Raw genomic sequence first — 56,262 nt, 5'->3', positions numbered from 1 at the left:
ACGCGGACCGGGCGCTCCGATCTGGCCGCGCTCCATTACGCCGGTGTCGGGAGCGGGATCGCGCTGTCCGCGGCGGTCGTGTCCATCGCGCAGGAGGCCGGATGCGGGTGGCGTGGCCTCTGGATAATCAGCGGCGTGCTGGCCCTGGGGCTCGCGGGACCGATCCTCTGGCTGCTCCAGGGATCCGCCCCGGCCGCCTCCCGGGCGCAGGCGGGGACCGCGACCTCCGCGTCGATCGCCCGGCTCGTGATCGCCTACGGTCTGTTCGGCTTCGGTTACGTGATCACCGCCACCTTCCTGGTCGCGATTGTCCGGACGTTGCCGCAACTCGCGACGGCCGAGGCCTATGTCTGGCTGTGCGTCGGTCTCGCCGCGGCGCCGTCCGTCGCGATCTGGGGCTGGGTCGAGCGGCGCTTGGGCTTTCGGATCAGCTTCGCCCTCGCGTGCCTCGTCGAGGCGTCGGGGGTGATGGCCAGCGTCCTGGCGGCCCATGTGCCGGCCATCCTCTACGCGGCCGTCGCCCTCGGCGGGACGTTCGTGGCCCTGACGTCGCTCGGCATCGACGGGGCGCGGCGGCTGCATGCCGGAAATCGTCAGCGTATCGTCGCGGTGATGATGGCGGCATTCGGGACCGGGCAGGTCATCGGTCCCGTAGCGGCGGGCGTCTTAGCCGATGCGACCGGAAGCTTCACCGTGCCGTCCCTCGCCGCGGCAGCCGCGCTCCTGATCGCCGCGGCCCTGGTCCTGTCGTTGCCGGCCGCCGACGCGGCGGCCTGAAGGCCGGCGGTGCCCACCCGGCGGCGGGGGCGCCGTGATGCCCAGGAGAGGACCGTCACCTGCGTGCGCGGATCAAGGAACGGCCAGCAGGCTGCGCAGCGCCTTGCGGTCGGTCTTCCCGACGCCATTGACCGGCAGCACATCGAGCTCGTGGATCTGCGCCGGCACATAGATCCGCGCGAGGGAGCCGCGCACGAAATCCTTGAGGCCCGGCTCGTCGAGGCCCTGGCCCTCCCGCAGCACCACGAAGGCCACCGGCACCTCGCCGAGATCCGCGTCGGGAGCGCCGACCACGCAGCAATCGCGGATGGCGGGATGGGCGGCGAGCTGTCGCTCGATCAGCGCGGGCGAGATGTTCTCGCCACCGCGAATGATCACGTCCTTGATGCGCCCGGTGATGGACAGGAAGCCGTCGGCATCGAAGCGGCCGAGATCGCCCGTGCGCAGCCAGCCATCCACGATCGGCTGGTCCGTGCTGCCGAGATAGCCGGCCATCAGGGTCGGGCCGGAGATGCGGATCTCCCCCTCCCGACCGGTCTCGACCGGGCGACCCGTAACGGGATCGAACAGGCCGACAATCTGCCCCTCCAGCACGGTTCCGATCGTGCCGATGCGGCGCCGGCCCGGCGGATTCATGGTCGAGGTGCAGGTTGCCTCCGACAGGCCGTAGGAGACGAGGAGCGGCACGCCGAAGGCGTCCTCGATCTGCCGGTGCAGGGTCGGCGTGATCGGCGCCGAGCCGCAGCGCAGGAAGCGCAGGCCCGGGAAGCGCTCGCCCTGGCGCAGCAGGGGCAGCATCCGCGCGTAGATCGTCGGCACCCCGGTCATGTAGGTGATTCCGCCGGTGCGCAGATGGTCGAGGGCGGCCTCGGCCTGGAAGCGCTCCATCAGCACGATCTCGGCCCCGGCCAGGAGCGGCACGATCAGCTGATTGTTGACGCCGTTCGTGTGGTGGAGCGGCATGACGTGGAGAAGCCGGTCTTCGGGCCCCGTGCCGGTGTGGCGGAGCACGCCTGTGGCGTTGCAGATGAGCCCTTCGTGGCGCAGCAGCACGCCTTTCGGCCGGCCGGTGCTCCCCGAGGTGAAGAGGAGCATGGCCTCGTCCCGCGGGCCGATCTCCGCCGCGAAGGCCGCCCCGCCGCTGAAACCGTCAAGCGCCCGGACGTCCAGGCCGGCCAGGGCGCGCCCGGTCACCTGCGCCGCGTAAGCCTCGGCGACGATGAGGTGCCGCATGCCGACAAGAGCCGCCTGTTCGGCCACAACCTCCGGCGCGAGCCCGGGCTCGAGGAAGCAGACGCAGGCGCCGGCCTGCAGGGCCCCGAAATAGGTCGCGATGGCCGCCGCGCTCTTGGGTGCGATCAGCCCGACCCGGTCGCCTTTCTCGACGCCCCAGTCCCGGATCGCCCCCGCGGCGGCGTCGATGCGTGCCCCGAGATCGGCGTAGGTGATGGGGTCCGGGGCCGCGAGGGCCGTGCGGCCCGCCTCGGCGTGATGCGCGATGGCCGCGCGCAGCCGCGCGCTGAGCGAGTCCGGCATGGCGGCGATCTCCTCTTCCCTTGGTCTGTCCCGCGCTTCAGCGCAGGCGGATGCCCGCATCGACCGCGAAACGGCCCGCCGGGTCGAGGGAAGCCAGCGCCGCCCGCTCCTCCGGGGTCGGCGGCGGCGTCGGCCCGGCATCCTCCGCCGAGAAGGCGAAGCCGGTACGGTCGCGGATCTCGTCGAGGCTCGCCTCCGGATGCCAGGAGGCCAGCGCGAGCCGGCCCTCGCGCTTCGTGAAGACGGCGATCGGCGTGACCACGCCGTGCATGCCGCCGGCCGCTGTGACGAAGTCGAGGGTCTCCACCAGGGTGCGCCGGGAATGCTCCGTGCGCCATGTGACCGCCCGGCGGGCGGTGGGCAGCATCACGGCCCCCCCACCGCCGCCCGGCAACCGCACCCGCGGGGCGTGCCAGTCGCCGATGCAGGAGACGTTCGTGCGGCCAAGGCCATCGACCTGGGCGGCGCCCAGGAAGCACAGGTCCATCAGGCCGCGGGTGCAGAGATCGTAGAAATCCTCGTTGGCGAAGATCGCCCGCGAGCCCTCGGCGAGCACGGGGTCGGAGGAGGAGATCGGCACCTCCGACGGGTTCGGATCGACCCCGCCGGCGACGTTGATGTAGGTGAACGCGAAGGGATAGGCCTGCTTGGCCAGGAGACAGGCCAGCATCGGCAGGGCCGAGTTCACGCCGCTGAAGGTGATCTCGTTCGGCCGCACGAACCGGGCGAGGTTCGTGACGATGTAGGAGAAGCCCGACCAAGTCCCGGTCACGTTGGACGCCGCCTCAGACATGGGCGGCCTCCCGCGCTTCGGGGCCGGCCGCGAGGTGGTCGGCGAGCACGCCCGGGGCGTCGGTCATGTAGGCCTCCACGGCCGGGTAATCGATCGCGTAATCCGGCCAGAGCGAGCCGGGCCACGCCCCGTTCGGCACGATGCTCACCGCCTCGACGAGGAAGTGGGGCACCAGCGTCAGTTCGGGCTGGTCGCGGAAGGAGGCGTCCGGCGCGATCCGCTCAGCCACCACGAGCACGCGCTTGGCCGAGCGGCTCATGATCCGGTCCCAGTGCGAGGTCCCGAAGACGCGCACGTCTCCCGACTCGCTGACCTCGTTGGCCTGGATCACCGCGAAGTCCGGCTGGATCCGCGGGATGGCGTAGACCGCCTCGCCGCTGCCGTAGGGGTCCTCGATCGTCTTCCAGCCGTTCAGGGCGGCCAAGTCCGAGCCGTGGATGCCGCCGCAGGGCATGAACGGCACGCCGAAGGCCGCCGCCCGCAGGCCCGCGGTCAGGCTGGCGCAGGCATGCTCCTCCAGGCGGACGGCGCCGGATTCGATTGCGCGGCGGTACCAGGGGGCGAGGCCGAAATTGCCCTCCATGGCGACGATGCCGGCCCTGGCCCGGGACAGGGCGCCGGCGCGGCACAGGATGTCGATGTCGTAGCCCGGCGATTGCTTGACGACTTCGAGGTCGCGACGTCCCTGACGGATCAGCTCGCGCACGAACGCGAAGGGGCCGCGATGCAGGAAACTGCCGCCCAGCGCGAGGGAGCTTCCGTCTGGCACCCGGGCGGCGAGATCCGCGAGGGGGATGATTTTCTGAGGTCCGGCGCTCACGGGGCGTCCTCCGGTCGGAAACGTGTCAGGCCGCGCGGTAGGCGCGGATGCGGTCCTTGAGACCCGGGCGCGCGGCCGAGGCGACGAGATCGGCGAGGTCGTCCGCGCGGGTGTCGCGGGCGGCAGCGCGGTTGAGGGCAGCGCCGGCCCAGGGGGACAGCCGCGTCGCCGCCTCCGACGCGGCCGCGACGGTGTCGGACCAGGACTCGGTCGCCGCGATGGCGGTGAGAAAACCGTCGGACAGGGCCTCCGGGGCATCGAACACCCGGCCCTCCTGCAGGACGAGCCGGGCCTTGGAGCCCCCGACGCGATCGGCGTAGCGCCGCGTGCCGAGCACCAGCCCGAAAGACAGACCCGGCATGCGGAAGGTGGCGGCCGGATCGCCGACCCGCCGGCCGCAGGCGCAGACCACATCGACCCCCGCGCCGAAATTCCGCCCGTGCGCCAGCGCCAGGGTGTCGAAGGGCGCGTGGGCGAGCGCCTGGAGAAGCTGCTCGATCCGCACGAAGCGGAGCAGCAGGTCGCCCTCCGACTGATCCTCGTAGCCGCCGAAATCGAACCCGGCGCTGAAGTTCCGGCCCGCTCCCTTGAGCACGAGGAGCCGGGTCCCGTCGCCGGCCGCCTCTCCCACGGCGTCAAGGAGCGCATCGACCAGGGCGGCCGACAGGGCGTTCATCTTGTCGGGGCGGTTGAGTGTCAGGGTCAGCGTCTCGCCGCTGCGCGCCTTCAGGAGTTCGTCCATAACGCTGCCCTCAAGCCGTGCGGGCGCGGGCCGGAGCGCCGTCGCCGAACAGCTCGGCGTTGTGCTGGCCGAGCGCCGGCGGCTCCCGGTAGATCGGGAAGCCCTCGCCGGAGAATTTCAGCGGCGACACGAAGGTGCGCGTCTCGGACCCGGACGGCAGGGTGAGTGGCTGGACCCAGCCCATGTGCTCGACCTGCGGATCGGCGAGCGCGTCGGCGTAGCCGTTGATCGGCGCGCAGGGCACGCCCGCGGCGCGGAACCGGGCGAGCAGGTCGGCGCAGGTGCGGTCGGCGAAGTCGCGCTCTAGGATCCCGAGGAGGTCCTTCTGGTTCTGCGCCCGCAGGGCGGTGGTGGCGAAGCGCGGGTCCTCGGCGAGATCGCTCCGCCCGATCGCCGCGCAGGCGGCGCGGTAGAGGGCGTTGTTGCCCGCCGCCATGGCGAAGTAGCCGTCTTTGGCGCGGAAGGCCTGATAGGGCGCGTTGCGCGGGTGGGCCGAGCCCAGCCGCTTCGGGTCGCGGCCGCTGCCGAAATACTCGCTGGTCTGGAGGGCTGCCATCGCCAGGGAGGCCCCGAACATCGAGGCGTCGATGTGCACGCCGGTGCCGCCCGCCCGCACCTGGAGCAGCGCCGCCGCGATGGCGTAGGCCGCGTAGAGCCCGGTGCCGAAATCCGAGATCGGCACGCCGCACTTCACGGGCGGCGCACCGGGCTCGCCCGTGACGCTCATCACGCCGCTCATCGCCTGGAGCGTCAGGTCGAACCCGGCCTCGGACGAGCGCGGCCCCTCCTGGCCGAAAGCCGAGATCGAGCAGTAGACGAGGCTCGGGCGCCCGGCGCTGACGCTGGTGTAATCGAGGCCGAGCCGCTTCATCACGCCGGGGCGGTTATTCTCCAGCACCACGTCGGCGGAGGAGATGAGCTCAAGGGCCCGCGCCTTGTCGGCCGGATCCTTGAGGTCCAGCGTCACGGAGCGCTTGTTGCGGTTCAGCGAGGCGAAGTTCTCGCTGAAGCCCTCGTTGAGGGGTGGCCAAGCCCGCATCGTGTCGCCGCCGTCCGGGTTCTCGACCTTGACGACGTCGGCCCCCATGTCGGCGAGCAGCATGGCGCAGAATGGCCCGGCCGCAACACTGCAGAACTCGATCACGCGGATACCGGACAGCGGTCGCACGGGCCTACTCCTCGATCAGACAACCGTCGCCGACGCAGGCTCGGGCGCGAGGCCTCGGGCGTGGCGCGGCGCCGGATGGGATGAGACGGTGATGGGGTTGTAGCCGAGGGCACGCGACAGGCTGCGCGCCGCGTCGACAACGACGTCGCTGAAGCGGCGCAGAGCCGTCGGGTTCAGGCGGTCGGCCGGACCGGAGATGCCGATCGCGGCCACGGGACGGCCCATGGCATCGTGAACGATGGCGGCGAGCCCGCAGACGCCTTCGCGCCACTCCCCGCGATTGACCGCAAAGCCCTGGATCCGGACCTGCTCCAGCTCCCGCCGCAGCAGGTCCAGCGTCGGGATCGTGCGCGGCGTGTGAAGCGGGAGCGCCTCCGGCAGATGGGCCAGCGCCTCTTCCTGGTAAGCCAGCAGCGCCTTGCCGGAAGCCACGCAGTAGGCCGGGGCGCGGCCGCCGATCGACGAGTAGGCGCGGACCGGCTGCGGGCTCTCGATCTTGTGCAGGTAGATGACGTCAGCCCTGTCGAGCAGCGACAGGTGGATCGTCTCCTGCGTCTGCTCGGCCAGGACCCGCATGAAGGGCTCCGCGACCTGCCGGACGTCGATCCGCGCCACCACCGGGCTGGCGAGTTCGAAGAGCTTCAGCGTGCAGGCGTAGGTGCCGCCCGGGTTGGCGTGCACGTAGCCGGCGGCCACCAGGGTCTGCAGCGTGCGATGCACATTGCTCTTCGTGAGGTTCAGGGCGCGCGCCAGTTCGCTGACGCCACGGGGCGCATCGCTTCCGGCGAGGTGCTCCAGAAGCGTCAGTCCTTTGATGAGTGTGCTGTCCATCGTTCTAATATCCGATACAGCGTTCTGCTAAACGCTATCGCCTTGCATCCGGACCCGTCAAGGGCGTGCTTCCGGATTGCTGCGGAATGTAAGTGCTTGCGCCCGACCAGTCGGTTCGAGGATCGCGCGAGCAACAGATTCGACATTGACGGCGGCCAACGACCTTCATAGCCTAATAAATCATGAGACGGCGTTCTAAATAATAGAACAACCTGCGTCGCTTCTCGAACCAGCGGTAGACTTCTGCGGAAGTGACCGCTCCGCTGACGGGAGAGAAACCATGGACGCCTCGGCCCAACGCCCACCTTCCAAGAAGGATGTCTTCCGCGTCGTCAGCGGCAACTTCCTCGAGATGTACGATTTCATGGTCTACGGCTTCTATGCGGCTGCCGTGGCGAAAGCGGTCTTTCCCAACGACAACGAGTACGTCTCGTTGATGCTGTCGCTGGCCACCTTCGGGATCGGTTTCCTGATGCGCCCGCTCGGCGCCATCGTGCTGGGCGCCTATATCGACCGGCACGGCCGACGGGCCGGCTTGGTCATGAGCCTCGCCATCATGTCGATCGGCGTCGCCCTGATCGCCTTCACGCCGACCTACGCCTCGATCGGCATCGCCGCGCCCATTCTCGTCCTGATCGGCCGCCTGCTGCAGGGGTTCTCCGCTGGCGCGGAATCGGGCGGCGTGTCGGTCTACCTGTCCGAGATCGCCACGCCGGGCAACCGTGGCTTCTACGTGAGCTGGCAATCGGCCAGCCAGCAGGTCGCCGTGGTCTTCGCCGCCATCATCGGCGTGTCCCTGCGCGGTTTCCTCTCCGAGGAGCAGATGCTCGCATGGGGCTGGCGCATCCCGTTCCTGATCGGCTGCCTGATCATTCCGGTCCTGTTCTGGATCCGGCGCTCGATGCAGGAGAGCGCCGATTTCGCGCAGCGGGCCAAGCATCGCCGCGCGACACTCGGCGAGATCTACCGGTCACTCCTCCAGAACTGGGCCATCGTTCTCAGGGCCGTGCTGCTCGTCACGCTGACGAGCGTCTTCTTCTACATGATCACGGCGTATACACCGACCTATGCGCGTCAGGTGCTCGGCCTGAGCGCCCATGACAGCTTCGTCGTCACCGTCTGCGTCGGCATCGCGAATTTCATCTGGGTTCCCGTCATGGGGGCGGTGTCGGACCGCGTGGGACGCCTGCCGGTGCTGCTGACCTTCTCAGTGCTGATCGGCCTCACGGCCTACCCGGTTATGGCGTGGCTCGTGTCGGACCCGTCCTTCGGCCGGCTTCTGGCCGCCCTGATGTGGATGTCATTCCTCTACGGTGGCTATCAGGGCGTGATGGTCGTCACGTTGACCGAGATCATGCCGGCCGAGGTACGCGCCACCGGCTTCTCGCTGGCCTACAGTCTCGCGCAGGCGATCTTCGGCGGATTCACACCGGCGGTCTGCACCTATCTGATCCACGAAACGGGGAACCGTGCCATGCCGGGCCTCTGGCTCGCCTGCGCGGCGCTGTTCTCGATCGTGGGTACGCTGACGCTCTATCGCAACGCCGACATCGCGCGACGCGGGACGGCGGCCGTCACGCCGGCTTGAGCGCGGATCGGAACGGTGCGCCCCCGGGAGGGATGCGAACCGTGATGGGCAGGCGAAGTCGTCTGACGACGTCGGCCCTCGGCGCGGGCGGCCGGGTCGTCGCGCCGCTTCGCAGCGGGGTGGCCGATTCCGCGTCGCCGACCTTCGGCACCGGGCAGCGTCCGCGGGTGGCGTATCCGGGCAAGCGCCCGCTCCGGCAGATGCCCCTGCGCCTGCCGCAACGGGTGACGCCGTTTGCCGGATCCGACGCGGGCGCGAGGGGCTGCGCCCGGTGGATCGGCATGCCGCTCAAGCAGGTGGTCGACCAGGCGATGATCGAGGGGCGGCAGGCCAAGGCCAGCGCCGCATGTCTCGGCGCAACCATTAGAGAGCCGGACAAGGAGGTGATGCCATGACCGCCAGGATGGCCACCCGGGTCGCACCAGACAGTGTGCCCGCGGTCCGAGCCGGCAGATCCTTTCGGGCCGGTGCAGCGGGCCGGCTGATGCCGGGGCTTTTCCTGTGCCTCATCCTGACCGTCATGGCGCAGGCGCTGCAGGCCGGCGAGGAGCATCTGACCGGCCACCCCTATGTCGAGGCCCTGGTGCTCGCCATCCTGCTCGGGACGGCCCTGCGCACCGCCTGGGTGCCGGGAGCGCGCTTCAAGGCCGGAATCGCCTTCTCGGCCAAGCAGGTGCTGGAGGTGGCCGTCGTCCTACTCGGAGCCTCGGTGAGTCTCGGGGCCATCGTTGCGTCGGGCCCGGCGCTTTTGGCCGGCATCGTCGGCGCAGTGGCGCTCACCATCCTGGCGAGTTGCGCCATCTGCCGCGCTCTGGGCCTGCCGGTGCGCATGGCGCTGCTGATCGCCTGCGGCAATGCCATCTGCGGGAACTCGGCCATCGCCGCGGTGGCGCCCGTCATCGGTGCCGACAGCCGGGACGTGGCAGCCGCCATCGCGTTCACGGCAGTGCTGGGCGTCCTGATGGTGCTCGGCTTGCCGCTGTTCGTACCGCTCGCCGGATTCGGTGAACATCAGTACGGCGTGCTGGCGGGGCTTACGGTCTACGCAGTCCCACAGGTGCTGGCCGCAACCGTGCCGGTGGGCGCGCTCGCGACGCAGGTGGGCACGCTGGTCAAGCTGGTGCGGGTGCTGATGCTCGGACCCGTCGTGGTGGTCCTGTCGCTGATCGCGCCGCGCCTGCCCGCGGAGGTGGCACGGGCCGGTGCTCCGGGCCGGCTCGGCTTCTTCAAGCTGGTGCCCTGGTTCATCCTGGGCTTCCTGGCGCTCGCCACGCTGCGCGCGCTCGGCTTCATCCCGGAGGACTGGCTGCAGCCGCTCTCACGGATCGCCGGCTTCCTCACGATCGTCTCGATGGCCGCCTTGGGCCTGGGCGTCGATGTGCGCATCCTGGCCCAGGTCGGCGGCCGGGTGACGCTCGGGGTTACCGCCTCGCTCCTCGTGCTCCTGGCCATCGCCGTCCTGCTCATCCGCGGCCTCGGGGTCGGCTGATCCGGCCGACAACCGAAGGCGATGAATTTCACGCGCAATTCCTGCAACGGGCCTGCTCGCAGCGCAGTCGTCACCACGACTTTGTAAGATCTGCGTCCAGAGCGCCGACATCTTCGGCTGCGCGGCCGATATCGGCGCGTAGCGGCCGGCCGGATCTGGCCGAGTGCCACCGATCCGCGTCAGATGAGGCCCCCCGGACAGGCGGGTACGGGGCATGTGAGCCGCCGCGTTCATGCAGCCCGCGGCCGCTTCGCACCTGGGCAAGCGATGCAAGTCCATACGCGCAGAGTGTGACTGCGGAATTCCAGGCTCTTAAGTTGTGCCCAAATTCGGCGCACGGAATTCCAGCGGAAAGTTGTTCAGGATCCGCCAGAGCTCGTAGCCGATCGACACCGTCTCCATCTGGATAAAGCCGCGCACTTTCGCACCCAGCGGAATGAACTCAGCGTCGGGCCATGCGGGCTTGCCGGGATCCTGCTCGACCAGCACGCGGAACCGGCCAGTTTGTTGCGCAGAGGGATCGACCGCACGCACGCGCCCGTCAAACATGCCATGGGCCACGGAGGGCCAGCCGCTGAACTGAACGGCTGGCCAGCCTTCGAAGGCCAGGCGCACGGGCTGGCCGGGCCTGATCAAGGCGACATCGCGTCCGTCGACCATCAGCTCCACCACGCGGGCCGGTGCGTGCGGCGCCAGAGTGGCCAGGGTGTCCCCTGCGTTCACCAAGGTGCCGCCGGTGGCCGCGTTGATGTGGAGGATCCGGCCGTCCCGCGGCGCGCGAACCAGCTGCGCCGATTGGCGGTTCACGGTCACTTCGAGCCGGCTCAGTTTGGCCTTGGCCTCGGCCAGGCGCGCGCGCCGCTCTGCGACTAGGATCTGTGCCGCCTCGAAGTTGCGCCGCGTCACGAAGCCTTTCTCGGCAGCCTCACGGGTCTGGCTGACCTGACTTTCCGCAACCTTCAGCGCCTGCTCGGCTGCCGCGATCTCGGCCTCGATCTGCTCGCGCTCGGCGGCGAGCCGCTGCAGCAGGAACGGATCGTTGTCGACGAGGCGCGCGATCGGATCTCCGGCGCGGACCCGCTGGCCATCCTCCACGTACCAGTGCTCGACTCGGCCCTGGACCAGGGCGGTGACGGCCTGCACGCGGTCGGCTGGATTCGGGGCCATGACGCGGCCCGTGCCGGCCGAGGTCTGTAGCCAGGGGACGTACAGGAGGATCAGGACCGCAAGAAGGGTCCCGATCCCGAGCATCCAGCCGACCGCGACAGCTGCGCGAGGCGCCTGGATCGATGTCAGGGTCGGGAAGTGATGCAGGTGTTCAGGCCGCGACAGCATGAGACCTCTCCCGTAGCGTCACTTGATCGGTGCGGCCGTCGTGATCGGCGGTGCGCTTCTGCTCAGGCAGGCCGAGCCGGAGCTGGCGATCGTGGATCGGCTGGGCCGGGCGCTGCGTGACATGCAGCACCGTCGTGCCCGCCTCCCGGAACCGCGCGAACGCCGCTGCGATCCGATCCGGGGGCAGCAGATCGTAGAGCGTCGACAGGACGACGAGCTTCGGCGGATGCGAAAGGGCGGCGGCGAGCTTGAGAGCCATGGACTCGACCGTCGTGAGCGGCCAGCCGGACGACGAGAGCAGCGTATCGAGCCCCTGGGGCAGGTGCAGGACGCGCTCGGACAATGCGACGCGCTCAAGACTATCGTGGATCGTCGCGGCGTTCCGGCCTGGGTCCATAGACAGGTAGGCGCGGATCGTCAGCTCGGGGAGCGTCGGCCGATCCAGGACGAGGAGCCCGGAACGCAGGCTGTCCGGGTCGAACGCAGCGATATCGGCCCCGCCGATCATCACCGATCCCCGCCGCGGACGGAGCTCCTGCCTGAGCAGCGCCGCGATCGTCCGCTCGACAGTTTCGTCGGCCGTCACGGACAGGATTTCACCGCTCTGGATCGCAACGTCGAACCGGTAGCCTTCGGCCTCGACCTCACGCAGGCGCAGGGATCCATCGACCGGGACCGCACTGGATTGTCCCGCCCGGTCCTCCTGCTCGATCCCGTCGAACTGCGCCAGTTCGTGGAGTGACGCGACCAGCCCGTTGAAGGTTTCCACGTGGGAGCCCAGTTGCGAGAGACCATAGAACGCCCCGGACAGGACGAGTTCCGCGGCCACGAGCTGTCCGAGCGACAGCTGGCCCTGCAGGATCAGCCATCCGCCCAACGCAAGCAGTCCGGCGCTGGCGACAGCGTAGATCAGGAGAAATCCGATGGTCTGCGCGAAGGTGTGGCGGAAATGGCGGCGATGCGCCCGCACATAGGCCGCGGTCATCGTCTCGGAACGCCCCATGGCAAAGTCGAGGCGACGGTCGTCCTTGTAGAAGCCGTTCGAGCGGCCGACGCTCTCGAGCCAGGACGCCGTCTCGTGCTTCGCGTGGCTCAGGGCCGCGGCCGACCGGAGCGCCGGTCCCACCCAGAGGAGCCAGATCCCGAGCAGCAGAGAGGCGACCACGAGATTGAAGGCGAGAAAGAAGGGGTGATAAAAGCTCGTCAGAACAAGGCCAATCCCGGATTGCAGAAGGATTGCAAATCCGCCGATCAGGAGATGCGGGACCGCCTTCTGAACCGTCACGAGATCGAAGAAGCGGTTGAACAGAGCGCTGCGCCGAGCATCGTCGAACTGCGGATCCCTGGCGTAAACGGCGCGCACGGTGATATCCGCGACGATCCTGGCGAAGACGCGCCGTTCGAATAGGGCCATCACGTAGATGCGGGCCGCACTCAGGGCGGCGACGACCAGCAGCAGTCCGAGCAAGAGACCCGACAGGACGAACAAGGGCGCCGGCAGCCCCGTGTTCGCCACGGAGTTGATCAGGAGCTGGACGGAAACGGGTGCCGCGAGACCCAGGAGCGCGATGGCACCTCCGTAGACGATCGCCAGCCAGACAAAACGCGCCTCCGGGTTCAAGAGGCGCGCGATGAGCCTGCAGGCTTCCACGACAGTCAAAGGGGCGTGTCTGATCGCATCCATCGATCGAGGGCTTTCCAGAACAGATTCGATTTGTGCGTTCTGCATCACGATTTCGATCGGATGCAGTGCGTTGCTCGCCAGTCATTGGTCAATTGCTGTCTCCCGGCGTCCGGATTGCGCCGCGGATCGGCACCCGAGAGGCACCTTTCCGGGTCGGGGCGCGATCGCGCTGCGGTCTCGCAGAGGACGCGGCGGACGATTTGCGGGAGGACTCCCGGAGGAGACCGCCGGGACGCGCCCTGTGAGGCGAGGATCGGGAGAGCGGTCCGCCATGACACGATGGCGTGGCGGACCGATACGTTGCCGGCCCTCACGTGAGACACGGCCGGCTGTCGGGCCGAGGACGCTGGCCCCGTTCAGCAGCGGTAGCCGCCCGCCGTCTGTCCGTATTGCTGCACCGGAAAGTGCTGCTGATCAGCATTGCCTTCCTGCGCCGAGCTTCTCCGGCAGCCACCAGTGGAAAACCGCGGGGCGTCCGACATGTCGATCGCGCCGGTCGACAGTCCGTCCCAGGTCGTCTGGGGCAGGGGCCGCATTTGAGATCCGACGCGGTAGTCGGCGACGGCCGCAGAGATCGGCGCGATCGCGCAGAGGGCCGTCACGAGCGCCACACGGGCTGTCTTCAGCGAAGTCTTCATGGTTCGTCTCCACTCAAGATCACGGTCATATCGACCTGTTCGCGGCTGAGGCGCACCGGCCCGCCAATGCGTGACCGACATTCTCGCCTCATCCACGCAAATGATCTGGAAACGACCGGGCCGCAGAACAACGCTACGGAGCCAATGATGATCATTGTGAAAATAAATGGACACAGGATTGGGCATGGCAGGGATAATTTTTAATCCTGCGACACCTCGTGCAAGCTTATGGTCATGTGCGTTTCATCACGCAGCGGCGTCGATTTTGACATTGAGGCGACAGGAATGCGGCCCGGGTGCTTGCAGGGCGCCCGGAGAGATTTGATGTCGGGACGATGCCGGGTCCGCCCCTTCCGTTCGACCTCGATTTGTTGCGCACCTTCGTCGCGATCGTCGACAACGGCAGTTTCACGCGTGCCGCTCAACGCCTGAGCCTGACGCAGTCGACCGTGTCGCTGCAGATCAAGCGCCTGGAAGACGGGCTCGCGCGCCGCTTGTTCGACCGGGACGGCCGGGACTTGCAGCTGACGCCCGAGGGCGAGATCCTGCTCACCTACGCGCGGCAGATCTTGCGGCTGGGAGCCGAGGCGCTCTCGCGCCTGCGCGAGACGGATGTATCGGGCGTCGTCAGGCTTGGAACGCCCGAGGATTTTGCGACGACGCACCTGTCGGAGGTTCTGGCGTGTTTCGCGAGGACTCATCCGCAGGTCGCGCTTCAGGTGCAGTGCGACTTCACTGTCAACCTCCTCGCTGATTTCGCGAAGGGTCGCTACGACCTGATCTTGTTCAAGCGCGAGCCGCAGGGGCCGAGCGGCGGGACCAAGGTCTGGCGGGAGGTGCTCGACTGGGTCGCGTCGCCGCGCCTCGTCACGGAAACCGGGGGCCCGATCCCCCTCATCCTCGCACCGGCCCCCGATGTCTATCGCAAGCGTGCGCTGTCAGCCCTCGACGCGGCCGGACGCGACTGGCGCATCGTCTACACCAGCCCAAGTTTGGCCGGGCTTCAGGCCGCCGTCCAAGCCGGGCTCGGCGTAACGGTTCTGCCGACGGAAATGATACCGGCGGACATGGTCTCGGTGTCTGCTCGGCTTCAGCTTCCAAAACTGCCCGATACGGAGATCGTCCTTTACCGGGCTCCCGGACATGTCACGCCGGCTGCCGAGCTGCTGTCGTCGACGATCATCGCCGCCCTGGAGCAGCGCGTCGTGGTGTCCAAGGCCGTCGCCGTGTGACGGCCTTGGAACCGGACCCTGACGCCCGCAGGAGCGTCAGTCGGCTCCCTCATCGGGGATGTTCAGGAGGTTGCCGCAGGCCTTGCAGTGCACCGCGTCCGGCTCATGGCGTTGCAGCCCGCAGGCGTCGCAGGGGAAGCGCACCTTGTACGGCCGGAACACCACCTGCGCGAGGCGGAAGAACAGCGTCACGCCGCAGATCATCACGAAGACCGAGAGCAGCCGGCCCGTCGGTCCCGGCAGTGTGATGTCGCCGTAGCCCGTGGTCGTCAGCGACGTGACCGTGAAGTACAGAGCGTCGATGGGCGTCTGAATGGCCGGATTGGTGTTGTGCTGCGTGGCGTAGACGATGCCCGTCATCGTGAACACGAACACCACCAAGTTGGTCGCGGCCAGGATCGCATCTTCGTTCCGGCGGAACAGTTCGCTGTCCTGCCGCAGCCGCTCCAGCAGATGATAGGTGCGCAGCAGACGGAGCGTGCGCAGGATCCGCAGGAAGCCGACGCCCTCGACGAGCACCGGGGCCAGGAACGAGGCGACGGCCACGAGGTCCGTCCAGGTGCTGAGATGTCGGAATTCGCGGAGCGGGGTGCGGCTGATGCCGAGGCGGGCGGCGAAGTCGAGTAGGACGAACACGCCCAGTGCCACATCGCAGGCGATGATCCAGGGTATCAGCGGCAGGAACGAGGTGACGATGACGAAGGCGATCGTCGCCACGTCGAACACGAGCAGGACGTAGCGGAAGCGGTGCGCGCGCCGCGTGTCCCCCTCGTACAGTTCACGCAGCGTCGCGGTCAGTGTCGTCATCGGTCGTCGGGCTACGGGGTCAGAGCTCAAGAATCCTGCATCCCCGCGTACCCGACCGCGGCTCCCTCTGCACCGCCGCCCAGCCAGGAGAGCAGCAGGAGGATCATCGCCCCGAGGAGCATGACCCCAGTGAGCGCCAGCACGAAATCGGACAGCCGGCCCTCGATGGTGCCGGGACGACGCTTTGGAAGGTGACGGCGCATGGTGCTCCACCAGGTTTCGCGGGAGATCGACGGATCGAGGCTGTCGCGCCCCGTCGCCGCGCGGCGGCGGCTTCGGCTCAGCGGTGAGACGGATGGGCCGGGGCAAACCGCAGAACCAGAGCCCCGGCGGCCATGCAGGCGAGCGACCCGAGCAGCACGCCGATCTTGGTCTCGGCTTCCAGATCCGGCTGCGTCGCAAAGGCCAGCAGGCCGATAAACAGGCTCATCGTGAAGCCGACCCCGCAGAGCACGGCGACGCCATAGACCTGAGCCCAGCTCGCACCGCGCGGGCGCTGCGCCCAGCCGAGCTTTACGGTCGCGAGCACGAAGCCGAAGACGCCGACTTGCTTGCCGAAGAACAGGCCCAGCGCCACGCCCAGCGTCACCGGGTCGAGCAGCATCGCCGGCCTGACCCCGGCGAAGGACACGCCGGCGTTGGCGAAGCCGAACACCGGCAGGATCAGGAATGCCGACCACGGGCTGACGGCATGTTCGAGGATGTGCAGCGGCGAGGTCGGGTCGTCCGGCCTGCCGACGCTCAGCCGGAGCGGCACCGTGAGGGCCAGCAGGACGCCCGCGACGGTCGCATGCACGCCCGACAGGAGCGTGAACACCCACAGCACCGCGCCGAGGGCAAGGTAGGGCCACAGGCGGCTGACGCCGGCCTTGTTCAGCCCGTACAGCGCGGCGAGCGTCGCGGCCGCACCGCCGAGCATCGGCAATGACAGGTCGGCGGTGTAGAACACGGCGATGACGATCACCGCGCCGAGGTCGTCGAGGATGGCGAGCGCGGTGAGGAACACCTTGAGCGAAACCGGCACGCGCGAGCCCAGCAGCGCCAGCACGCCGAGGGCGAAAGCGATGTCGGTGGCCGCCGGGATCGCCCAACCGCGCAGGGTCTCGGGCGTGCGCCAATTGACGGCGGCGTAGACGAGCGCCGGGAGGATCATGCCGCCGAGTGCGGCCACACCCGGCAGGATGCCGTCCGGCCACGTACGCAGCCGCCCGTCCAGCAGCTCGCGTTTGATCTCCAGGCCGACGAGCAGGAAGAACACGGCCATCAGGCCGTCGTTGATCCAGTGCAGGACCGAGAGTGGGCCGAGATGGGTCTTGAGCCCCGCGAAATAGACGTCGGCCAGCGGCGAGTTGGCGACGACCAAGGCCAGCGCAGCGCTCGCCATGAGCACGAGGCCGCCACCCGCTCCGCTCGTGAGCAGGCCGCGCAGGGACGACCGGGGACGATAGGTGAGTGTCGGCACGCGCACAGGCCTTCCGCCGCTGGCGGCCCGACCAACGCTGAAGCCTGCCGATCCGACCTTCGGATCATGCACCCGGGTCGGGATATCTCACCGATGAGCGTTGCCGGCAACCACCCTCCGTGTCGCTGTACAAGGGGCCGGCGGAGCACGGTTCACCAGCACGCGATGGCGAGCTGGCTCATCGCACCTGAGCGCCCCCGGAAGCCGCCGGTTGGTCGGGCACCCGGCCCGATCGGCTGCGAAGGCGGAGCCCGTGGCCGCCTCAGGGTGGATCTTCGGATCCGCAGGATGGTCGAGATGGGTGCTCAGGCCGCTCGAAGCTGCCGCAGCGCTGCGATCCCTTCGCGTGCGACCGCCTCGACGGTGGTGGCCGTGGCCGGTCGGCGTTCGGCGTGACGGGCTTGAACGCCACCGGTCCGGTGGCTGCACTGCGTCTGTGCACCGGGCAGAATGCGGAGCCCGACACCTCTGGAGGCTTCGCGCTTCGCCGCGTCCTGGGCCGCACAGGTATTCATGGCCGCGGGGCACGGATCGACGATCCCGGGCCACAGCCGGTTCCACGGAGGAGGCGGACCTTACGCCGAACAGCGCAGGCCTTAACACTTACGCAAGCGATCCGATGCAACTACTGAGTGGTATCGACTCCGAGCCACCACAACTATAAGTGAGTCGGAGGCGACGACGGCGTCGCTGGTTAACGAGGCCTGAGAATCATGAAGAAACTCGACCTGAAGACCTTGAAGACTGTGTCCGGCGGTCATGGCTCCCAGCAGGGCCTTGCTGTCGGCTTGAATCTCGGCGGCCTCAGCGTCGGCGTTGGACTTGGGCTCGGATCGTCCTCCGGCAAGTCTCGCTGATCCAAGCGACCGGCGCGCGGGGCTCCGTCCCGCGCGCCGGCACACAGGCAGCCTAACATCGATCGTTCCGCGGCGGCTCCCGCGCCGGTCAGTCAGCGACTTCCAGGGGCGTCGGGCAATGGAGCCGATCTCGGGTGTCTCCAGGAAGGCGGCGCTCATCGCCGGACTGCCGCTCCCCCTGCGCCGCCTGGCTTTGCGAACCGTGTTCCGCGTATACGCAGCGGTCGGCCGCAGCCCGCGTTCCGGCCTCGCGGACCGGTTCGAGCGCGTGCTCCGTCTGCCGCGGCGGGAGGCTCGACGCCTCGACCGCGAGGCGGCCTTCCATGACGCGCTGGCCGAGCTGGAATGGCTCGCGCTCCTGACCCGCAGCCGGGCCGCGATCCAGCGGGACCTCGCCCATGTGGTGACCCAGTCGCCCGAGGTCCTGAGGCGGATCGCGGCGAGCGGTGAGCCGGTCATTCTCGCGCCCCTGCACATGGGTCCCTACGTGATCGGGCTCCTCAGCATCCTGGTCACCTTCTTCCCCGGCCGCTCCGTGCTGATCCTGAGACGCCGGGACGACAGGCCGCTGGAGACCCGGGTGATGGAACGCATCACCGAGTTCGGGATGCCGGTGCGCTTCCTCACCGTCACGGATCGGGCCGGCTATCTCCCCGCCATTCGCTATGCCCGACGGGGCGCGGTCATCGTCGTGTTCGCCGATCTGCCGCCGCGCTACGGCAAGCCGGCACCGATGCCGATCTTCGGCCTACCGACCGCGTTCGCCTTCGGCATCGACAGCTTGGCGCACCTGACCGGCGCGACGGTGGTGCCCTTGGCGATCGGCGCCGAGGCGGGCGGTGCCGTTGTGGTACCGCGCTATCCCTTCGCCGTGCAGGCAAACGATGCGCTCGAACGCGGGCGCGTCGCGGACCTGATGCGCCGGCATATCGAGACGACGATCCGGGAACGTCCCGAACAATGGCACTTCTGGCCGTCGCTCCAGGAGTACCTGGCGGCCGAGGATCCCCTGATGCCCATCGAGAGGGCCGCGTGAGCGACACCCTCGCCGCGCCCGGACGGACGCAACTCGGCTTTCTGCAGCGCCGAACGGGTGCCCTCCACCTCCATCGTGATCGTGGCGCCTCGGCCATGGCGTGGTTCTTCGGCCTGATGATCGTGCTGGTGATCAGCGCCCTCTTCTTCGGCCGTTTCGCGCGAACCGAGTCCGTGCGGGGCTATGTCTCGGCGGTCTCCGGGATGTCGCGTCTGGATGCCCGCGCACCCGGCATCGTCGCTACGATCGACGTGCGCCAGGGCGAGACGGTGCGGCGCGGCCAGCGGCTGATGCAGGTGAAGCTGCGCGAGCCGACGGTGGGCGGCGTCTCCACGGTCGCGGCGGATCTGACGAGCCTGACCGAGCGCCGGGCCGTCCTGGAGCGTGAACGCGACCGCCTGACGACCTTCCTCGCGCGGGCCGACCGGGAGACAGCGGAGATCGACGCCAATGTCGAGGCCGTGAGCGCGGCCTTCGCGCAACAGGAGACGATCCTGCGCATGGGCCTCCGGGAGCAGGGGGCAATCGTAGCGCGCGTCCAGACCTATCTCGACCAAGGTTACGCCACCCGAGACGCGCTCAATCTGCAACGCCGGACGCTCCTCGATTACGGACGGCAGATGGCCGAGTTGCAGGCCCGGCGCGCCGAGCTGCGGCAACAGGCGGACGAACGCAAACGCACCCAGCGCTTCGGCTTGGCCGAGAAGACTGGACAGCTCGCCGCCGTGCGCAACGAGCTGAGCGGAATCGTGGCTCGGATCGCCGGGCAGTCGGCGCAATCCCAACTCGACATCGTCGCCCCGGTCGATGGGCAGGTTGCCGGCCTGTTCGTGGAGACGGGCGCGTCCGTGGCGGCCGATCAGGTTCTTGCCGTCGTCGGCGACATCCGCGCCGACCCGGTGATCGTGCTCGGCGTGCCCGCGCGAGCGGTCGGCCTCGCCAAGGTCGGACAGAGGGTGGTGCTCAAATACGATGCCTTCCCGTTCAAGACCTTCGGCATCGGCCACGGGACCATCACGTCGATCTCGGAATCGCCCCTGCGTCCGGCCGCCGACCTGCCGCCTGCCCAGGACGCGCGGGAATCGAACCGGCAATCCACCTACCGGATCGAGGTCCTCCCGGAATCCCGCACCATCCGCGCCTACGGCGTCGACGAGCCGATCCGGATCGGTTCGACCCTGAGCGCCGACATCGTCGTGGAGCGGCGGCGGCTGATCGACTGGGTGCTCGATCCGATCCGGGCCATGCGCGGCAGGGGCTGACATCATGACGAGTTGGCTGAGCCGTATCCTGGCGCGGCGGCGCAGGATCCGCTGGATGGCCCAGAGCGAGGCCAAGGAATGTGGCCTCGCGTGCTTGGCGATGGTGGCCAATTACCACCGGCACCAGATCGACCTGAGCTACCTGCGTGCGCTTTTCCCTCTGTCGCAGTCCGGCATGTCCCTCGCCGACATCGTCGAGGTCGCGGACGGGCTGGGATTCGATGCCAACGGCTTCGCGCTTTCGAATGTCGGCGAGTTGTCCGGGGTGGCGCTCCCGGCGATCCTGCACTGGAATGGCAACCACTTCGTCGTCCTGGAGCGCATCGGGCGCGACGGCTACCGGATCCAAGACCCTGAATTCGGGCTGCGGATCTACGACCGCGCCGATATGGAACGCCTCTTCTCCGGGGTGGTCCTCGAATTCCAGCCGCGCATGGATTTTGCGCGCCTGACGGCCGAGCGCCGCCTCGGCTTCATGGAGGTGTTCCGCGCGACCCGGGGGCTCGGCGGCACCGTCTGGCAGATCTGCCTGGTCTCGCTCGCCATCGCCCTGCTGGGCCTCGGCATGCCGATCCTCCTGGAGATCGCCCTCGACGTGGTCATCCCGCAGGTCGATCTCGATCTGCTGCGCGTGCTCGCCATCGGGCTGGCGGCGATGATGGCCTTCGAGGCCGTGGGCCGCTGGCTGCGGGACGCCATCGTGCTGCGCTCATCGACGCTGATGCAGTTGCAGTTCACGCGCAACGTCGTGGGGCACGCCTTCCGGCTGCCACTCGGCTATTTCGAGCGGCGCCATCCCGGGGATTTCGTCGTGCGGGTCGATTCCATCGACCACATCAAGACCTTCCTGGTCGGCGGTCTCGTCACCGCTATCGCGGACACGCTCACGTCCGTGCTGCTCGTCGGCCTGATGTACTACTACGCGCCACTCATGGCCGGCTTGACCCTGCTGACTCTCGCGGCCGTTCTGCTGGTCCGGGCCGTGACGTTTCCGGCCCTGAACCGGTACACCGCGGCCTCCCTGGAGGCCCGCTCCGAGGAGCAGGGTCGGCTCTTGGACGGTCTGCGCCGGGTCGACACCCTGAAGGCCCATAACGCCGCGGACCTGTTCGCGATGCGATGGTTCGAAAGCTTCGCGCGCTTCGCCAACACGGATTTCCGCGCCCGCCACGCGACCATCGATGCCGAACTCTTCATGCATCTCGTCATCGCGACGAGCACCGTGACGACGCTTTACATGGGTGTGACCGGCGTCATCGGGAACACCCTGACGATCGGCTCGCTCTACGCCTTCTTCGCCCTGCGCGGCGACTTCTTCGAACGGGTGAACCGGCTGACGGTCAACCTGATGCATCTCTCGGTGATGCGGGTTCATTTCCAGCGTCTGGACGATCTCGTCGGCCAGGAGGCGGAGCCGGGCGCGGACGATGTCTGCATCCACCGGAAAGTGCGCCGGACGGTGGCGCTCGAAGGCGTCCGCGTGCAATTCGGCCGGGCGGATGCCCCGCTTTTACGCGACGTCGACCTGACGATCGACATCGCGGCTGGCGAGAGCATCGCGATCGTTGGTGCCTCCGGCTCGGGCAAATCGTCCCTGCTCAAGATCCTGGCGAGCCTCCACGAGCCGGCGGCGGGCCGTCTCAGTGTGGACGGAGCCGCCCTGCAGCAATTCGGCCGGCGGGAATTCCGGGCCAATCTCGGCGTCGTCTTCGCCGACGATGGCGTGTTCGCCGGGACCGTGGCCGACAATCTCGCCTTGTTCGACCCGTCCGTCACGCGGGCGCAGATGGAGCGGGCCCTCGATCAGGTCGGCCTACGCGAGGCGGTCGAAGCCTTGCCCCAAGATTTCGCCACCCTGATCGCGGAGGAGAGCGGCCTGCTGTCGACCGGCCAGCGGCGGCGTCTGCTCATCGCCCGGGCTCTGTGCCGTCAGCCGCGCCTCCTGCTCCTCGACGAGGTGACCGCCAACCTCGACCCGGACACCGAGCGGTCGCTGATCGACAGTCTGCGGCGTGTGGAGGCCGCAAAGGTCTACGTCACCCACAGCCGGCAGGTCCTCGCCGGTGTCGATCGAGTGCTGCGGATCCACGATGGGCGCCTCGTCACGGAGCGTCAGCTGGATCGATCCGCGACAGACGCAGCACCGGTTCCGGAGCCGGCTTGAGCTCCGTGTGGCTTCCCCGCAGTGGGGGGACGCCGGATCGGACCAGCGGCGATTCCGCAACCCGAGACGCGGCCCGCGGCAGCACCCGCGCCCGTTTGCCGACGGCGCCCGGATGGTCGACGTCGAGCAAGCCGGCGGCGGCTGCGAGCGCGAGCGACAGGGCGTCCCGCTCCGCCGCGACGGCCGCCGCGCCGGCCTCCGCGTCACCCAGCTCGGCCCGGAGGTTCAACGCGTCGAAGATCGTCCGAAAGCCGGCGACACGTTCGATCTCCATGCCCTTGACGGACTGACGCAGGGCAACCACCCGGGCGTAAAGCCGCGCCGCCTGCTCGGCGACGGTTTTGTGCCGGAGGAAGTCGACGCGCGCCGTGCTGAGCGTCGTGCGCTCGATATCCTGGACCTCATAGCCCCGCTGGCGCGCCGCCGCGGAAGCCTCCGCGACGCGCGGGAATGCGCCGGGCTCGTAGAGGGGGATCCGGGCGAGCAGGCGCGTCGTGGTGTCGGTGATCCGATCCAGTGCTGCGCTGTAGCCGAATTGAGAGATCCGGGAGACCTGCAGATTCACGCTCGGCAGCAGATCGGCGGTCACGGCGTCGGCCCGCGCCGCATCCGATTGAACGCCGAGACGCGCCGCGATCAGCCCTGGATTGTTGGTGCGGACGAGCGCCTCGTAGGCTTCCGGCGTGCGGGGCAGCGTGCCGGGCAGGCGCGGCGGGGCAACCCGCTCTGGATCCATCCCGGTGAGACGCACCACGGTCGCCCGGGACGCCGCGAGATCCGAGCGCGCCCGCTCGCGCTCAGCCTCCGCGGCCTGGAGCCGGGATCGGGCCAGCGCGGCATCGGTGCGCGTCGCGTCCCCGACCGCGAGCTGGCGCTCCGTGGCGTCGAGGATCCGGCCGATCGCTGCGCATTGGGCATCCCTGAATTCCAGGATCTGCGTGTCCCGCATGACCGATAGGACGGCGATCGACGCGTCGAGGAGGACCTGCTGACGCTTCCCCGCGACGAGGGCGCGTCCGGCATCCGTCTGTGCATCGACGGCACGGAGCGTGTTCAGTCGTCGAAACCCGTCGAAAAGCGGTAGGTCGGCCACGAGTCCGAGTTGGTAGGGCGCTGCGCGCGGCGTCACGTCGAGGCCCACGACCGTCGGAGCGATCTCGGGGCTGTAGCGGATCCGGCTGCTCAGCGGCGCGTCGGCCAGCACTGCGACGGTCGGCATGAAGGCGTCCTTCGCGCCCCGGAGCCGCGCCTCGGCACCCTCCTGCCGTGCATTCTCCGCTCGGAGGGTAAAGCTTTCCACGAGCGCGGCCGCGGCTGAATCGAGCCTTTCACCACCGACAGCCGGTCGCGTCACAGGGATGACGAGAAGTCCGATCGTCATCGCAGCAGCCGCGACTCGGGATCTCCGAGCCGGCATCCACGTCCCCATCGCTTACGACACATTCGAAGCCACTGCGCATCGCGGAGTCGCCTGGGCCAGATCCGTTCGCGTCGCCTGCCCGCCACCGATGTTGTGGCAAAGAAAATATTAACTACAACTTAAAGGTGCGATAATTGCGGAGGTTCAGGCTGGGGTTCCCCCCTCGGATTTCCGGCGGCAGCGTACACGGCGAGCGAGCGAACGTCGAAGCGGCCGATGCCTGACAATTCCAATCCGGACCGACGCGCAGGCCCCGGAAGCGGTTACAACCTGTGTTTGGGTGCCATGCCCCGGCATGATGAAGCTTCCACCCGAAGCGCGGAGGGTTGCCCGTCCAATCGTGTCCCCCGGCAGGAAGCCGCCCCGAACGTACTGGTCGAGCTCGAATGGCCGGCCAACGCGCATATCGAGGCGCATGCCACCGCTATCGCCGCCGGGGAGGTCGATGCGTTCCTCGGCCGCGACCTTCTGGTCGGTCGTCCCGGAGCGACGACCTTCTCCTTGGTCGTCGTGCCGGAGGGGAGCGGCCGCCTCGTCGCCAGAGGCCTGTGCCGCCGGACGAGGTGAGGGCAGAGACCCCGGTGCTGTCTGCCGGCAGCGGCGCCGCCGCGCGTTGGCGAGATCACGTCGATCGGACTCTGGCCGCGTAGGCAGGCGAGTCACCCCGTGAGCTTCTGATCCTGATCTGGATCGTCGAGGCCCTGCGCAGGCGTGGACAGCGCATCAGACGGATCACCCGACACGGATTGACGACCGGCAGCAGGCAGCGCGTCAGGCTCCGCACGACCAGCGCGACGAGAAAAAACGCCGGGTGCCGGCGAGCATCCGGAAGCACCTTCATCACTTCGAGGGCCAAGTTCTCGACGACTGGTCCGGCGACGCGGCTGCCTCCGGCGACGTGACGCGGGCCTCGCGATCGACCGCCGGAAGGGGAAAAATATCCGTCCTATGAAGGAGCGGGTGTCTGATAATGGACCTGAGATACTATGTTACCCTTTGCCACCGTGGCCCGATGCAAGATGCCTTGATCCGCAAGCTTGAGAGCTTCGAGGACCTCGCCGACGGCGATCGAGCTGCGCTGAGAGCCCTCGTTCCCCGCGTGCGCCAAGTGCCCGCACGTACGGACCTCATCGAGGAAGGCCATGTTCCCGAGCGGATTCATCTCATCCTCGACGGCTATGCCTGCCGTTACAAGGTCTTGCCGGACGGTCAGCGCCAGATCATGGCCTATCTGGTGCCGGGCGACTTCTGTGACCTGAACGTCTTCATCCTCGATCAGATGGACCATGCCATCGGCACGATCTCCCCTTGCCAAGTGGTCGAGATCTCCCGGAACGCCATCGAGGACGTTACGGCACACTACCCTCAGGTGACCCGCGCGTTATGGTGGTGTGCCCTCGTGGACGAGGCGATCCTGCGCGAGTGGCTGGTCAACATCGGCAGCCGGCAGGCCCATCAGCGGATCGCACATCTGTTCTGCGAGCTGTTGTTGCGCTTGGAAGCCGTCGGGCGCGTCAGCGACAACAGTTACGCGTTCCCGTTCACACAGACCGACATCGCGGACACGATGGGCCTGTCGGACGTGCACGTGAGCCGCACGCTGAGGGAGTTGCGTCGGCTTCAATTCATCACGCTGAAGCGCCGGGTCCTGACGATCTTGGACGTTGAGCAACTCAAGGCGTATTGCGGATTCAACCCAAATTATCTGCACCTCAGAAACACGCGGTGGAGCGCCCGCCGGCAGGCGCCGTGGCTGAGCAGCAGCCACGGAGCGTAGCGGTTGCGGGCCGGGAGGATGTCCGAGATCCTGGGCGCTCCAGCGGATCTCCGCCGACACCGGGCTCTGATCACGAAGGCATGCCGGCAGTCGCGAGCGGGCTTCGGGTGATCGTTATCACGCATCTTGTCGCGCTGAAGGACCCGGCGAATAAAATAGGCCTCTCATTGCTTATTTCGGCCTCTGAGCCGACATACGCGCGCCAGCACCCTATACTATCGAAGGCACGGCGCGTTTGATACGCGAATTTATACGTCGAATACGCATAGGGCTTGCAGCCTCAGAGCGCAACACTAACGCGAGGCGCTATATGGACCTTTATCTACATCTACAGAAGCATGATCGTCGAATCGACGATCCTTAGTTGCGTCGGTTTAGCGATCGGTACGCCGTTCTCGCCGGGATCTGGCGAGTCTGACAAACAATTCCAAAAACTGATTTACTCCTCTAGGTCGAAGACTTGCGCAGAATTGAAACGCCGGCGCGATTCATCCACGTTTCGCGGATGTCACCAAAGGGCGTCCTGACCCGTCGTATCGCCGATGCTGCTCATGGCGGCTTGGCGTAGGAGGATGGCGCTGCCGTCCGTGCATCACGGCTTTCGACGTTTCGGTCGCAGGGTTGGCGACGGAGCACTCCGACACGCCGAAACGAAGGGCAACCGCTGTTAAAGCTCGCCAGTACCGGAGGATACCCACCCCGTAGCGCCCGCAAGAACGTGGCTGGGGTTCTGGTCCGGCACCGTGCGCAGCCACATCGCGCGCAGGTACGGTGTGACCGGCGTCAAACGAAATGGCGTCGTCGCTCGATACGCCGGGAGACGCCGGATCGAACAGGATCATTCATTTGATAGATTTGTAAAAATTCTGGGACGAAAACAACAAGCGCAAATCGCTCAAGCTAGATCCCGAAGTTTTTAAATAGAACTTCGGAACATCTCGCCAGGTGCGGTCATTGAACAGGAATACCCCGCTCGATTTTGGCATCTCGGTGGCGGCCCAGCCGCTAACCGAGGTGAGAAAGTTCTGTCGCGTAATCACGCCGTGACCTGATCGAGCTGACTGTCGGCACGATCTGCGGGGACATCCAACCGGGAGCCGCGGCCCCGATCGAGGCGCGGTGCGCCGGGACGAAGACGACGCAGAGACAGGCTCACCGTCCTGCACGAGGCGGTCGGCCTCGCAGCGCGTCGAACGCCTGCCCCCATCGGCGCCGCTCCGGTGCCGGAACCCTGAAGCGCGCCGCGAACCGGAGCCGCCCATGTCCCTCCTTGCCTGGATCATCCTCGGCCTGATCGCCGGCTTCATCGGCAGCAAGATCGTCAACAACACCGGCCAGGGTGTGCTCGTCGACATCTTGCTCGGCGTCATCGGTGCCGTGGTCGGCGGATTCCTGTTCGAGCAGTTCGGGCAACCCGGCGTTTCGGGCCTCAACCTCTACAGCCTGCTCGTCGCGGTCGTCGGGGCCGTGGTCGTGCTGTGGCTCTACCACGCCCTCGTGCGACGCGGCCGGATCGTCTGATCCGCTTCAGCCGCCCGTTCCCTCGCAAATCACAGATCCCGGAGAAACCACAATGGCTACCGTCACCGATACCACCCTCGCGGCGACCGGCCGTGCCATCCCGGACCGGCCCGTGCTCGACCGTGGCCCGCCTCAGGGCAGCGCCGTCACACCGTCCGAGGACATCCGCACGATGATGCTGCACTCGGTCTCGTGGGGGGCGGTCCTCGCCGGCGCCACGGTCGGGCTGATCGCCCAGGTCATCCTGAACATGCTCGGCCTCGGCATCGGCCTGTCGACGGTGGATCCCCTCGGCGACGGCACCCCGGCGGCGAGCGCGATCGGCATCGGTGCGGGCCTCTGGTTCGTCGTCTCCGGCGTCCTCGCCGCGGTGGCGGGTGGCGCCCTGGCCGGCCGGCTTTCGGGCAAGCCGTCGGCCGCAACCGCCGGGTATCACGGCCTTCTCGCCTGGGCGGTCTCGACCCTCGTCGTGCTGTACATGCTCTCGTCGGCGGCGAGCGGCCTCGTCGGCGGCGCCCTCGGTACGGCTTCGACGGCCATCGGTGGGATGAGCAACGCCGCGGGCGGATCCGTCTCGACCCTGGCGCAGGCGGCCGCCCCGTCGCTGACGAGGGTCACTGATCCGTTCTCGGAGATCGAAGCCGGCGTCCGCAGCAACACCGGCTCCGATCCGGCCGCGCTGAAGGACGCTGCGGTGACCGCGATGCGCGCCGCCGTCTCGGGTGATGGCGCTCAGCAGGCCGCCGCCCAGGAGAAGGCGGCCGTCGCCCTCGCCAAGGCACAGAACATCCCGGTCGAGCAGGCCCGGACTCAGGTCGGCCAATACACCCAGCAGTTCAAGGAAACCCTCGCTTCGGCCAAGGAGCAGTCGAAGCAGATCGCCGACGCCGCGGCCCGCCGGGTGTCCCAGGGGGCGCTGTTCGGGGCCCTTGCCCTGATCTTCGGAGCGCTGGCCGCCTTCTTCGCCGGCCGCAGCGCCGCCGTCGATCGGACAGACGCCCGAGCGGGAGGTCAGCCGCTGCCGCCGCGCCGCGCATGAGCACCGACGGTCGAGGTTAACCGCGCCTCGACCGGCATTTCACGTCCCGGACCCGATCCGAACCGGTGCCGGCCCTGGGCGTCCTCAGTCAGACCTCTCCGGCACCGCCCGGCAGCGTGACCAAGCTCCATCTCGCCATCCTGCTCGCGACGGCCTCATGCAAGCCGCTCGGCGCGCGGGCCGAGACGCCATCGACCCGTCCGCCACGGCACCCCCGCCGCGGATCCACCGCCCGCCAGACTTCCAAGGAGTCCACCATGAAGACCGTCTCCACACTGACCGGCGCAATCGCCGCACTGCTCCTCTCAGCCGGCCTCGCCGCAGCCGCCCCGTGCACGACCGGGACCACCACGAACAGCACGAGTCACCAAGCCGGAGATGCCTCCTCGAACGTCGATGGTGGCTCGACCGCGAATGTGACACCGGGCGCCAAGGCCGAATCCCCCGGCACGGTCGGCGCGATGAACAACGTGGGCGCACAAGCGAAGCCCTCCACGAACCAGGCCAAGGCGCCGGAGGGCAAGGTGATCAAGCCCGGCGACGACGATTGCTGAGGACGGGACCACGGCACCCCGTTTTCGCTTGGGCGACGCCCGCGGAGGAGCGCGCGTCGCCCAGGTTCGTGCATTCCTGGGCTCGGCATATCCAGGGCCCCTGCGAGACCCTCGCCACCCACAGCGCAGACGCTGGGCGCGGGGAGGGGGGCCGGCTCTGGCCTCGCCGTCCGCACCCTCGAAGCGATTTTTGGGGATACCGATGCCGGCGCACCGACGTGGCGCCGGCCAATCTCGACACCGGACCTGCTGGTCCCCGTCGACAAGCGGCCGGCTCGGATCGTGGCCGGCGCGACTGCCGTCATCCTGTCCGCGGGATCGCCATGGCCATTCGGCGGTGAGCGTCACCGGTTCAGATGATGACGCACCCAGCGCGTGGCGTGCTCGAGGGTGGGGAAGGCATCCACCCGCACGCCCTGGAGCGGTCCGAACCCCGCCTCCAGGAACCAATAGCCCGGATGCGCATGCTCGGGTGCATCGAGGCGCACCAGCACGCCAACCAGCAGGCCGTTGGCGATTATCAGCATGCCGTCGCGGTCAAGGCTGCCGGTGTCCACCGCGATCGGCTGAAGCTTTAGCACGAGCAGCGTCTCGACGTTGCCCCGCCTGGCCATTCCTATCCTCCTTCGGCGCGGCCGGGCCAACTCAGGTCACGCCGCTCGCCCCAGCGCGTGTTGCGCAGGTGCAGGTAGTTCGGCGTGAAGTCGCAGAAGGCCTTGAGCCGCTCGACGTCGAGGATGGTCAGCACCCGCTGCTTGAGATGGATCAGGCCGAGGGCGCGCAGATCGCCCAATGTCCGGTTCACGTGCACGTCGGACAGGCCCATTGTCTCGGCAATCTCGGTCTGCGTGAGCGGGAACGCGTAGCTGTTGTCGGTGACCCGTCCCACCGCCTCCAGGCGCATCAGAAGTTCGCAGAAGAGATGCGCGATGCGCGGAGCCGGAAGGCGCCCGCCGATATTGACGAGCCACTCGCGCAGGACGGCACCGTCGACCAGCGAGCACCACCAGAAGGCGCGCGCGATGCTCGCGTGGTGCGTCGCGGTCTCATCGATCGCCTGGCGCGGGATGTCCACGACCTGGCATGTCGAGATCGTGCCGATGGCGTGGTCCATCTCGTCCAGGATGAAGACGTTCAGGTCGCAGAAGTCGCCGGGCACGAGCAGGGCCATGATCTGGCGCTGGCCGTCCGGCAGGACCTTGTAGCGGCACGCGAAGCCGTCGAGGATGAGGAGGACGTTCTCGGGCTTGTCGCCCTCCTGAATCAGATCCTGGCGAGCCCCGACCTGCCGGACCTTGATCACCAAGCCGTTCAGGGCCCAACGGGCCTGATCGGAGAGTGGCTCGAAACTCTCGAGCTTGCGTGTCAACGCATGCTGCATCGGACCGCCCTCCCAAGTGAGCGGACGGCGCGACCGTCGGGGCGCGGCCCATGAGAGAAACGCGCTGCCCGGTCTGAGTGATCCCCGGCGAAGATCGGAAGTTCGATCCGGGACCTTTGCGCCCAAAGCGGCGAGGGCCGGCCAGGTCGAAAAGAAGCCCCGCGGCCCGGAGGGGGCTGCAGGGCCTGAGTGGGTTCGGGTCGGAAGAAGCCGTGCGGGCGATGAGGAAGCAAGGAACGCTCGCGGTGTTCGCTGCACTCACGTCACCGGGCAACAGCCAGATGCTTGTGCCAGGAATCGTGGAGACCCATTCGGTCAAAAAGCAGGATTGCGCGAGATTTTCCGATCTCAGCGCACTCTATTGGTGGTTTGATCCATAAATCACAGCTCTTGGGATCGCGTTAGCGATGATCCGGCTGACGCCGATGACCGGGATCGGACCTTGCGCCCTCAACCCCACAAGGCGCTGAAGGTGCGTTCGAAATCCCCGATCAAGGTCCGGTTGCAGAAGCGGTGAAGGACGGGGCCGTCCGTCGTTCCCTCGCGCATCTCGATCGACTCGGTGTTCTGGTCGTAGGCGAAGGTCAGATGGCGGCCGCCGAGGGTGGTCGACAGGATGGCTTTAGCGCCCCCCGCGTCCTGCATCATCTCGGTCGATCCCGGCGCGGCGCGCCACATGATCCCGCCGAGCAGCGCCAGGGTGACCGCCTTCATCTGCAGGTCCTCGGCTTCGGATTGCGCGATGACGCGCACCGCGTAGCGCCGCACGGCGTCGAGGTCAGTCGTCTCGGACCGGACCGGGGCGAACAGGGCCATCGGCTTATTCCCGTCTCGTCGTGATCTCGGTTGCACCGGTCGCGGTGGCGGAATAGCCGCCCCACCCCTCTGTCGAGACGGGCGACGTGCCGCCCCAGCCCTCGGCCCCCCACGTCGCGAGGCGCAGCGTCGTATCGACCGAGCCATGGTCCTTCAGAATGCCCATGACGCGGTCACGCTGAGCGTCCGCGACCACGAGGTTCAGCATCGCCGCGCCCAACCTCAGCTGCGCGCAGCAGGCGTCCAGCGCCTCAGGAGGCACGCCACACGTCTCGAGCCGATCCCGGAGGGCCTGGCCCCCGCCGGTATCCGGCGCGTCCGCCTCGGCATGGTCGGCATCCGGATCGGGAGGATCGACCACGAGCCGGATCGCCTGCTCGGGGATGCCGGCCGCGACGAGCGTGGCTGTCGCGGCCTGTGCCTTTCTCCGGCTCTCATAGAGCGCGAAAATTCCCAACCTCGCGGTCGCATCTTCCCGCGAGGGGAGGGGCTCCTCCGGCTGAGCGGCCGAATGGCCCTCGGACGCGATCTCCGTCCGCGCCGCGGCGATGAACGCGGCCTGCTGGTCCACGCTCAGCGCGAAACCGGCGCTCATCGTGGATCCCGCCATAGGATCAGGATCCGACCACATCCGGTCGCCCGGCCCGTTGTCGAGGAAGTTCTGCTGCGCGCGTTCGAGCACCGCAGCCTCGACCGGATCGTCGTTCGCCTTCTCAGCCGCGGTCATGGATTGACGCTGCGCAGGGCAGGCTGCGGGTACGCCGGATTCCCGCCCGGCACGCCTGTGCTGTTGGCCGATGACGGAGTGTCGGCTTTGCCGGATTCGGTGCCGGTGATCTGCTTGCGCGAGGCCGCTTGGCTTTGGCTGGCATAGTCCGGCGGTGCGGTCGCCCCCTGCCAGATCATCAGCCCCGCCAGGGACGTCAGCATCAGGCCGACACTGACGATCAGGACGTAGAGGGCGGGCCGACCGCGCTTGCCCTGGCGGCTGTCCTGTCCGGAAATATTGTCTGACACACGTGAACCTCGCTGGCTCGAATCTGTCGAGCCTGGGCGAACAACGTGCGATGTATGACCGAAGTTCTAGCCGTGTGACGTTATGAGCCTGTTATTTCAAGTATTTACTGCATAAGATGTCAAATGATCATTATCGGGTATTCATTTGACCTCATACTGCGGAGAGGCCTCCGTCGTGATGGCCGGAACTTGAGGATCGAACCATGTCGCTCATGATGTCCGTCGCCCTGGCCGTGGCAGCCGCCGGGGGCGCCCTATCCCTGGTGACGGATTCCGGCGCTTCGGTCTCCGAGCAGGTCGCGGGTTCGAATCTCGCCTTCTTCGGAGGCATCGGCGCTGTGGCGCTCGGCGGATCGGCCGCGTTGGTCTCGATGGTGACCGGTTGACGCTCGCGCCGATGCCGCGCGCCGGGCGGACCCGGTCTGCGCGGCCGGCTTCGGTCGCCCGACACGCACAAGAGGGCCGCCCGCCCGTGTCTCGGGGAACAGGCGCGGCGGTGCGGCCGCCGCGCCCGATGTCAGCCGTGCGGCTTGAACACGACCTTCGTGCAGTTGTCGGTCTTGTCCCGGAACGCTTTGTAGAGCGCCGGACCTTCCTCCAAATTGGTGGAACGGTGGCTGATGATGAAGGACGGATCGATATCCCCGTTCTGGATGTGCTCCAGCAGGGGCTTCATGTAGCGGACCATGTGGGTCTGGCCTGTCTTGAGGGTGAGACCCTTGTTCATCAGGACGCCGAGCGCCACCGGTCCGACGGGACCGGCGAAGACACCCGGCATCGAGACGTTGCCGCCGGGACGGCACGCCAGGATCGCCTGATTGAGCGCGAAGGGCCGCTCCAGGCTCACCGTGTGCTCCATGATGGCGGAGGACACTTTCTGGAGGGTCGTGTCCGCCCCGTGGGATTCCATCCCGACGGCCTCGATCACGGAATCGGGCCCCAGGCCGTGGGTCATCTCCATCAGCGTGTCCTGCACGTTCTGCTGGCCGAGGTCGATGGTCTCGGCGCCGGCCTCGCGGGCGAGCGCCAGCCGCTCGGGCACGCTGTCGATGGCGATGACGCGCTTGGCGCCGAGCAGGTAGCAGCACTTCACCGCGAGCACGCCGACCGGGCCGCAGCCCCAGATCGCGACCGTGTCCTCCGGGCCGATGTCGCAGTGTTCCGCGGCCTGGTAGGCCGTCGGGAAGATGTCGCTGAGGAACAGGACCTGCTCGTCGCTGAGGCCGTCCGGGACGACGATGGGGCCGACATCCGCGTAGGGCACGCGGAGATACTCGGCCTGGCCGCCCGCGAAGCCGCCAGTGATGTGCGAGAAGCCGAACAGGCCGGCGAGCGGATAGCCGTAGGTCTGCGCCTGGAGCTTGCCGTTCGGGTTTGTGCGCTCGCAGCAGCTCCAGTTGCCCCATTTGCACTGCCGGCACTCGCCGCAGCAGATCGTGAACGGCACGACGATGCGGTCGCCGACCTTCAGTTTCCGGTTGTCACGCCCGACCTCGATGACCTCGCCCATCGTCTCGTGGCCGAGGATGTCGCCGCATTCCATGGTCGGCATGAACCCGCCCATGAGGTGCAGGTCCGAGCCGCAGATGGCGCAGGCGGTCACCTTGATGATGACGTCCCGCCCCTCCTCGATCTTCGGGTCGGGCACCGTCTCGCAGGTGATCGTTCCGCGGCTCTGCCAGGTGAGTGCTTTCATCGCAAATATCTCCATCGCCAAACAGCGGCGTTCTGAAATCAACCGCCATTTCACGTCGAATGATCCGGATAATTCCGCACCTCATTCCGGCAAATTACGTTGCCGATTATTTATTCATAGGATCGGGATCGATCGCTGAACTCCGGTGTTGGCATATTGCAGTGCGTCATCCCCCTGCGATCCGACGCCATCACGACGCATGCGCCGAGGACCCGCGCGCGGCGCGCCTTCCACTCGGAACCAACTCGCCCCGCGACACGGGCCGCGCCGCTTCCGATCGATCCCGCTGATCGCGGCGCACGTCCTCTCACCCATAAGGCTCACAGCATGACGCGACGCACCGACTCCCGCACATGGCTCGTTCCGGCGCTGCTTGGATCGGCCGCGGCCCTGGGCGCGTCCGCGCTCTACGCGGCGACGATGACACGCCGGGCGGAACGGGAGACGCCACCCGTCGGCTCGTTCCTGACCGTCGATGGTGTCCGCCTCCACTACCTGGAGCGCGGACAGGGCGAGCCGCTGGTGCTCATCCACGGCAACGGCACCCTGATCCAGGACTTCCTGGTCAGCGGCATCGTCGACGACCTCGCCAAGCGCCACCGGGTCATCGTGTTCGATCGCCCCGGCTACGGCTACAGCGACCGGCCGCGCGGCTTCTGGACGCCCCGCGCCCACGCCACGCTCTTCCAGAAGGCGCTCCAACAGCTCGGCGTCACGCAGGCCGTCGTCCTCGGCCATTCCTGGGGCACGTTGGTCGCGATCGCTCTCGCGCTCCAGGCACCGCGGCTCGTGCGCAGCCTCGTGCTGGCCTCGGGCTACTACTATCCGACGCTGCGCGCCGACGTGATCCTGGCTTCGCCGGTGGCGATTCCCGGCATCGGCGACCTGCTGCGCCACACGGTCTCGCCGCTCGCAGGACGCCTCATGATGCCGGCCATGATCAAGGGGCTGTTCGCCCCAGCCGCCATCCCCGAGCGCTTCGCGCGGAGCTTTCCGACGGCCATGATGCTGCGCCCGCTGCAATTGCGTGCCTCAGCGGAGGATGCCGCGATGATGACGCCCGTCACGGTCGAGATGCAGGCGCATTACCGGGATCTGGACCTGCCCGTCGTGATCATCACCGGTGGGGACGACCAGATCGCCGATGTCGGCCGCCAGTCGCGGCGGCTCCACCACGACGTGCCCGGCAGCGAGCTCGTGATCGTGCCCGGCATGGGCCACATGATCCATCATCTCGCCCCCGAGCGTGTCGTCGCGGCCGTAGAGCGCGCGTCGGAGCGGATCCGTCCGGCGGCCTGAGGGAGGACGCAGCCATGCGGATCGAAACCTGCTTCCTGTTCGACCTCGACGGCACGCTCGTCGACAGCGTCTACCAGCACGTCCTCGCCTGGAATCAGGCGCTCGACGCGGAGGGGATCTCCCTCTCGGTCTGGCGCATCCACCGGAAGATCGGCATGAGCGGCGGCCTGTTCACGAACCAGCTCCTGCGGGAGACGGGGCGAGAGATCAGCGACGCACATGTCGCCAAGCTGGGCCGGCTGCATGCAGAAGCCTACGGACGGCTCTCGGGGCAGATCCGGCCGCTCCCCGGGGCGAAGGCACTGCTCGACACCCTGACGGCGGCCGGGATCCCCTGGGCGATCGCCACGAGCGGCCGGATGGAGACGGCCCGGGTCAATCTCGACGCGCTGGGCGTCGATCCGGACCGGGTCCCGGTCGTGACGCGCGACATGGTCAAATACGCCAAGCCCGACCCGGACCTGTTCCTGGCGGCCGCCGACCGCCTGGGCAAGCCGATCGAGACGGCGGTGATCGTCGGCGATTCGATCTGGGACATGCTGGCCGCACGCCGCTGCCGGGGTCTCGGCGTCGGCCTCCTCTCGGGCGGCTACGGCACCGAGGAGTTGGAGCGGTCCGGGGCCATACGCGTCTACGAGGATCCGGCCGATCTGCTGGACCATCTGGACGAGGTCGGCGGACGTCGCTGATCCGGGGCGGAGATCTGGGTGGCAACCGGCTCCGGCGCCCCGGCGCAGGGGAGTCAGGGTACGCGTTTTTGCGCCGTCCTCGCGTTGCGGACGAGACCGAGCACCCCCAGAACGCCGGCGCCCAGGCAGGCCGCCAGGATCAGCGAGGGCCGGATGCCGCTGCGGACGGAGGCGCGCTCCAGAGCGACTTCGAGGCTGCCGGCGAGATTGGCCGCCAGCGGCACCGCCCTGGTGTCGAAGAACAGCTTCGCTTCCGAAGGCCCCTCGGACTTCTTGAGCATGTAATCTCTCGTGACGGTCAAACGAACCTCCGTTAAAGAACACTATTTTCGCGAACAATTTAATACGTCGGCGTGTTGTAATGTAAACGCGTCCCGAGCGCCGGTGTTTCCCAAAGTTTTTCAGGCCAGGAGTTCTACCCTTGGACAAGCCCGTATTCAGGCCCTACCGCCTTCCCTCCGGCGGATGGGGCTCGGCGCGCTCGGTCGGCAACATCCTCCGGCAGGAAGGCGTGCTGGCGAGCGGGCCGATCGCGCTGACCCGCCACAACAAGGTCGACGGCTACCAGTGCAACAGCTGCGCCTGGGTGAAGCCCGCGAACCCGCTGCCGTTCGAGTTCTGCGAGAACGGCGTGAAAGCCATGGCCTGGGAACTCACCGCCCACCGCTGCACGCCGGACTTCTTCGCCAAGCACACGGTCACCGAGCTGCTGGACTGGGACGAGTACGAGCTCGAGCAGACCGGCCGCCTCACCCATCCGCTGCGCTACGATGCGGCGACCGACAGGTACGTGCCGGTCTCCTGGGGCCACGCCATCGAGGAGATCGCCCGCGAACTCCTGGCCGTGGAGGACCGGAAGACCGGCACCGTCTTCTACAGCTCGGGCCGCCTCTCGAACGAGGGCAGTTACCTCTACCAGCTCTTCGCCCGGCTCTACGGCAACAACAACCTGCCGGACTCGTCCAATATGTGCCACGAGACGACCTCGGTGGCGCTGCCGGTCAGCATCGGCCAGGGCATCGGCACCGTCTCGCTGGACGACTTCGCAAAGTCCGACTGCATCCTGTTCTTCGGCCAGAACCCGGGGAGCAACTCGCCCCGCATGCTCCACCCGCTGCAGGAGGCCAGCCAGCGCGGCGTACCGATCATCACCTACAACCCGCTGCGCGAGCGCGGGCTGGAGCGGTTCCTGAACCCGCAATCGCCCGCCGAGATGCTGAGCCGCACGGAGACCCGGATCAGCTCGCAGTACCATCAGGTCAAGGCGGGTGGCGACCTCGCGGCTTTGGCGGGAATCTGCAAATCCGTGCTGGACGCGCACGACGCTTCGCTGGCGGCCGGCGGCCCGGCGATACTCGACGAGGCCTTCATCCGGGAGCACACCCACGGCTTCGAGACCTTCGCCGACTGGTTGCGCGGCCAGGACTGGGACGCGCTGGAGCGCCGCTCCGGACTGCACCGGGCCGACATGGAGGCGACCGCGAAGGTTTACGGCGCGGCGAAGGCGACCGTCGCGGTCTACGGGATGGGCCTGACCCAGCACCAGGCCGGGGTCGAGACCGTGCAGATGCTGGTCAACCTGCTGCTGATGCGCGGCAATATCGGCCGCAGCGGCTCCGGCATCTGCCCGGTGCGCGGCCATTCCAACGTGCAGGGCCAGCGCACGGTGGGAATCACCGAGAAGCCCGAGCTGTTCCCCCTGGACCGGCTCGGCGCGCAGTTCGGCTTCGAGCCGCCGCGGGAGGCCGGCTACAACACCGTGGAGGCCTGCGAGGCGATCCTCAGGGACGAGGTTCGGGCCTTCGTCATGCTGGGCGGCAATTTCGTCCGCGCCATTCCCGATCACGGCCAGATGGAGCCGGCCTGGCGGCGGCTGCGGCTGACCGTGAACGTGATCACCAAGCTCAACCGCAGCGCGTTGCTGCCGGGCGCGGTCAGCTACATCCTGCCGGTGATCGGCCGCCTGGAGATCGACGAGACCACGAAGGGCCAGCAGGTCCTGTCCATGGAGGACACCTCGGCCTGCGTGCACGGCAACCGCGGCCTGCGGCGCCCGGCCTCGCCGCACCTGATCAGCGAGATCCGGCTGATCTGCGAACTGGCGCAGCGGGTGCTCGAGCCCAACCCGCGGGTCCGCTGGGAGGATTACCGGACCGACTACGCGGAGATCCGGAAGGAGATCGGCGAGACGCTGCCGGAGTCCTTCTGGGACTACGAGCGGCGCATGTGGGAGCCGGGCGGCTTCCAGCGCGACCTGGCGGCCATGCGCCGGGACTGGCACACGGAGACGGGCCGGGCCAATTTCGTCACGCCGACCGGCCTCGACGAGGATGCCGACATGCCCGAGGTCGGGCACGATTCCCTGCGCCTGATGACCTTGCGCAGCAACGACCAGTTCAACACCACGGTCTACGGCTACGACGACCGCTTCCGGGGCATCAAGAACACCCGGAAGGTGGTGCTGATGAACCGCTCGGATATCGACCGCCTGGGCCTGAAGGTCGGCCAGGCGGTGACGCTGCGGACGGTGGCGAACGACGGCGTCGACCGGGCGCTCTCAGGCCTGCTGGTGGTGGCCTACGACATCCCGATCGGCTGCATCGGCGGCTACTACCCGGAATGCAACGTGCTGATGCCGATCTGGCACTATGCCATCGGCAGCAAGACGCCGGCCGCCAAGGGCATCCCCGTCACGATCCGGTCCGACGGCGACCGGGTGATCGCCCCCCTGCTTGAATACGCCGAAGGCTGAACGGACGCCGGGCCGGGTCTGAGCCCCGCTTCAGCGCAAGCCTCGAGGCCGGCGGCTCCGGTCATGACCCGCCTCCAGGTCCGATCTCCTCGGTCAGCCGGTCAGAGGCCAGCCGTGTGGGTCGTCGCCGAGCGGCAGCCGCGTCGACCGGCAGAAACTGCGCGGTACCGATGATCAATCAACTCGCGAATCTGTCTTATGACAGAACACGAAACTGACATTGGTTTAGTCTCGCGAATATCATCAGCCGATTTGGTACAGGCTCTGGTGACTGGGAGAGCCGCGCGCTTCCGCCTGCAATGCCATGGTGGAACGATATGAGATCAGCGCCCGACCAGCATGCCCTGGGCATGCTCATCCGCAAGCTGGAGAGCATCGCCACCCTTTCCGACACCGAACGTCAGGCCATCCAGGGCCTGCCGGTGCGGATTCACCATCTCAACGCCCGGCAAGACATCGTACGCGATGGCGACCAGCCCACGCATTGCTGCCTCGTCCTCGAAGGATGGGCCTGCCGGTACAAGCTCCTCCGTCAGGGCAAGCGGCAGATCATGTCGTTCCACATTCCGGGCGACATCCCGGATCTGCAGAGCCTGCACGTCCGCACGATGGATCACAGCCTCGCCACTCTGACCAAGGCCATCGTTGCCTTCATCCCCCACGAGAGCCTGCGGGAACTGACGGCGCGCCACCCCGGACTCGCGGCGGTCTTCTGGCGCGACACGCTGATCGATTCGGGCATCTTCCGCGAATGGCTCGTCAGCATGGGCCGCCGCTCGGCCTTCGAGCACGTCGCGCATCTGTTCTGCGAGCTGTACCTGAAGCTGCAGGCGGTAGGCCTGGCAGGCAATTTCCGCTGCCCGCTCCCGATGACCCAGACCGATCTCGCCGACGCACTCGGACTGACACCCGTGCACATCAACCGTGTGTTGAAGGAGATGCGCGGTCAGACCCTGATTACGCTCCGCAGCAACGCACTGGTGATCGAGGCATGGGACGAGCTTCTGCGGGTCTCCGAGTTCGACTCTACATACCTGCAGCTTGAGAATCGGGCGGTCGGATGAGGCCCCGTCCGCGCCGGTGCGGGCTGCCGCGAGGAGCCACGATCTTGAGGCCGGCACCCCGTCGCTGACGGTCTACGCTTGCATGGTCCCGCACGCAGTTCAGGAGACCGCGCGGACCGCGCCGGAACTTCGGACGGCAACCCCGGGACCGGTGGATAGGTCTGCCGAGCCTATATTAGGCGACCGTGGTGGCACCGCAGCTTGGATCGCGCAGCCGGTGACGCGCGTGGCCGGTCGCGACCAAACCCGGATCCTTCGGGCGAGCCATTCCGCACCGCCTGCGCAACCTCCTCGCTCGCGTCCCCAGCCGTCCGGCTCAATCCGGCGGCAAACCCCATCATCGATCGTTCGGAGAGCCGATGCCGAGAGACGCTGAGGGGAGATCCTTGCCGGAGCCGCGAGAGCTTTACAGCCACAGCATCGAGACCGCCAGGAACGCTATCTGAAAGGTGAGCATCACGGTGATGAGGGTTTTGGCGTCGCGGTCGTGGAGCGTCCAATTCTCCTGCCCTTGCCCGGTCATCCGAGAGCCTCGGCAAGGCGGCCGGAATAGATGAACATGATCTGGCCGGAGCCGTCGGTGGCGGTGGCGACACGGGGACGGTCAGGCTTGCTCCCATCGACCTCGTAAGTCGCGATCGTGACGGCATCCGCCACGTTACTCGCATTGTAAATCCGCGGGGCGCTCCGCGGCACGCCGGTCTTCCCGATGCGATCGATCCTGACGCGGTATGCCATGTGGGATGCCTCCACCTAAAGGCCTGCGCGGCCCGATCGGAAGACCCTATGCCGGCGCAGTCCGTGCCAAAGCCTTCGGTCCCCGGCGTTGACGCACCAACATTGCACGAGCCGAGGCTCGTAAAATTAAAATTTGACGCCTTCCTGAATATTTATCTTGCACAGATCAAAGACGATCTTCTTTTTATCTCCTTAGCGGAAGCGATGCATGAATCCGCAACAAGCTCGGCCCGTGAACATCGCTTCGGGCTGCAGATCGCGATCCATTCTCACAGGGGATAGGCAGACTCTGCTTGTCGGCGCGTGACCGCCAATCCCGTTGCCGATCGCAGCGTTGTGGGGTTCGACCTCATGACGTTCGTCACTGGGCGGATCAGGTCAGTCTGTGAGCACGGTCCGGGAGCCGCCGGCGTCCCGAGACGGAGGGCGCCCGGAAAGCGGCGTCACCGGAATGAAATGGCTATCCAAGGTGGAACGAAGAACATGAAGGCCGTCTGAGCCATGGGGATCCAGTGGACGACGTTTATCGATACCGATGTTCGATGCCGTTCCGGCTCATCGGGCGCCGTCGACGCCCAAGGACCCATGTCGATCCACCGGCGAGCGAAGCGATCAATCGCGCCCGCTTGGACGCTCAACCGACATCGGATGGAAACCCCGCGTCCGGACGCGCGGCTTCGGCGCTCGTCAGACCGACTTCTCGCCGAAGCGCTCCCGGTGAATCGAAATGATTTAGCCCGCGCAGCCGGGAAGCCGGATGGCCGTCCCGGCCAGCGATCCTCTGCCGAGGCACCTGCAGCGCTTCGACCTCGGCTTCAGGCCGCGCAGCGCCGACAGATACGCCCAGACCGCCCGATCAACATCACCGAAGCCCGCGGGCTGCTCCACTTCGTGAAGCGCACGCAAGACATACATGGGCTGGTTCAGGATGGTCGTGCCGCGTTGATCCGATGGATCGCGCCAGCGAACTCAGTGTCCCAACCAGATGGCGGCACTCAGCACGATCCCGATCGCACCGATGAACCCGCTGAACCCCAGCACGATCCAGGCGTCCAGGCTGGGCGACCGTGCGGCGCGCCTGACCTTCGCGGACGCCGCCTCGGTCTCGCGCGCCAGCGCGATACGCTGATGCGACGGTGCGGAGCCGGCCGCCTCGTCATCGGTCCCGAGCGACGACAGGCCCGGGTCGTAGACGGCGATCTTGTCCCCCGTGGCGCCGCTGTCGATATCGGCTTTCAGCATCGCCGTGGTCGGCCGGTCGGAGGCGCCCGGCTCCGACACACGCAGGTTGCCGGGCGGCGGCGGGGTCTCGGATCGAAATAGCATGACACTCGCCTCTCGGACAACGGCTCTGTTTGCTTCATGGGCCACGCCCAAGCATGAGTTCCGATGACTTCACCGAATGTTGGTGCACGGAACTGAGGCTTTGACCGCGGCAGGCCAGGGCTGCTCCTAGTCGCGTTGCTTGCAGGAACAGCCCCAGATCTTGATCTGACGTGCTCACTGGCGCTGGATCAGCGGCCCTCTTCGGCAGCGAACCGTCTAGCCGCCGCTGCCGCTGGAGCCGCCGCTGCTGTTGGGCGCACCAACCTCGGGTCGGCTGGCGTTGCCGCCCGCGGCCGAACTGCTGCTGAACGAGTCTACGCCGGTCCCACCTAGAGATTCCGTGAAATCGTCCGCGCCACCCGTGTTGTTGGGCTGATTTGAGATGATGGATCCCGTCGCCGCAGGCTCGCGATAAAACGATCCTTGCGCCAGAGCCGGTCCTGCCGCGGTCAAGGCCGCGATCGCGAGGAGCAGTCGCTTCATGGGAGATCCTATCGATTCAGGAAGCACCGGCAGCGGCCGCCCCATCCGAACGGCGGGCGGACAGATCCGGTAGAGGCGGCAGGGTTGACGAGTCCGCGGACTCTTTTGCCGGAGACTGCAGCGGGCCGACCGTGCGAATTCCCGCCCTTGATGAAGCTCTCCCATGCCGCAAGGTTCCGCGCCGCGGAGGCTTTCGATGCAGATTGCTTTCGTTTTTCGCTAAATCCCGCCTCTGTATTGCTGATTTCTATCAAAAAACAGATCAAAAAGACGATCCAATCCAATTTATGTTGAAGCATCGACCTGGGGCCGTGAGCCATGTTGCATCGCCGAACCCCAAGGAGCCGCGACGTGAACACCATTCCTCAGCTTGATCAGAACGAATTGAGCATCCTACAGCGCCTGGTGACAGACTTGGTGACAAAACAACTCGGTCACGCGACCGCAGGCCATGTGGATATGATCGCTCGGTTGCAGCACCTGGAACAGGCCGCGTGGACAACGGGCGCCGATCGCCAGACCCTCCAGGTGATCACCTCCGGCCGACGACTGCTCGGAGACGCGAGCGACCTCACGCCGGATGCGCTGAAGCGTCGACCGGTGCGGAAGCGCCCGGCAGATCGTTCATACGCTCTCCGGCACGCCTGAACCGTCTGGGATACCGCGACGGGTGAGCAGCCGCCCTGATGGCGGCGGGACACGGATGGCTTCCGCGGACGGCCCTGGCCAGCGGTCGGAAGCCCGCAGTATTGAGCATTGCCTGTCCGCGCTTCGCCATACGATCGGCGCCGCCCGAAGGCGGGAGCTCGGGCGGGGGCGTTCAGACGCCGCAACGGGAGATCGGCAGCGGACTGCGACAGTGAGCGTGAACGCTGCCCGTTCCTTGCAGAGGCAGAGTCGGGCGACACGTCCGGCTGGTCGGCAAGACCTTCGTCACGAAGGGCGCGTGACCCGCTCTCTCACCTGACCGCAGCGGGAACCCGGTGGGGCAGATGGCCCCGCAGCCGTGCGGCTGGGGGCCTGTCGTGCCGCGGTCCCGTCAGAGGCCGCGCAGATCGTTACGGGCAGGAATGGCGCTGACCATCGTTGCCCAGATACGTGCCGCTCCGACGGTCGTACGACCGGAAACGCTGAACGCAGTAGCTGACCGAGTCGCCGGCAGGTGCCACCTCCGTCTCGACGGCACCGTAACCCTGCCCGTATCCGGCTGGGTCATAGCCACCCCCGTAACCGCCGTAACCGGCAGGCGCGTAGTCCCCGCCATAATATCCGTCGTCGAATCCGCCGTAACCATAGCCCAATCCAGCGCCAGCGAGGCCGAGACCGACGCCCAGCCCCAGGCCGCCATAGCCAACGCCATAGCCGCGTCGGCCGTAGCCCCGCCCGCCGAACCCTCTGTTGCCAGCGAAGCCTGTTCCGCGGATCCCGCCGCCCCCGAGGCCCCCGCGTCCACCGAAGCCGCCACCCGCGAGAGCGCCGCCACCGAAGCGATTGCCGCCGAGCCCGCCTCCGAAGCCGCGACCTGCTACGCCACCCCGGAAGCCGCCACCGCCGAACCCGCCCCCGTGGAACCCACCGCGTCCGAAGCCGCCGCCGTGGAACCCGCCCCCACCGAAGCCGCCGCGCGCATCGGCGCTCGCCGGAAGTATCACCAGCGTCCCGAGGACGACGGCGGCCGTCAGGATTGTCTGTTTCATCGTGCCCTGCCAATCGAAGATAAATATTTCTTCCGATCCGACAACGCGCCGTCGGGCAAATAGGTCATGCTACATTATGTCCATATTCAGATGAGCAATATTAATACGGCAAGCCGAAACCATCTTTCGGCACGGCGCCGGGCTCTCGCCGCACGGCGGATCCGTCTGCAGCGAATGTCCTGTGACGGGCGCGTCGCCCGAATGCCTCAGGTCAGCCGCCCTGTTTCCGCGACCTCGTCCAACGCGCGCAACAGAGGACGTTCCATGTGTCGAGGCTTGCGAGCCGAGGCCGGGACGCGGGTGATGGCTATGCCCCCGGGGCGAAGCCGACCCTGAACCGGCCGATCGCAGAAGCAACTACTTAATTACGATGCTGCTATCGACATAACTTACCATCAAATGATGGAACTACGATAAGTTAAATCCGTCATACGGCGCAGAAAAAAGCTCATCGAACGCGCACTCGACCATGATCTGGACAATCTTCGATCTTTTCCTCAGATCTGCCGATAATAACGTGGTCCAAAGGCTAAATTTTTGGCTGCTTACACCCTCAGACGCAGGCCTGTCCCGCGTTTCGTGCCGCAAGGCAACAAGACGACGCGGCGAGGATTGTCTCGATGCTACCCTCGCATCGATCGGTGAGGGATGGCATCGGATTATACGCCCTCCGAGCGGATCCCGGATGCTGCCGACCCTTGGAAAGTCCATTCGCCGATGCGCCTCGTCCTGGCCACCCTCACCATCCTGACCGCCGCCTTCGCACTGTTGCCGGCGCTGGCATCGTCCGGCGCCGAGCGGATCGGTACCATCGAACCGCGTCTCGATCGCGCCGGTGCCGTCCAAGTGATCGGCCTGCAAGCAGGACTCACCCTTCGGACCGGATCAGCCGGGGGCATGCGGGCTACCCGACACGATGCCCCGAACGATCCCGCCCGGGTCTCGACGGCCGAGGGCGTCGGGCACGCCGACACCCTCATCGTCCGTGCCGCCGACGCGGATCGGCGCGGCGACAGGCGGTCCTGCGAGAACACCAGGCGCGCCGTGAAGGGCGTGCTCGGTGCGCTGTCGTAGCCCGACCCGATTGCCGCAGGTTCAGCCACCCACGAGAGCACCCCAATGAGTCAGTCCCTTGGGACAGCCCTGACACGCCCGTCGGGGCTGGCCATCGACCGGCCGCGCGCGCTGGCGCGCCGGTTCGGTAACGCCGCCGGAAGCCGGGCCTACGACCTGTTCGTTCCGTCCGGATATGCAGGGACACCGCTTCCGCTGGTGGTGATGCTGCACGGTTGTTCGCAGACGTCACGCGACTTCGCCATCGGTACGGGAATGGACGCTTTGGCGGAGGCGCAGGGCCTCCTCGTCGCCTATCCCGACCAGCCGCGGTCGGCCAACTTCGCCAAGAGCTGGAACTGGTTCCGGGATGAGGACCAGCGACGTGGCCGGGGCGAGCCGTCGATCATCGCCGGTTTGACGCGCGCGATCATGGCCGAGTTCTCCGTCGATCCGTCGCGGGTCTATGTCGCCGGCCTGTCCTCGGGCGGTGCGGCCGCCGCGGTGATGGCGATGATGTACCCGGACCTCTACGCGGCGGTCGGCATCCATTCTGGATTGGCGTGCGGTTCGGCCGGCTCGATGTCGGCCGCCATCGCCACGATGCGGCGGGGTGCCTTGCTCCGGCCGGTACAGGCCGCGCATCCCGTGCCGACCATCGTTTTCCACGGAGACAGGGACACGACCGTCTCGCCGGTCAACGGTGATCAGGCGCTCGCCCAGGCGCAGCCCGAGGGACGACTGACCGTTACCACCGTCGCGGGACGCTCGAGGGGCGGGATGGCATATACGCGGAGGGTCCTGACCGAACCGGACAGCCAGTGGTCTTCGGAGCACTGGGTCCTGCACGGCGCCGGCCATGCCTGGGCCGGCGGCCACCCGGCCGGCTCGCACACCGATCCGACCGGTCCGGATGCCAGTGGCGAGATGCTGCGCTTCTTCCTGTCGCACGCGAAGCACCGTCAAGCGCACCGCCACTGACGCTCTTCAAGGATGCGCCAGACTGGGCGGATTCTTGAGGATCGCGCCTCAGGCGACCTTCCTGTCCAAGTTTTCGACTGATGGGCCGGCTCGGGCCGGAGGCGAGGGCGGACCAAGGTGCGGCTTCGGGCGGTCTGGCACGAACCGTCGCTTCGCGCGGAGGAGCCCCGGCGGACCGACCGTTGCAGACGGTGCGGGATGAGGAACGAGCCGGGCCCCAACGCGGTTCATCGTTGAATGGAAACCTATGTCCTCGTCGTCGCCGGGTTCGGTGTCCTGGTGCTTCTGACGGCATGGCTGCCGATGGTGCTGCGGGCCCTTCCTCTGTCCCTGCCGATCTGCTGCGTCGGGATCGGGGCCGCTCTGTCCGCCATCCCGGCTGTAGCCGCCATCACACCCCATCCGAGCCTGCATCTGAAGCTCATCGAGCATGCGACCGAGGCGGTCGTCGTCATCTCGTTGATGGGCGCGGGCCTCAAGATCGACCGGCTCATCGGGTGGAAGCGCTGGGCTGTGACGTGGCGCCTGCTCGGCATCGCCATGCCGCTGACCATCCTCGCCCTGACGGCTTTGGCATCGACGCTGCTGGGACTCGGGCTTGCCGCCGCGCTTCTGCTGGGTTCATCCCTGGCACCCACCGACCCGGTCCTCGCGTCCGACGTTCAGGTCGGTCACCCGGCCGAGGATCACGAGGACGAGCCGCGCTTCGCCCTGACTTCCGAGGCCGGGCTCAACGACGGCCTCGCCTTTCCCTTCGTGAACCTCGCCATCGCGCTCGCCGCAGGCGGCGGATTGGCCGGCCTGTCCTGGTCGCACTGGTTCGCGGTGGATGTCCTCTGGAAGATCGCCGTGGGTGCCGTGCTGGGCGCGATCATCGGCCGTGCCCTCGGCTGGCTGACCTTTCACCTCCCGAACCTGTCGAAGCTCTCCCGAACCGGTGACGGCTTCGTGGCCCTGGGAGTGACCTGCCTCGCCTACGGCATCGTCGAAGCCGCAGACGGCTACGGCTTCATCGGCGTGTTCGCCGCGGCCCTAGCCCTTCGCTCATCGAGCCGGGGCCATGGATATCATCGCAAGATGCACGACTACGCCGAGGAACTCGAACGCCTCCTGATGATGGTGCTCCTCGTCGGCTTCGGCGCCGTGCTCGTCGGCGGCGGCTTACTCGAGGCTCTCACCTGGCAAGCCGCTCTGTTTGCCCTGATCGCCCTGCTGGTCGTCCGTCCTCTTAGCGGATGGATCGGCATGCTGGGCAGCGACCGAGCCCTTGAGGAGCGCGCAGTCGTGAGCTTTTTCGGCATCCGGGGGCTCGGGACCGTCTACTATCTCGCCTATGCGTGCGGACAGGCCACGTTCGAGCGCGCGGACCTTCTCTGGGCCACAGCCGGCCTGACGGTTCTGATCTCGATCCTGATGCATGGCGTCACCGTCACGCCGACGCTGCGTTTGGTGGACCGAAGGATGGGACGGGGGACGGAGAGCTCACAGCTCGGCTTGGTGTTCACGGCACCCCCACCCTGAAGCGGCCTCGGAACCAAACCGTTTCCCGAGCCCTCCAGTCATGAACCGCGCCGGGTTTTCCGGAGGCTCCAACGCCCGGGAGATTGGAGCCAGGACGCCGAATATTACGCCCGTTCGCCGAGGTTCGCGAGCGGGCGGTCCGGCCGGTCCGGGAGCATGAGGGCGAGCACGGCTCGCAATGGGCTGCATCCGGTCGATCGACCCATCGATGGCCCACGCCCATGCGGCGCGGCCAGCCGATCCGAAGCGGCTGCCGGCCCGAGCCGAAGGAGACGCGCGGTGGCGCGCGGCACGATGGCCCGGCCGATGCGGGGGAGGGGCCTGACCGGCGTCGTCCGACGGCGCAGGATCCGCACCACCGGTCCCGATCCGGCGGCGACCTCGTCTGCCTCTCCGCCCGCGGGTCGCAGCGATCCATGGGCGCTGTCAGTTACGCCACTCTCGAACGGGTCGATCGGTTCAAACACCGGCGGCGGCTCGAACCGGTCGACCTCCGGGAAACACGGCGTGGTTCAGAAGGAACGGAGCTTTGAGCGTTTGGCCCGTCGGCCAAAGCGCCGAGGGGCCGCGAATCCAACGCGGCAGCTCTTCGCCCACACCCGGCATTCGATCAGAGCACGCAGACGCGCCGACGCGGTTCCGGAACGGCAAGCGAAGGCGAGCTCCTTGCAGGCTGTGATCCGTGGCTTGCTGTTGCACGACCGGAGCGCCGGGCCGTGTCGGTCACCGGATCGGCACGATCATGCGGAAATGGAGACCGGCATCGTCGATGGTCCGTTGGAACTGACCGGCCAAGCTGCGTTCGATGGTCTGCGTGAGGAGCCGCGATCCAAAGCCGGTGCCGTCGGCCTTGGCGGGGCCTGACGGCGCCGCGCCTTCGGTCCAGTCGAGGGTCAGGGCGTGATCGACGACACGTCCGACCAGGTTCAGGGTGCCTCCGTTGGCGAGCGCGCCATACTTGGCCGAATTGGTGGCGAGTTCGTGGAAGATCATCGCGTAGTCGTCGACCCTGTCGGGGGCCGCCACGGCGGCGTCCTCGATATCGACCGCGAGGTTGGCGCCCTGCAGGTACGGCGACAGGATACGCGCGGCGAGGTCACGCAGCCGCACGTCGCCCTGCTCGAGCCCGTACGACCGCGTCGCCAGGGTGGTCGCCTCGTGTAGGACGTGGAACCGCCGCGACAAATCCTCGGCGAAGCTGGCGGTGGACTCGGCCTCCCGGGCGACGATGTTGGTCAGCGCGCGGGCGACGGTGAACATGTTCGATACCCGGTGCGCCAGTTCCAGGGTCATCAGCCGCTCGGCCTCCTCGGCACGCTTGCGGTCGGTGATGTCGAGGAAGATGGCCTGGATCCACGCGCCGACCCGGCCCTCGTCCCCGCCGATGCCGCGGGCAGAGATCCAGCGGACGTCCGGGTCTTCCCCGATGCGGAAGTCGAAGCTGTAGGCCTTCGGGCTGGTCGCGCTCGCGAACCAGTCGAGCATCATCTTGGGTCTGTCCTCGGCATTCACCTTGGCGAACAACGCGTCGATGCTCACCACCGGCTCCGTGGTGCCCCAAAAGGCCATGCAGAGGCCGTCGAGCCGGGCGAGGCGCGCCTCCGGGGCCCAAGCCCACATCCCGACGCCGCCCCGGTGGATGGCCGCGGTGAAGCTGGCGAGCGTCCATCCGTCGCCAGTCAGATCCGTGCCCTCGACCATGCTGTTTCCCAAACCGCACCTGAAGTCCTTGGCAGGCGCATCGTTACCGTGACGGTACGAAACGCTGCCCCGCGGCCTTTGCTCCGGACCCGATCACGCCCGTCGAACCGGAGTCACAGGTCGCCCTTCCTGGGATCCACCAGCCGTCCGTCCGCGACACGCGTCGTGAAACCACGGGCGTCGAAATAAGCCAGCACCGGCATGGTCATGTTCCGACTGATCCCCGTCGCCTCGCGGAAGCGGCCGACCGTCAGGAGTGCCTGCGGATGGTCCGCCGCCACCGCGCATGCTCGCGCCGCCAACTCGGCCAGGACGCCCGGCAGCACGTAGTAATGCCCGGATATGCGCCGCAGCCATCCGAGCCGGCCGAACCTGTCGAGATGCGGCCGCAGGGTTTCCGGCTCCCGACCCACCTGTTCCGCGAGGTCCGCGAGGCGCGGTTGATCGAGACCAGCCGCCTCCAGGCGGATCCTGACCGCCTCGTAGAGGGCGGCCTCCGGCGGGGCAAGGCGGACTTCGTGGCCGGGCAGGTGATAGAGATGCTCCCGCCGAAGAATACGGGCGTCCATGAGCAGCCGATCGAGGGCAACCCGCAGAGTGGGACGCTCCGGCAGCGCCACAGGCGCGCCGATCTCCTCGGCCGACAGGCCGGGATTGTCCGGCTCCGACCGGTGTGCGGCGTCGAGACGTGCGACCACGGTTTCGCCGAGTGCTGCGATCCGCGCGCCGGCATATCCCCGCAATCCGGCCGGCCCCGCTATCGCGACGACGCCGTGCGCACACGTCAAGGCTTCCAGGGCGGGCCTCGGGATATTCCGCACGCGGGCGAAATGGTCGAGGTCGACTCCTGCCTCGCTCACGTCGAGGAGGCCGGTGAGCGCCGCAGCATGATCCGGGGTGTCCAGCGCCGCGACCACCGCGCGTCGCCCCGGCGCCCAGGCCCCCCGGCGTGGTCCCTCGATGTCGATGACCCGGCCGCCGCCGAGCGTGCGGGCGGCGGACGCGTCGCGTAGCACAAAGCGGTCGCCGTGCAGCGCGCCGAGGCTGCCGTCGAGGGCGATCCGTGCGTGCGCCGCCGCGCCGGGCTCGACCGCGATTCCGGGTGACAGGAGCACCCGTCCGGTCACGGACGCCGCCCCGAGATGGATGTGGACGGGCGTGCGGTGACGCAGCGGACGCGCCTCGCCCGGCAGGACGCGCAGCGCTACGTCGAGATGGCTGGCGGGGCCGTGGAGTTGCGGCGCCAGGATCCAGTCACCCCGGTGGATGCCCGCGCGGGACAGGCGGGGACCGGACAGGTTGATGGCGCAGCGCTGACCGGCCTCCGCGACATCACACGGTTCGTTGCCGGCGCGCAGGCCCCGCACCCGCGCCTCGAACCCGCTGGGGGATACGACGAGATGATCGCCGACCCGGACGGCGCCGGCATGGATCGCCCCCGTGACGACGAGGCCGGCGCCGACGACAGTGAAACAGCGGTCGACCGCGAGCCGGAACTCTGTCCCGGCGGCCCCAGGGGACGGGCTGGCTGCAGCCTCTTCCAGGTACCGGGCGAGGTCGGCGATGCCGGTCCCGCGCAGCGCCGAGCAGGCGATCATGGGCGCTTGGACGGGCGCTTGGACGGGCGCTTGGAGCGGCGCGTTGCCGGGTGCGTGCGCGAGGCCGGTGCCGGAGAGCGCGACGCGGATCTGCGCCTCGACTTCGGACAGGCGACGGTCGTCGACCCGATCGCTCTTGGTGATGGCGACGACCGCCCGGCGCAGGCCGAGCAAGTCGAGGATCGCGATGTGCTCGCGGGTCTGGGGCATCACGCCGTCGTCGGCTGCGACAGCGATCAGCGCGAAGTCGACGCCCGTGGCGCCGGCCACCATCGTACGCACCAGCCGCTCGTGACCAGGCACGTCCACGAAGCCGACGGTTCGGGTCCCAAGACGCGTGTAGGCGAAGCCCAGATCGACGGTTATGCCGCGGGCCTTCTCCTCCGGCAGACGGTCGGCGTCGATCCCGGTGAGCGCCTTCACCAGAGCCGTCTTGCCGTGGTCGATATGGCCGGCGGTGACGACGATCACGCTGTGCTCGCTCTGGATCAGAACACTTTTCTGGGGTGGCGGCGCAGGAAGCCCCGCGCCGCCTGCAGCTTCAACCCTTGATCCGGGTCTCGGCGAGCTCCGACATGCAGGTGTCGTAGGGCGTGAACGCCACGCGGTCCGACACGGCGAACAGCGTGTAGGGCGCGTACAGGAACAGGGCCTTGGCCTTGTCCTGCAGGTAGCGCTCGACCGCCCGCACCACCTCCTCCTGCTGCGGCTCGTGCGGCGTGTGCAGGAGCTTGTCGTAGAGGGCGTCGAAGTTCGGATCCTCCGGACCCTGGCGCAGGGTCGCGTCCTTCCCGAAGAACTCGCGGTGGACGCAGGCCACCGGATATTGCGGCGTCCAGTCGAAGTACCATTCGAGCTTGACGTCGAACTCCTCCGGCGGCTCCTCCTTGGCACTGGCGAACCGGTAGCCGAGCCCGATCTTCGCGAGGCACTGCCCGATCGCCGCGACCACGCCCTCCCAGGCCGGCGAGGCGACGAACACGAGCTCCCGCCCTCCGATCCCGGCAGCCTCGAGGGCGCGCTTGGCGGCCTCGGGATCGTGCGGGAACGGCTTCATCTCCGGATCCGCCCCGTAACGGCCGGGCTGGATGAATGCCGGGATGACCGTGCCGTATCCGTGCGCGCCCTGGTGGAGCACGAACTCGCGGTCGATGGCGAGGTTCAGGGCCCGGCGGGCCTCCGGGTTGCGCCAGGGTGAGTCCGGACGATTCTCGTTGAAAACGCCCGTCAGGATCGTCTTCGCCTTCTTCGTCTGGATCTTTCCATGCTCGCTCGCCGGGAAGGCGTGCGCCTCGTCCGGTGTCAGATCGAAGACCACGTCGACCCGGCCGTCACCGGCCGCTACCGACTTGATGCCCTCCGCCTTGCCGATCACGTTGTCGTAGACGATCCGGACCGTCGGCTTGCGGTCGGGATTCCAGTAGGTCTCGTTGGGCTCCATGACCACGCGGTCGGAGCGCGAGTCGATCAGCGAGACGCCTTCGGTAAGCACGAACGGGCCAGTCCCCCACGGACCAGGCGCGTCGATCACTCACCAATGGCCTTCGGCCGATCCCGTCTTCGGGTCGACGAAACCCCATTCGTTCCAGAATCGTGTCGAGGGCAGATGCATGCCCCGCAGCTTCATCAGCGCTGCGGAGTCGCCGCCGGGGAAGCGCATCCGCACGGTACGATCGTCTACAACCTCGCAGGTGACGTCCCGGGCGAAATTCAGGAAGGCGCCCGGCGGGTGCGGGTTGGTCCATTCCTGGACCTTGTCGAAGCCGAGTTTGAACATGCCGGCGTTGAAGGGCTCGCCATCCTGATAGACGGCCTGCCGCATGGTGAGTTCGAGCGTCTCGCTGTCGAGCCAGCGCCAGGACTCCGCGAGGCTCGGCTGGCCGATGCCGTCGTGGTCGACGCGGTTGGCCTCCTCCATGGTGTTCCACGTGATGGAGAGCCAGTTGACCGGCGACGGATCGACCACCGTCACCGTGTTGTGGGGTCCAAAGGGCTGTCCGCCGACCGGATCCCCCGTCGCATGTGCGTCCATGTCTCCTCCTTGTTTCCATGCTCCGCATCGCGTGCGGGCACCGTCCGGAACGGTTCGAGCCGGATCAGGGGAAAGATAGCGCGCTACCGCATTGCCCTCAATCGATCCGCTTATACCAGATGGCTGGATCGCCGCTCTGTAGAGGAGGGCAGGTCTCTTAGGCCGGTTTCCGGGTTCGCGCGCTTGGCCGATTCTGGCGGCCGCGATGTGACCGGGCTGAGAAGACGGCGACGGCTGTCCGCAGGGCCGACATGCGTCGGTAGGGGCGCGTACATGTTTCCAGCGACTCTTCTTCGGTACAGACCAACGGTTCTGGGCGAGCTTTCATCCCAACACAGAACTCGGGAAAGTGTCTCCGTCGGCTAGAGCGGCGTGGATGCGCTTTGGAGAAACCGATCAAAGCGGACACTCCATGAAAAAATTTTGGTTGTCTTCACGATAACTGACCCCGCAAGGCTGAACTCGATCTCAGCGTCGAATATTATATTTTGGCGCGCAACTCTGACTCTGATGCACTTCCGCTTCTCATCCAGGCCTTGGGCCAGCGATCGTGGCCGCACCACCTCAGCATAGCTGCCGCGGTCGCAGGGACTGATCTGGATCGAGGCGGTCTCCTTCAGCCAAGTCTGCCCGGCGGCCGGCCGCGGCCCGGAAGAGGTCCATGACCACGATGTCGCTGGGCTCCCCAGGGGCCGACAGGCCCTGGAACTCGCCGGTCTGTCTGCCCTGGAAACGCAACCACCCTCGACGACAGGCCACCACGCAGGATCGCGGTGAGCGTGCGGATACCCGCGGGGCCGCGCACCTCGAAGTCGAGGCCCGGGTCGGGTCAACGAGATCAGGTGCGATGCTGGCCTCCCACCGAATCTCGTTGCGGTCGCGGACGCTTCAAAAAAGGCGCGGACGAGCCGCGCCCTGTCATCCATCATCAGCGCAGCGCGCCGGGCTCGTGGATCGGGCAGCGGTTGAAGCGCTCGCGGAACTCGGCCGAATGCCGGTAGGGGGCGTTGCGGGCGCGGTTCACGTTGCCGAGCGGCCGATGCGCGGCGAGCCCGGTCCAGACGCTGAAGCGCATCTCCTCATCGACCGCCTGGACCCTGTCCGGGTGCCAGCTGTCCTGCGGCTGGACACGGACGACGCCGACCCGCTGGAACGGTGCCTCGTCCTCCTTCCACTCCACCGTCGGATCTTCGACCGGCTGGCGTTCGAGGTCGCGGCAGAGTTGCACGCGGAACTCCCATTCCCCGGCGATGCCGGCCATCTCGGACTGGACCGTCTCGCGGATGGCGTTCGGGCGGCCGGAAGCGTCGATCTCGGTGCCGGTGAGGGCGGTCAGCGCCGGGGCGACGGGGACCAGCGAGAACTTCGCGATATAGTCGCCGTACCGGAACGGGGTCAGGCTGTTATAGGTCTCGCCAAGTGGGTCGACGTTGGGGGCTCCGCCGAGGGAGCCGATGGTGGGGCTGTCGATACCGACCGCGTGGAGGGCTTTGTTGACCCCGCGCAGCACGGTGGAGGCGGCGACCTTCAGCCCCTCCACCCGGTCGGTCGTGCCGGCGAGAAGCTTCAGGCTGCCGAGGAATTTCTCGGCGTTCGGCGCCTGGAACACCGTGCCGTTGACCATGATGAAGTTCTGCGTTGTCCCCTCCGCATCCGGAAGACGCTCGCCTTCGACGTCGAGGACCTTCAAGGCAATGCCCCTGGGTAGGGAGACGGCGTCAGGCAGGATGTCACCGGCGTTGGTCGACATCCGCATGTAGACCTTGTGCTCGCCCGCTCGAGCGAACAGGCCCTGGGCCAATTCGGGGGGCAAGTCCGCATCGATCGTCAGCGTACCTTCGAGGATGCCGTGCGATTTGGCGTGGACCGAGCGCACCGCGTGCCCGGAATCCTCCGCGACCCTGGTCAGGATCTTGTCGAAGGCTGCGTTCAGCTGTTCGATGATCTGCCCTTCGTCTGGCCTCACCGCCTCGACATCGGGACTGTATCGCACGGGTGGTTGCACGGTCTGTCTCCTGCTGTCTCCTGGCGACGGCCGAGAGAGAACAGCCACGGGTAGCTGACGTTCCGGATTGCGCGATATTCAATCGCCCATGAACGAACTATGGAACGTCCGCCGGGCGGATGGCTTATCGGCGGCGCGGCTTGCCAATTCGCGCCGGAGCTATCGCCTTGCGCCTGCCTCCCATTCCCCCGAGTGAGTTCAACGACGAGCAGCGCGATCTCTACGACACGCTCAGGGCCGGCATCGCAAAGCAGTTCCAGGGATTCCAGACGGCCAGGGCGGACGGTGCGCTCCTCGGCGCGTTCAACCCCTGGCTCCACGAGCCCCGGATCGGCAGAGCGGTTTGGGAACTGACCGAGGCGGTCTCAGCCTGCGGCGCCCTGCCGGACAACGCACGACAGGTTGCCATCCTGGCCACTGGCGCCCGGTTCAAGGCCGCCTTCGAACTCTACGCCCATGTCAGGATCGCCCGCGACAAAGGCTTGGCCCCGGACAAGATCGCCACCATCACGGCCGGTCAGCGCCCCGCGGACCTCTCGCCCGACGAGGCGGCCGTTTACGACGCGGCCACCACGCTCAACGCCGGCGGCGTGTTGCCGGGGCCTGTCTACGCCCGTGTCCAGGCGGCCTTCGGACCCCGGGGCATCGCCGAGTTGATCCACCTCGTCGGCCTCTACGCGATGGTGTGCACGACGCTCAACGGCTTCGACGTCCCCATCCCGGACCAGCAGGTCGATCCCGCGCCCTGACTTCGGCCTTCGTCAAACACTCCCAGAGGCGAGCCACACGCCGAGGAGACGCTCATGACCTACCTTCGCTATGCCCTCGACATCGAGACGCCGGCGCCGGACGAGCAGACGTCCATCGACGGCATCATCCAGGGGATGACCCAGCAATCGCAAGTCGTGGAGAAGCGCCAGCATCACGCGGTGCGCGCGAGCCACGCCAAGAGCTCAGCCTGCGTCGTCGGCGAGTTGGACATCCCGGAGGGCCTGCCGCCCGAACTCGCGCAGGGTCTGTTCGCCAGGCCGGGGACACACAAGGTAGCCGTGCGTTTCGCCCAGGGGCCGGGCGAGACCCTGGGCGACCGGGTGTCCACCCATCGCGGCATGTCGATCAAGGTGTTCGGAGTGACGGGCGAGAAGCTGCCCGGCCACGACGTCGACACCCAGGACTTCGTGCTCGCGACCGGCACGACCTTTCCGTCCGGGACGGCAGCGGGTTTCCTGCGTGACGGCACGGTGATCGGCAAGGCGACCGAACTGCCCGAGGGTGTGAAGAGTGCGGTCGCTGCCACCGCACGCAACCTCAACTGAATCGCGCCGGGATTTTCGGAGGCTCCAACTCTTGAGAGACTGGAGCCATGACGAAGCATACCCCACCCTTTTCCCCTGAGGTTCGCGAGCGGGCAGTCCGGCTGGCCCGGGAGCATGAGAGCGAGCACGGTTCGCAATGGGCCGCGATCCAGTCGATCGCGGCCAAAATCGGTTGCTCTGGCGAGACGCTGCGCAAGTGGGTCCGCCAGGCCGAGCGCGACCGGGGCGTGCGGGCCGGACCGACGACGGATGAGCGCGAGCGGATCAAGGCGCTAGAGCGGGAGAACCGCGAGCTCCGGCAGGCCAACGAGATCCTGAGAAAGGCATCGGCGTATTTTGCCCAGGCGGAGCTCGACCGCCGGTTCCGGTCATGATCGCCTTCATCGACGATCATCGTGCGCTCTACGGGGTCGAGCCGATCTGCAAGGTTCTGCCGATCGCCCCGTCGACGTACCACGCCCATGCCGCGCGACGAGCCGATCCCGGGAGGCTGCCGGCTCGAGCCAAGCGGGACGCGGCACTCATGGTCGAGATCCGGCGCGTGTACGAGGCGAACTTCCGGGTC

51 protein-coding genes, 3 pseudogenes and 1 other annotated feature (1 of these 55 only partly in view) are annotated in these 56,262 nt (G+C 67.6%); of the genes and pseudogenes, 26 read left to right on the top strand and 28 right to left on the bottom strand.

What is annotated here, in order from left to right:
- Nucleotides 1–777, top strand: the 3' portion of a protein-coding gene (locus tag ABIC70_RS07335; protein WP_354439297.1) for a YbfB/YjiJ family MFS transporter. 417 nt of this gene lie to the left of the window's left edge; the window shows 777 of its 1,194 coding nt (coding positions 418–1,194); its start codon lies off the left edge, out of view; it ends in the stop codon at nt 775–777.
- Between the two features lie 72 nt (nt 778–849).
- On the opposite strand, the gene ABIC70_RS07330 is transcribed toward ABIC70_RS07335, so the two are convergent.
- The 6 genes from ABIC70_RS07330 to ABIC70_RS07305 are packed head-to-tail and all read right to left on the bottom strand — an operon-like array spanning nt 850 to nt 6,667.
- Nucleotides 850–2,313, bottom strand: a complete 1,464-nt coding sequence (locus ABIC70_RS07330) for a class I adenylate-forming enzyme family protein (RefSeq protein ID WP_354439295.1) — start codon at nt 2,311–2,313, stop codon at nt 850–852.
- A 37-nt stretch (nt 2,314–2,350) separates the two neighbouring features.
- Nucleotides 2,351–3,106, bottom strand: coding sequence for a CoA-transferase subunit beta (locus tag ABIC70_RS07325; protein WP_354439294.1), 756 nt, complete (start codon nt 3,104–3,106; stop codon nt 2,351–2,353).
- Nucleotides 3,099–3,926: a CoA transferase subunit A gene (locus ABIC70_RS07320; RefSeq protein ID WP_279897390.1), complete on the bottom strand. Its 828-nt coding sequence runs from the start codon at nt 3,924–3,926 to the stop codon at nt 3,099–3,101. Before ABIC70_RS07320 ends, ABIC70_RS07325 begins: the two co-directional genes overlap by 8 nt.
- A 25-nt stretch (nt 3,927–3,951) precedes the next feature.
- Nucleotides 3,952–4,668, bottom strand: coding sequence for an enoyl-CoA hydratase/isomerase family protein (locus tag ABIC70_RS07315; RefSeq protein ID WP_043755295.1), 717 nt, complete (start codon nt 4,666–4,668; stop codon nt 3,952–3,954).
- A gap of 10 nt (nt 4,669–4,678) precedes the next feature.
- Nucleotides 4,679–5,836 carry a CaiB/BaiF CoA transferase family protein gene (locus ABIC70_RS07310; protein ID WP_043346580.1) on the bottom strand — a complete coding sequence of 386 codons (1,158 nt, stop codon included), beginning with the start codon at nt 5,834–5,836 and terminating at the stop codon, nt 4,679–4,681.
- A 15-nt stretch (nt 5,837–5,851) separates the two neighbouring features.
- Nucleotides 5,852–6,667 carry an IclR family transcriptional regulator gene (locus tag ABIC70_RS07305; protein WP_354439292.1) on the bottom strand — a complete coding sequence of 272 codons (816 nt, stop codon included), beginning with the start codon at nt 6,665–6,667 and terminating at the stop codon, nt 5,852–5,854.
- A 280-nt stretch (nt 6,668–6,947) separates the two neighbouring features.
- Here ABIC70_RS07305 and ABIC70_RS07300 point away from each other — a divergent pair, with 280 nt between their 5' ends.
- The 3 genes from ABIC70_RS07300 to ABIC70_RS07290 are packed head-to-tail and all read left to right on the top strand — an operon-like array spanning nt 6,948 to nt 9,744.
- Nucleotides 6,948–8,255, top strand: coding sequence for an MFS transporter (locus ABIC70_RS07300; RefSeq protein WP_043346575.1), 1,308 nt, complete (start codon nt 6,948–6,950; stop codon nt 8,253–8,255).
- Nucleotides 8,256–8,287: 32 nt separating this feature from the next.
- Nucleotides 8,288–8,650, top strand: a complete 363-nt coding sequence (locus ABIC70_RS07295; RefSeq protein WP_354439291.1) for a hypothetical protein — start codon at nt 8,288–8,290, stop codon at nt 8,648–8,650.
- 8 nt (nt 8,651–8,658) lie between these two features.
- Entirely contained in the window at nt 8,659–9,744 is a 1,086-nt protein-coding gene (locus tag ABIC70_RS07290) for a YeiH family protein (RefSeq protein WP_502915967.1), read from the top strand.
- A gap of 312 nt (nt 9,745–10,056) precedes the next feature.
- Here ABIC70_RS07290 and ABIC70_RS07285 read toward each other — a convergent pair whose 3' ends face one another.
- The 3 genes from ABIC70_RS07285 to ABIC70_RS07275 form a co-directional block, all read right to left on the bottom strand.
- On the bottom strand, nt 10,057–11,079 hold the full coding sequence (locus ABIC70_RS07285) for an efflux RND transporter periplasmic adaptor subunit (protein ID WP_354439289.1): 1,023 nt from the start codon (nt 11,077–11,079) through the stop codon (nt 10,057–10,059).
- Nucleotides 11,063–12,808, bottom strand: a complete 1,746-nt coding sequence (locus ABIC70_RS07280) for an ATP-binding cassette domain-containing protein (RefSeq protein WP_354439558.1) — start codon at nt 12,806–12,808, stop codon at nt 11,063–11,065. Before ABIC70_RS07280 ends, ABIC70_RS07285 begins: the two co-directional genes overlap by 17 nt.
- Before the next feature lie 311 nt (nt 12,809–13,119).
- Nucleotides 13,120–13,401 carry a hypothetical protein gene (locus ABIC70_RS07275; RefSeq protein ID WP_043386221.1) on the bottom strand — a complete coding sequence of 94 codons (282 nt, stop codon included), beginning with the start codon at nt 13,399–13,401 and terminating at the stop codon, nt 13,120–13,122.
- A gap of 335 nt (nt 13,402–13,736) precedes the next feature.
- Between ABIC70_RS07275 and ABIC70_RS07270 the strand changes: the two genes are divergently transcribed.
- Nucleotides 13,737–14,633: a LysR substrate-binding domain-containing protein gene (locus ABIC70_RS07270; protein WP_354439288.1), complete on the top strand. Its 897-nt coding sequence runs from the start codon at nt 13,737–13,739 to the stop codon at nt 14,631–14,633.
- 36 nt (nt 14,634–14,669) lie between these two features.
- Here the strand turns inward: ABIC70_RS07270 and ABIC70_RS07265 are convergent, their stop codons facing one another.
- The 3 genes from ABIC70_RS07265 to nhaA all read right to left on the bottom strand — a co-directional run bounded on the left by ABIC70_RS07265 (nt 14,670) and on the right by nhaA (nt 16,908).
- A complete protein-coding gene (locus ABIC70_RS07265) occupies nt 14,670–15,440 on the bottom strand; it encodes a potassium channel family protein (RefSeq protein ID WP_043351828.1) in 771 nt (256 codons plus the stop codon).
- 26 nt (nt 15,441–15,466) lie between these two features.
- On the bottom strand, nt 15,467–15,643 hold the full coding sequence (locus ABIC70_RS07260; protein WP_164706322.1) for a hypothetical protein: 177 nt from the start codon (nt 15,641–15,643) through the stop codon (nt 15,467–15,469).
- A gap of 77 nt (nt 15,644–15,720) precedes the next feature.
- Nucleotides 15,721–16,908: a Na+/H+ antiporter NhaA gene (gene nhaA / locus ABIC70_RS07255; RefSeq protein ID WP_502915957.1), complete on the bottom strand. Its 1,188-nt coding sequence runs from the start codon at nt 16,906–16,908 to the stop codon at nt 15,721–15,723.
- Between the two features lie 707 nt (nt 16,909–17,615).
- Between nhaA and ABIC70_RS07250 the strand changes: the two genes are divergently transcribed.
- The 4 genes from ABIC70_RS07250 (at nt 17,616) to ABIC70_RS07235 (ending at nt 22,221) form a co-directional block, all read left to right on the top strand.
- The gene (locus tag ABIC70_RS07250) at nt 17,616–17,759 is read left to right on the top strand and encodes a hypothetical protein (protein WP_158498431.1); all 144 of its coding nucleotides are present in this window, start codon (nt 17,616–17,618) and stop codon (nt 17,757–17,759) included.
- 118 nt (nt 17,760–17,877) lie between these two features.
- Nucleotides 17,878–18,795, top strand: coding sequence for an LpxL/LpxP family acyltransferase (locus ABIC70_RS07245; protein ID WP_182592577.1), 918 nt, complete (start codon nt 17,878–17,880; stop codon nt 18,793–18,795).
- Nucleotides 18,792–20,057 carry an HlyD family secretion protein gene (locus ABIC70_RS07240; protein ID WP_354439285.1) on the top strand — a complete coding sequence of 422 codons (1,266 nt, stop codon included), beginning with the start codon at nt 18,792–18,794 and terminating at the stop codon, nt 20,055–20,057. The genes ABIC70_RS07245 and ABIC70_RS07240 overlap by 4 nt, the downstream gene beginning before the upstream one ends.
- A 55-nt stretch (nt 20,058–20,112) precedes the next feature.
- Complete coding sequence (locus ABIC70_RS07235) at nt 20,113–22,221, top strand: peptidase domain-containing ABC transporter (protein ID WP_354439284.1); 2,109 nt, start codon at nt 20,113–20,115, stop codon at nt 22,219–22,221.
- Here ABIC70_RS07235 and ABIC70_RS07230 read toward each other — a convergent pair.
- Nucleotides 22,160–23,602 (bottom strand): TolC family protein, encoded by a 1,443-nt coding sequence (locus ABIC70_RS07230; RefSeq protein WP_354439283.1) that lies wholly within the window; start codon nt 23,600–23,602, stop codon nt 22,160–22,162. The genes ABIC70_RS07235 and ABIC70_RS07230 overlap by 62 nt on opposite strands.
- A gap of 255 nt (nt 23,603–23,857) precedes the next feature.
- On the opposite strand from ABIC70_RS07230, the gene ABIC70_RS07225 reads away from it, so the two are divergent.
- The 5 genes from ABIC70_RS07225 to ABIC70_RS07205 all read left to right on the top strand — a co-directional run bounded on the left by ABIC70_RS07225 (nt 23,858) and on the right by ABIC70_RS07205 (nt 28,532).
- Nucleotides 23,858–24,208, top strand: coding sequence for a hypothetical protein (locus tag ABIC70_RS07225; protein ID WP_354439282.1), 351 nt, complete (start codon nt 23,858–23,860; stop codon nt 24,206–24,208).
- Nucleotides 24,209–24,665: 457 nt separating this feature from the next.
- Complete coding sequence (locus tag ABIC70_RS07220; protein WP_354439281.1) at nt 24,666–25,418, top strand: Crp/Fnr family transcriptional regulator; 753 nt, start codon at nt 24,666–24,668, stop codon at nt 25,416–25,418.
- 1,260 nt (nt 25,419–26,678) lie between these two features.
- Nucleotides 26,679–26,939 (top strand): GlsB/YeaQ/YmgE family stress response membrane protein, encoded by a 261-nt coding sequence (locus ABIC70_RS07215; protein ID WP_043351821.1) that lies wholly within the window; start codon nt 26,679–26,681, stop codon nt 26,937–26,939.
- A gap of 52 nt (nt 26,940–26,991) precedes the next feature.
- A complete protein-coding gene (locus ABIC70_RS07210) occupies nt 26,992–27,978 on the top strand; it encodes a PhnA-like protein (RefSeq protein ID WP_354439280.1) in 987 nt (328 codons plus the stop codon).
- A 257-nt stretch (nt 27,979–28,235) separates the two neighbouring features.
- On the top strand, nt 28,236–28,532 hold the full coding sequence (locus tag ABIC70_RS07205) for a hypothetical protein (RefSeq protein ID WP_043351817.1): 297 nt from the start codon (nt 28,236–28,238) through the stop codon (nt 28,530–28,532).
- A 344-nt stretch (nt 28,533–28,876) separates the two neighbouring features.
- Here the strand turns inward: ABIC70_RS07205 and ABIC70_RS07200 are convergent, their stop codons facing one another.
- The 5 genes from ABIC70_RS07200 to ABIC70_RS07180 form a co-directional block, all read right to left on the bottom strand.
- Nucleotides 28,877–29,146: a hypothetical protein gene (locus ABIC70_RS07200; RefSeq protein ID WP_043755316.1), complete on the bottom strand. Its 270-nt coding sequence runs from the start codon at nt 29,144–29,146 to the stop codon at nt 28,877–28,879.
- Between the two features lie 2 nt (nt 29,147–29,148).
- Nucleotides 29,149–29,913 (bottom strand): Crp/Fnr family transcriptional regulator, encoded by a 765-nt coding sequence (locus tag ABIC70_RS07195; RefSeq protein WP_279897359.1) that lies wholly within the window; start codon nt 29,911–29,913, stop codon nt 29,149–29,151.
- A gap of 450 nt (nt 29,914–30,363) precedes the next feature.
- Nucleotides 30,364–30,729, bottom strand: coding sequence for a Vch_cass14 family protein (locus ABIC70_RS07190; RefSeq protein ID WP_274925908.1), 366 nt, complete (start codon nt 30,727–30,729; stop codon nt 30,364–30,366).
- A gap of 4 nt (nt 30,730–30,733) precedes the next feature.
- Nucleotides 30,734–31,456: a hypothetical protein gene (locus ABIC70_RS07185; protein ID WP_354439279.1), complete on the bottom strand. Its 723-nt coding sequence runs from the start codon at nt 31,454–31,456 to the stop codon at nt 30,734–30,736.
- Nucleotides 31,453–31,746, bottom strand: a complete 294-nt coding sequence (locus ABIC70_RS07180) for a hypothetical protein (RefSeq protein ID WP_182592585.1) — start codon at nt 31,744–31,746, stop codon at nt 31,453–31,455. Before ABIC70_RS07180 ends, ABIC70_RS07185 begins: the two co-directional genes overlap by 4 nt.
- 203 nt (nt 31,747–31,949) lie before the next feature.
- Here ABIC70_RS07180 and ABIC70_RS07175 point away from each other — a divergent pair, with 203 nt between their 5' ends.
- Complete coding sequence (locus ABIC70_RS07175; protein ID WP_043351806.1) at nt 31,950–32,132, top strand: hypothetical protein; 183 nt, start codon at nt 31,950–31,952, stop codon at nt 32,130–32,132.
- A 131-nt stretch (nt 32,133–32,263) separates the two neighbouring features.
- Here ABIC70_RS07175 and ABIC70_RS07170 read toward each other — a convergent pair whose 3' ends face one another.
- Nucleotides 32,264–33,442: a zinc-dependent alcohol dehydrogenase gene (locus ABIC70_RS07170; RefSeq protein WP_075381667.1), complete on the bottom strand. Its 1,179-nt coding sequence runs from the start codon at nt 33,440–33,442 to the stop codon at nt 32,264–32,266.
- A gap of 327 nt (nt 33,443–33,769) precedes the next feature.
- Between ABIC70_RS07170 and ABIC70_RS07165 the strand changes: the two genes are divergently transcribed.
- Both ABIC70_RS07165 and ABIC70_RS07160 read left to right on the top strand, forming a co-directional pair.
- Nucleotides 33,770–34,741, top strand: a complete 972-nt coding sequence (locus tag ABIC70_RS07165) for an alpha/beta fold hydrolase (protein WP_354439277.1) — start codon at nt 33,770–33,772, stop codon at nt 34,739–34,741.
- Between the two features lie 14 nt (nt 34,742–34,755).
- Complete coding sequence (locus ABIC70_RS07160) at nt 34,756–35,430, top strand: HAD family hydrolase (protein ID WP_043755328.1); 675 nt, start codon at nt 34,756–34,758, stop codon at nt 35,428–35,430.
- Between the two features lie 53 nt (nt 35,431–35,483).
- Here ABIC70_RS07160 and ABIC70_RS07155 read toward each other — a convergent pair whose 3' ends face one another.
- Nucleotides 35,484–35,711, bottom strand: a complete 228-nt coding sequence (locus tag ABIC70_RS07155; protein WP_236952839.1) for a hypothetical protein — start codon at nt 35,709–35,711, stop codon at nt 35,484–35,486.
- Nucleotides 35,712–35,851: 140 nt separating this feature from the next.
- Here ABIC70_RS07155 and ABIC70_RS07150 point away from each other — a divergent pair, with 140 nt between their 5' ends.
- Together ABIC70_RS07150 and ABIC70_RS07145 are read left to right on the top strand one after the other, a co-directional pair.
- On the top strand, nt 35,852–38,182 hold the full coding sequence (locus ABIC70_RS07150) for an FdhF/YdeP family oxidoreductase (RefSeq protein WP_354439275.1): 2,331 nt from the start codon (nt 35,852–35,854) through the stop codon (nt 38,180–38,182).
- A gap of 317 nt (nt 38,183–38,499) precedes the next feature.
- Complete coding sequence (locus ABIC70_RS07145) at nt 38,500–39,246, top strand: Crp/Fnr family transcriptional regulator (RefSeq protein WP_179698007.1); 747 nt, start codon at nt 38,500–38,502, stop codon at nt 39,244–39,246.
- A 519-nt stretch (nt 39,247–39,765) separates the two neighbouring features.
- Here ABIC70_RS07145 and ABIC70_RS07140 read toward each other — a convergent pair.
- The 3 genes from ABIC70_RS07140 to ABIC70_RS07130 all read right to left on the bottom strand — a co-directional run bounded on the left by ABIC70_RS07140 (nt 39,766) and on the right by ABIC70_RS07130 (nt 41,793).
- Entirely contained in the window at nt 39,766–39,984 is a 219-nt protein-coding gene (locus ABIC70_RS07140) for a hypothetical protein (protein ID WP_354439274.1), read from the bottom strand.
- 969 nt (nt 39,985–40,953) lie between these two features.
- On the bottom strand, nt 40,954–41,226 hold the full coding sequence (locus tag ABIC70_RS07135) for a hypothetical protein (RefSeq protein ID WP_502693494.1): 273 nt from the start codon (nt 41,224–41,226) through the stop codon (nt 40,954–40,956).
- Nucleotides 41,227–41,526: 300 nt separating this feature from the next.
- Complete coding sequence (locus ABIC70_RS07130) at nt 41,527–41,793, bottom strand: hypothetical protein (protein WP_354439273.1); 267 nt, start codon at nt 41,791–41,793, stop codon at nt 41,527–41,529.
- A 351-nt stretch (nt 41,794–42,144) separates the two neighbouring features.
- On the opposite strand from ABIC70_RS07130, the gene ABIC70_RS07125 reads away from it, so the two are divergent.
- On the top strand, nt 42,145–42,441 hold the full coding sequence (locus tag ABIC70_RS07125; protein WP_279897344.1) for a hypothetical protein: 297 nt from the start codon (nt 42,145–42,147) through the stop codon (nt 42,439–42,441).
- 410 nt (nt 42,442–42,851) lie between these two features.
- On the opposite strand, the gene ABIC70_RS07120 is transcribed toward ABIC70_RS07125, so the two are convergent.
- Nucleotides 42,852–43,490 (bottom strand): BA14K family protein, encoded by a 639-nt coding sequence (locus ABIC70_RS07120; protein ID WP_354439272.1) that lies wholly within the window; start codon nt 43,488–43,490, stop codon nt 42,852–42,854.
- A gap of 717 nt (nt 43,491–44,207) precedes the next feature.
- Here ABIC70_RS07120 and ABIC70_RS07115 point away from each other — a divergent pair.
- The 3 genes from ABIC70_RS07115 (at nt 44,208) to ABIC70_RS07105 (ending at nt 47,045) form a co-directional block, all read left to right on the top strand.
- A complete protein-coding gene (locus ABIC70_RS07115; RefSeq protein ID WP_354439270.1) occupies nt 44,208–44,564 on the top strand; it encodes a hypothetical protein in 357 nt (118 codons plus the stop codon).
- Nucleotides 44,565–44,609: 45 nt separating this feature from the next.
- Entirely contained in the window at nt 44,610–45,524 is a 915-nt protein-coding gene (locus ABIC70_RS07110) for an extracellular catalytic domain type 1 short-chain-length polyhydroxyalkanoate depolymerase (RefSeq protein WP_354439269.1), read from the top strand.
- A 237-nt stretch (nt 45,525–45,761) separates the two neighbouring features.
- Nucleotides 45,762–47,045 (top strand): cation:proton antiporter, encoded by a 1,284-nt coding sequence (locus ABIC70_RS07105; protein ID WP_043385449.1) that lies wholly within the window; start codon nt 45,762–45,764, stop codon nt 47,043–47,045.
- 723 nt (nt 47,046–47,768) lie between these two features.
- On the opposite strand, the gene ABIC70_RS07100 is transcribed toward ABIC70_RS07105, so the two are convergent.
- The 4 genes and pseudogenes from ABIC70_RS07100 to ABIC70_RS07085 form a co-directional block, all read right to left on the bottom strand.
- Nucleotides 47,769–48,746 (bottom strand): HWE histidine kinase domain-containing protein, encoded by a 978-nt coding sequence (locus ABIC70_RS07100; protein ID WP_354439268.1) that lies wholly within the window; start codon nt 48,744–48,746, stop codon nt 47,769–47,771.
- A gap of 113 nt (nt 48,747–48,859) precedes the next feature.
- On the bottom strand, nt 48,860–50,815 hold the full coding sequence (gene selB, locus ABIC70_RS07095; RefSeq protein ID WP_354439267.1) for a selenocysteine-specific translation elongation factor: 1,956 nt from the start codon (nt 50,813–50,815) through the stop codon (nt 48,860–48,862).
- Nucleotides 50,816–50,885: 70 nt separating this feature from the next.
- A pseudogene (locus ABIC70_RS07090) lies at nt 50,886–52,262 on the bottom strand (ABC transporter substrate-binding protein).
- Nucleotides 52,263–53,304: 1,042 nt separating this feature from the next.
- Nucleotides 53,305–54,381, bottom strand: a complete 1,077-nt coding sequence (locus ABIC70_RS07085) for a catalase family protein (RefSeq protein WP_164706413.1) — start codon at nt 54,379–54,381, stop codon at nt 53,305–53,307.
- 167 nt (nt 54,382–54,548) lie between these two features.
- Here ABIC70_RS07085 and ABIC70_RS07080 point away from each other — a divergent pair, with 167 nt between their 5' ends.
- The 3 genes and pseudogenes from ABIC70_RS07080 to ABIC70_RS07070 all read left to right on the top strand — a co-directional run.
- On the top strand, nt 54,549–55,130 hold the full coding sequence (locus tag ABIC70_RS07080) for a carboxymuconolactone decarboxylase family protein (protein ID WP_354439265.1): 582 nt from the start codon (nt 54,549–54,551) through the stop codon (nt 55,128–55,130).
- A 54-nt stretch (nt 55,131–55,184) separates the two neighbouring features.
- Nucleotides 55,185–55,694: pseudogene (locus ABIC70_RS07075) on the top strand (catalase family protein); the annotation flags it as partial.
- A 50-nt stretch (nt 55,695–55,744) separates the two neighbouring features.
- Nucleotides 55,745–56,262, top strand: a pseudogene (locus ABIC70_RS07070) (IS3-like element ISMex33 family transposase); the annotation flags it as partial.
- Nucleotides 56,026–56,142 (top strand) — a sequence feature (AL1L pseudoknot). It overlaps the preceding pseudogene by 117 nt.

This window comes from Methylobacterium sp. 1973 (genome assembly GCF_040545035.1).
Classification (GTDB): domain Bacteria; phylum Pseudomonadota; class Alphaproteobacteria; order Rhizobiales; family Beijerinckiaceae; genus Methylobacterium; species Methylobacterium fujisawaense.
This window is presented reverse-complemented; position numbering and strand designations above follow the sequence as displayed.

Bases quoted from the DNA above. Each gene is read 5' to 3' on its own strand.
- ABIC70_RS07330 (WP_354439295.1), bottom strand. From the start codon at position 2,313: ATGCCGGACTCGCTCAGCGCGCGGCTGCGCGCGGCCATCGCGCATCAC.
- ABIC70_RS07325 (WP_354439294.1), bottom strand. From the start codon at position 3,106: ATGTCTGAGGCGGCGTCCAACGTGACCGGGACTTGGTCGGGCTTCTCC.
- ABIC70_RS07315 (WP_043755295.1), bottom strand. From the start codon at position 4,668: ATGGACGAACTCCTGAAGGCGCGCAGCGGCGAGACGCTGACCCTGACA.
- ABIC70_RS07305 (WP_354439292.1), bottom strand. From the start codon at position 6,667: ATGGACAGCACACTCATCAAAGGACTGACGCTTCTGGAGCACCTCGCC.
- ABIC70_RS07300 (WP_043346575.1), top strand. From the start codon at position 6,948: ATGGACGCCTCGGCCCAACGCCCACCTTCCAAGAAGGATGTCTTCCGC.
- ABIC70_RS07295 (WP_354439291.1), top strand. From the start codon at position 8,288: ATGCGAACCGTGATGGGCAGGCGAAGTCGTCTGACGACGTCGGCCCTC.
- ABIC70_RS07290 (WP_502915967.1), top strand. From the start codon at position 8,659: ATGGCCACCCGGGTCGCACCAGACAGTGTGCCCGCGGTCCGAGCCGGC.
- ABIC70_RS07285 (WP_354439289.1), bottom strand. From the start codon at position 11,079: ATGCTGTCGCGGCCTGAACACCTGCATCACTTCCCGACCCTGACATCG.
- ABIC70_RS07280 (WP_354439558.1), bottom strand. From the start codon at position 12,808: ATGCAGAACGCACAAATCGAATCTGTTCTGGAAAGCCCTCGATCGATG.
- ABIC70_RS07275 (WP_043386221.1), bottom strand. From the start codon at position 13,401: ATGAAGACTTCGCTGAAGACAGCCCGTGTGGCGCTCGTGACGGCCCTC.
- ABIC70_RS07270 (WP_354439288.1), top strand. From the start codon at position 13,737: ATGCCGGGTCCGCCCCTTCCGTTCGACCTCGATTTGTTGCGCACCTTC.
- ABIC70_RS07265 (WP_043351828.1), bottom strand. From the start codon at position 15,440: ATGACGACACTGACCGCGACGCTGCGTGAACTGTACGAGGGGGACACG.
- ABIC70_RS07260 (WP_164706322.1), bottom strand. From the start codon at position 15,643: ATGCGCCGTCACCTTCCAAAGCGTCGTCCCGGCACCATCGAGGGCCGG.
- ABIC70_RS07250 (WP_158498431.1), top strand. From the start codon at position 17,616: ATGAAGAAACTCGACCTGAAGACCTTGAAGACTGTGTCCGGCGGTCAT.
- ABIC70_RS07245 (WP_182592577.1), top strand. From the start codon at position 17,878: ATGGAGCCGATCTCGGGTGTCTCCAGGAAGGCGGCGCTCATCGCCGGA.
- ABIC70_RS07235 (WP_354439284.1), top strand. From the start codon at position 20,113: ATGGCCCAGAGCGAGGCCAAGGAATGTGGCCTCGCGTGCTTGGCGATG.
- ABIC70_RS07230 (WP_354439283.1), bottom strand. From the start codon at position 23,602: ATGACGATCGGACTTCTCGTCATCCCTGTGACGCGACCGGCTGTCGGT.
- ABIC70_RS07225 (WP_354439282.1), top strand. From the start codon at position 23,858: ATGCCTGACAATTCCAATCCGGACCGACGCGCAGGCCCCGGAAGCGGT.
- ABIC70_RS07215 (WP_043351821.1), top strand. From the start codon at position 26,679: ATGTCCCTCCTTGCCTGGATCATCCTCGGCCTGATCGCCGGCTTCATC.
- ABIC70_RS07210 (WP_354439280.1), top strand. From the start codon at position 26,992: ATGGCTACCGTCACCGATACCACCCTCGCGGCGACCGGCCGTGCCATC.
- ABIC70_RS07205 (WP_043351817.1), top strand. From the start codon at position 28,236: ATGAAGACCGTCTCCACACTGACCGGCGCAATCGCCGCACTGCTCCTC.
- ABIC70_RS07200 (WP_043755316.1), bottom strand. From the start codon at position 29,146: ATGGCCAGGCGGGGCAACGTCGAGACGCTGCTCGTGCTAAAGCTTCAG.
- ABIC70_RS07195 (WP_279897359.1), bottom strand. From the start codon at position 29,913: ATGCAGCATGCGTTGACACGCAAGCTCGAGAGTTTCGAGCCACTCTCC.
- ABIC70_RS07190 (WP_274925908.1), bottom strand. From the start codon at position 30,729: ATGGCCCTGTTCGCCCCGGTCCGGTCCGAGACGACTGACCTCGACGCC.
- ABIC70_RS07185 (WP_354439279.1), bottom strand. From the start codon at position 31,456: ATGACCGCGGCTGAGAAGGCGAACGACGATCCGGTCGAGGCTGCGGTG.
- ABIC70_RS07175 (WP_043351806.1), top strand. From the start codon at position 31,950: ATGTCGCTCATGATGTCCGTCGCCCTGGCCGTGGCAGCCGCCGGGGGC.
- ABIC70_RS07170 (WP_075381667.1), bottom strand. From the start codon at position 33,442: ATGAAAGCACTCACCTGGCAGAGCCGCGGAACGATCACCTGCGAGACG.
- ABIC70_RS07165 (WP_354439277.1), top strand. From the start codon at position 33,770: ATGACGCGACGCACCGACTCCCGCACATGGCTCGTTCCGGCGCTGCTT.
- ABIC70_RS07160 (WP_043755328.1), top strand. From the start codon at position 34,756: ATGCGGATCGAAACCTGCTTCCTGTTCGACCTCGACGGCACGCTCGTC.
- ABIC70_RS07155 (WP_236952839.1), bottom strand. From the start codon at position 35,711: ATGCTCAAGAAGTCCGAGGGGCCTTCGGAAGCGAAGCTGTTCTTCGAC.
- ABIC70_RS07145 (WP_179698007.1), top strand. From the start codon at position 38,500: ATGAGATCAGCGCCCGACCAGCATGCCCTGGGCATGCTCATCCGCAAG.
- ABIC70_RS07140 (WP_354439274.1), bottom strand. From the start codon at position 39,984: ATGGCATACCGCGTCAGGATCGATCGCATCGGGAAGACCGGCGTGCCG.
- ABIC70_RS07135 (WP_502693494.1), bottom strand. From the start codon at position 41,226: ATGCTGAAAGCCGATATCGACAGCGGCGCCACGGGGGACAAGATCGCC.
- ABIC70_RS07130 (WP_354439273.1), bottom strand. From the start codon at position 41,793: ATGAAGCGACTGCTCCTCGCGATCGCGGCCTTGACCGCGGCAGGACCG.
- ABIC70_RS07120 (WP_354439272.1), bottom strand. From the start codon at position 43,490: ATGAAACAGACAATCCTGACGGCCGCCGTCGTCCTCGGGACGCTGGTG.
- ABIC70_RS07115 (WP_354439270.1), top strand. From the start codon at position 44,208: ATGCGCCTCGTCCTGGCCACCCTCACCATCCTGACCGCCGCCTTCGCA.
- ABIC70_RS07110 (WP_354439269.1), top strand. From the start codon at position 44,610: ATGAGTCAGTCCCTTGGGACAGCCCTGACACGCCCGTCGGGGCTGGCC.
- ABIC70_RS07105 (WP_043385449.1), top strand. From the start codon at position 45,762: ATGGAAACCTATGTCCTCGTCGTCGCCGGGTTCGGTGTCCTGGTGCTT.
- ABIC70_RS07100 (WP_354439268.1), bottom strand. From the start codon at position 48,746: ATGGTCGAGGGCACGGATCTGACTGGCGACGGATGGACGCTCGCCAGC.